General features: G+C 59.0%; 47 protein-coding genes. 16 read left to right on the forward strand and 31 right to left on the reverse strand.

Annotated elements, in window-relative coordinates; translation table 11 throughout:
• Positions 1–844 precede the first annotated feature (844 nt).
• Both FGA82_RS21405 and FGA82_RS21410 read left to right on the forward strand, forming a co-directional pair.
• Positions 845–1216: a DUF6124 family protein gene (locus FGA82_RS21405; RefSeq protein ID WP_141128637.1), complete on the forward strand. Its 372-nt coding sequence runs from the start codon at positions 845–847 to the stop codon at positions 1214–1216.
• A gap of 776 nt (positions 1217–1992) precedes the next feature.
• Positions 1993–2364, forward strand: a complete 372-nt coding sequence (locus tag FGA82_RS21410; RefSeq protein ID WP_141128638.1) for a DUF6124 family protein — start codon at positions 1993–1995, stop codon at positions 2362–2364.
• A gap of 172 nt (positions 2365–2536) precedes the next feature.
• On the opposite strand, the gene FGA82_RS21420 is transcribed toward FGA82_RS21410, so the two are convergent.
• From FGA82_RS21420 to FGA82_RS21445, 6 genes are all read right to left on the reverse strand, one after another.
• A complete protein-coding gene (locus FGA82_RS21420) occupies positions 2537–2821 on the reverse strand; it encodes a type II toxin-antitoxin system RelE/ParE family toxin (RefSeq protein WP_141128640.1) in 285 nt (94 codons plus the stop codon).
• A complete protein-coding gene (gene relB / locus FGA82_RS21425; protein ID WP_099758590.1) occupies positions 2811–3017 on the reverse strand; it encodes a type II toxin-antitoxin system RelB family antitoxin in 207 nt (68 codons plus the stop codon). The genes FGA82_RS21420 and relB overlap by 11 nt, the downstream gene beginning before the upstream one ends.
• 311 nt (positions 3018–3328) lie before the next feature.
• Complete coding sequence (locus tag FGA82_RS21430) at positions 3329–4780, reverse strand: curlin (protein ID WP_141128641.1); 1452 nt, start codon at positions 4778–4780, stop codon at positions 3329–3331.
• A gap of 27 nt (positions 4781–4807) precedes the next feature.
• The gene (locus FGA82_RS21435; protein WP_141128642.1) at positions 4808–5272 is read right to left on the reverse strand and encodes a curlin; all 465 of its coding nucleotides are present in this window, start codon (positions 5270–5272) and stop codon (positions 4808–4810) included.
• 72 nt (positions 5273–5344) lie between these two features.
• Positions 5345–7579 carry an Ig-like domain-containing protein gene (locus tag FGA82_RS21440; RefSeq protein WP_141128643.1) on the reverse strand — a complete coding sequence of 745 codons (2235 nt, stop codon included), beginning with the start codon at positions 7577–7579 and terminating at the stop codon, positions 5345–5347.
• 35 nt (positions 7580–7614) lie between these two features.
• Positions 7615–8961, reverse strand: a complete 1347-nt coding sequence (locus FGA82_RS21445) for a hypothetical protein (protein WP_141128644.1) — start codon at positions 8959–8961, stop codon at positions 7615–7617.
• Positions 8962–9384: 423 nt separating this feature from the next.
• Here FGA82_RS21445 and FGA82_RS21450 point away from each other — a divergent pair, with 423 nt between their 5' ends.
• The 5 genes from FGA82_RS21450 (at position 9385) to FGA82_RS21470 (ending at position 18104) form a co-directional block, all read left to right on the forward strand.
• Positions 9385–10833, forward strand: coding sequence for an ATP-binding protein (locus FGA82_RS21450; RefSeq protein ID WP_141128645.1), 1449 nt, complete (start codon positions 9385–9387; stop codon positions 10831–10833).
• A 376-nt stretch (positions 10834–11209) separates the two neighbouring features.
• A complete protein-coding gene (locus FGA82_RS21455) occupies positions 11210–14017 on the forward strand; it encodes a multicopper oxidase domain-containing protein (RefSeq protein ID WP_141128646.1) in 2808 nt (935 codons plus the stop codon).
• Positions 14014–15117, forward strand: coding sequence for an SCO family protein (locus FGA82_RS21460; RefSeq protein WP_141128647.1), 1104 nt, complete (start codon positions 14014–14016; stop codon positions 15115–15117). The genes FGA82_RS21455 and FGA82_RS21460 overlap by 4 nt, the downstream gene beginning before the upstream one ends.
• Before the next feature lie 94 nt (positions 15118–15211).
• Entirely contained in the window at positions 15212–16705 is a 1494-nt protein-coding gene (locus FGA82_RS21465; protein ID WP_141128648.1) for a sensor histidine kinase, read from the forward strand.
• Complete coding sequence (locus FGA82_RS21470; protein ID WP_141128649.1) at positions 16674–18104, forward strand: sigma-54-dependent transcriptional regulator; 1431 nt, start codon at positions 16674–16676, stop codon at positions 18102–18104. The genes FGA82_RS21465 and FGA82_RS21470 overlap by 32 nt, the downstream gene beginning before the upstream one ends.
• A gap of 145 nt (positions 18105–18249) precedes the next feature.
• Here the strand turns inward: FGA82_RS21470 and FGA82_RS21480 are convergent, their stop codons facing one another.
• A complete protein-coding gene (locus tag FGA82_RS21480; RefSeq protein ID WP_141128650.1) occupies positions 18250–18597 on the reverse strand; it encodes a hypothetical protein in 348 nt (115 codons plus the stop codon).
• A gap of 258 nt (positions 18598–18855) precedes the next feature.
• On the opposite strand from FGA82_RS21480, the gene FGA82_RS21485 reads away from it, so the two are divergent.
• Positions 18856–19653 carry a class I SAM-dependent methyltransferase gene (locus tag FGA82_RS21485; protein WP_141128651.1) on the forward strand — a complete coding sequence of 266 codons (798 nt, stop codon included), beginning with the start codon at positions 18856–18858 and terminating at the stop codon, positions 19651–19653.
• Between the two features lie 214 nt (positions 19654–19867).
• Here the strand turns inward: FGA82_RS21485 and FGA82_RS21490 are convergent, their stop codons facing one another.
• From FGA82_RS21490 to FGA82_RS21570, 17 genes are all read right to left on the reverse strand, one after another.
• Positions 19868–20560 (reverse strand): N-acetyltransferase, encoded by a 693-nt coding sequence (locus tag FGA82_RS21490; RefSeq protein WP_141128652.1) that lies wholly within the window; start codon positions 20558–20560, stop codon positions 19868–19870.
• A gap of 114 nt (positions 20561–20674) precedes the next feature.
• The gene (locus FGA82_RS21495; RefSeq protein ID WP_141128653.1) at positions 20675–21466 is read right to left on the reverse strand and encodes a ChbG/HpnK family deacetylase; all 792 of its coding nucleotides are present in this window, start codon (positions 21464–21466) and stop codon (positions 20675–20677) included.
• Positions 21438–22622 (reverse strand): GNAT family N-acetyltransferase, encoded by a 1185-nt coding sequence (locus tag FGA82_RS21500; protein WP_141128654.1) that lies wholly within the window; start codon positions 22620–22622, stop codon positions 21438–21440. The genes FGA82_RS21495 and FGA82_RS21500 overlap by 29 nt, the downstream gene beginning before the upstream one ends.
• Positions 22623–22626: 4 nt before the next feature.
• Positions 22627–23316: an N-acetyltransferase gene (locus FGA82_RS21505; RefSeq protein WP_141128678.1), complete on the reverse strand. Its 690-nt coding sequence runs from the start codon at positions 23314–23316 to the stop codon at positions 22627–22629.
• A gap of 68 nt (positions 23317–23384) precedes the next feature.
• The gene (locus FGA82_RS21510; RefSeq protein ID WP_141128655.1) at positions 23385–25307 is read right to left on the reverse strand and encodes a hypothetical protein; all 1923 of its coding nucleotides are present in this window, start codon (positions 25305–25307) and stop codon (positions 23385–23387) included.
• Positions 25304–26611, reverse strand: a complete 1308-nt coding sequence (locus FGA82_RS21515) for an oligosaccharide flippase family protein (RefSeq protein WP_141128656.1) — start codon at positions 26609–26611, stop codon at positions 25304–25306. The genes FGA82_RS21510 and FGA82_RS21515 overlap by 4 nt, the downstream gene beginning before the upstream one ends.
• Positions 26608–27609, reverse strand: coding sequence for a polysaccharide deacetylase family protein (locus FGA82_RS21520; RefSeq protein WP_141128657.1), 1002 nt, complete (start codon positions 27607–27609; stop codon positions 26608–26610). Before FGA82_RS21520 ends, FGA82_RS21515 begins: the two co-directional genes overlap by 4 nt.
• A 13-nt stretch (positions 27610–27622) precedes the next feature.
• Entirely contained in the window at positions 27623–28759 is a 1137-nt protein-coding gene (locus tag FGA82_RS21525) for a glycosyltransferase (protein ID WP_141128658.1), read from the reverse strand.
• The gene (locus FGA82_RS21530; RefSeq protein WP_141128659.1) at positions 28752–29720 is read right to left on the reverse strand and encodes a glycosyltransferase; all 969 of its coding nucleotides are present in this window, start codon (positions 29718–29720) and stop codon (positions 28752–28754) included. Before FGA82_RS21530 ends, FGA82_RS21525 begins: the two co-directional genes overlap by 8 nt.
• Positions 29717–31090, reverse strand: coding sequence for an O-antigen ligase family protein (locus tag FGA82_RS21535; RefSeq protein WP_141128660.1), 1374 nt, complete (start codon positions 31088–31090; stop codon positions 29717–29719). Before FGA82_RS21535 ends, FGA82_RS21530 begins: the two co-directional genes overlap by 4 nt.
• Entirely contained in the window at positions 31087–32178 is a 1092-nt protein-coding gene (locus tag FGA82_RS21540) for a glycosyltransferase family 4 protein (RefSeq protein ID WP_141128661.1), read from the reverse strand. Before FGA82_RS21540 ends, FGA82_RS21535 begins: the two co-directional genes overlap by 4 nt.
• Positions 32175–33767 (reverse strand): GumC family protein, encoded by a 1593-nt coding sequence (locus FGA82_RS21545; RefSeq protein ID WP_141128662.1) that lies wholly within the window; start codon positions 33765–33767, stop codon positions 32175–32177. Before FGA82_RS21545 ends, FGA82_RS21540 begins: the two co-directional genes overlap by 4 nt.
• 17 nt (positions 33768–33784) lie before the next feature.
• Positions 33785–34810 carry a polysaccharide biosynthesis/export family protein gene (locus tag FGA82_RS21550; RefSeq protein WP_141128663.1) on the reverse strand — a complete coding sequence of 342 codons (1026 nt, stop codon included), beginning with the start codon at positions 34808–34810 and terminating at the stop codon, positions 33785–33787.
• 21 nt (positions 34811–34831) lie between these two features.
• The gene (locus tag FGA82_RS21555; RefSeq protein WP_008084477.1) at positions 34832–35479 is read right to left on the reverse strand and encodes a CpsD/CapB family tyrosine-protein kinase; all 648 of its coding nucleotides are present in this window, start codon (positions 35477–35479) and stop codon (positions 34832–34834) included.
• Positions 35479–36225: a sugar transferase gene (locus FGA82_RS21560; protein WP_141128664.1), complete on the reverse strand. Its 747-nt coding sequence runs from the start codon at positions 36223–36225 to the stop codon at positions 35479–35481. The genes FGA82_RS21555 and FGA82_RS21560 overlap by 1 nt, the downstream gene beginning before the upstream one ends.
• Positions 36226–36243: 18 nt before the next feature.
• On the reverse strand, positions 36244–37281 hold the full coding sequence (locus FGA82_RS21565) for an NAD-dependent epimerase (protein WP_141128665.1): 1038 nt from the start codon (positions 37279–37281) through the stop codon (positions 36244–36246).
• A complete protein-coding gene (locus tag FGA82_RS21570; protein WP_141128666.1) occupies positions 37278–38630 on the reverse strand; it encodes a UDP-glucose dehydrogenase family protein in 1353 nt (450 codons plus the stop codon). Before FGA82_RS21570 ends, FGA82_RS21565 begins: the two co-directional genes overlap by 4 nt.
• A gap of 392 nt (positions 38631–39022) precedes the next feature.
• Between FGA82_RS21570 and FGA82_RS21575 the strand changes: the two genes are divergently transcribed.
• The 7 genes from FGA82_RS21575 to FGA82_RS21605 all read left to right on the forward strand — a co-directional run bounded on the left by FGA82_RS21575 (position 39023) and on the right by FGA82_RS21605 (position 46383).
• The gene (locus FGA82_RS21575) at positions 39023–40720 is read left to right on the forward strand and encodes a sulfatase-like hydrolase/transferase (RefSeq protein WP_141128679.1); all 1698 of its coding nucleotides are present in this window, start codon (positions 39023–39025) and stop codon (positions 40718–40720) included.
• Positions 40721–40917: 197 nt separating this feature from the next.
• Positions 40918–41571: an ABC transporter ATP-binding protein gene (locus FGA82_RS21580; protein ID WP_141128667.1), complete on the forward strand. Its 654-nt coding sequence runs from the start codon at positions 40918–40920 to the stop codon at positions 41569–41571.
• Positions 41568–44039 carry an ABC transporter permease gene (locus FGA82_RS21585; protein WP_141128668.1) on the forward strand — a complete coding sequence of 824 codons (2472 nt, stop codon included), beginning with the start codon at positions 41568–41570 and terminating at the stop codon, positions 44037–44039. The genes FGA82_RS21580 and FGA82_RS21585 overlap by 4 nt, the downstream gene beginning before the upstream one ends.
• Positions 44029–45096 carry a lipocalin-like domain-containing protein gene (locus FGA82_RS21590; protein WP_141128669.1) on the forward strand — a complete coding sequence of 356 codons (1068 nt, stop codon included), beginning with the start codon at positions 44029–44031 and terminating at the stop codon, positions 45094–45096. The genes FGA82_RS21585 and FGA82_RS21590 overlap by 11 nt, the downstream gene beginning before the upstream one ends.
• A 166-nt stretch (positions 45097–45262) precedes the next feature.
• Positions 45263–45505, forward strand: a complete 243-nt coding sequence (locus FGA82_RS21595) for a hypothetical protein (RefSeq protein WP_141128670.1) — start codon at positions 45263–45265, stop codon at positions 45503–45505.
• A gap of 10 nt (positions 45506–45515) precedes the next feature.
• Entirely contained in the window at positions 45516–45713 is a 198-nt protein-coding gene (locus FGA82_RS21600) for a hypothetical protein (RefSeq protein ID WP_141128671.1), read from the forward strand.
• An 85-nt stretch (positions 45714–45798) separates the two neighbouring features.
• Positions 45799–46383, forward strand: coding sequence for a hypothetical protein (locus FGA82_RS21605; RefSeq protein ID WP_141128672.1), 585 nt, complete (start codon positions 45799–45801; stop codon positions 46381–46383).
• 349 nt (positions 46384–46732) lie between these two features.
• On the opposite strand, the gene FGA82_RS21610 is transcribed toward FGA82_RS21605, so the two are convergent.
• Complete coding sequence (locus FGA82_RS21610) at positions 46733–47542, reverse strand: glycosyltransferase family 2 protein (protein ID WP_141128673.1); 810 nt, start codon at positions 47540–47542, stop codon at positions 46733–46735.
• Positions 47543–47768: 226 nt separating this feature from the next.
• Between FGA82_RS21610 and FGA82_RS21615 the strand changes: the two genes are divergently transcribed.
• On the forward strand, positions 47769–48581 hold the full coding sequence (locus FGA82_RS21615; protein WP_141128680.1) for a VanW family protein: 813 nt from the start codon (positions 47769–47771) through the stop codon (positions 48579–48581).
• 267 nt (positions 48582–48848) lie between these two features.
• Here the strand turns inward: FGA82_RS21615 and FGA82_RS21620 are convergent, their stop codons facing one another.
• The 6 genes from FGA82_RS21620 to FGA82_RS21645 form a co-directional block, all read right to left on the reverse strand.
• Positions 48849–49817, reverse strand: a complete 969-nt coding sequence (locus FGA82_RS21620; RefSeq protein WP_141128674.1) for a tetratricopeptide repeat protein — start codon at positions 49815–49817, stop codon at positions 48849–48851.
• A gap of 227 nt (positions 49818–50044) precedes the next feature.
• A complete protein-coding gene (locus tag FGA82_RS21625) occupies positions 50045–51013 on the reverse strand; it encodes a tetratricopeptide repeat protein (RefSeq protein ID WP_141128675.1) in 969 nt (322 codons plus the stop codon).
• Positions 51006–54014, reverse strand: a complete 3009-nt coding sequence (locus FGA82_RS21630; RefSeq protein ID WP_141128676.1) for a hypothetical protein — start codon at positions 54012–54014, stop codon at positions 51006–51008. The genes FGA82_RS21625 and FGA82_RS21630 overlap by 8 nt, the downstream gene beginning before the upstream one ends.
• Position 54015: 1 nt before the next feature.
• Positions 54016–54849 carry a DUF4123 domain-containing protein gene (locus FGA82_RS21635; protein WP_141128677.1) on the reverse strand — a complete coding sequence of 278 codons (834 nt, stop codon included), beginning with the start codon at positions 54847–54849 and terminating at the stop codon, positions 54016–54018.
• On the reverse strand, positions 54834–56912 hold the full coding sequence (tssI, locus tag FGA82_RS21640; RefSeq protein ID WP_171057327.1) for a type VI secretion system tip protein TssI/VgrG: 2079 nt from the start codon (positions 56910–56912) through the stop codon (positions 54834–54836). The genes FGA82_RS21635 and tssI overlap by 16 nt, the downstream gene beginning before the upstream one ends.
• A gap of 130 nt (positions 56913–57042) precedes the next feature.
• Positions 57043–57558 carry an Hcp family type VI secretion system effector gene (locus FGA82_RS21645; RefSeq protein WP_007949952.1) on the reverse strand — a complete coding sequence of 172 codons (516 nt, stop codon included), beginning with the start codon at positions 57556–57558 and terminating at the stop codon, positions 57043–57045.
• Positions 57559–57671: the final 113 nt, after the last annotated feature.

Below are 57671 nucleotides of genomic sequence, written 5' to 3' on the forward strand. Positions count from 1 at the left end.
TTGCTTCGCTGCACCTCCTCTCGCTGTGTTTGGCTGCGCCAAACGGTCGCTGCGCTCCCACGCCCGGATCAATCCCTCCACTCAGCCTTCCGACGTCGCCCGTGGATCAAGATCAAAAGCTGCAGCCGAGCTAACGCTCATCCTGTTGAGTGGGGCGGCTTTGCCGCTTGGGTTGTACGCACATTAAAACTGTGGGAGCGAGCTTGCTCGCGAAGGCGGCCTGACAGCCGCCCAATCTTTTGCTGACAGCACGCGATTCAATTGTAGGAGTGAGCCTGCTCGCGATAGCTATCTCTCAGACACAGTAGCTATTGCGGATGTACCCAAATCCTTGTGGGAGCTGGCTTGCCAGCGATGGCGATCTATGAGCCGACCAATTCCCGCCGGTTGCACACATTCACTGTAGGAGCTGCCGAAGGCTGCGATCTTTTGACTCTGATTTTTTAAAATGAATATCAAGATCAAGATCAAAAGATCGCAGCCTTCGGCAGCTCCTACACATGCGTATTTCAATTCGGGATGTTTAAAGGATGTTTCGATTTTGCGGAACCTTCCCACAATGTTTTCAGGTTGTCCGTCGGACGTGCGGTCTCTAGCCTGTGTTCGTCGCTGCCAATTTAGCGACCGGGCATGGAAACCCGAAGACACGAGAGAGCAGATACGCCTTTCATAACGTATGCTTGCGCACTTTCATTGTGTGCACTCTGTTATGGCGGTTGTGCGCGGGAGACATTCGTGTCTGCCGGGTTGCTCTCTCCCGGATTTCCAGCCTGCGTACAGCTGCCACCCATTTTTCCTGGAAGTCGAATGGGCCAGCTGCAACTATCAATGAGAGAGAGTTACCATGAAAAAACCAACACCCAACCCCCCAGAATCAGACGCCGACAGCACATCCCCCTACGCCTCAGTCGATAGCAAAAAACTCCACGAAGCCGCCGACCGCGCCCTCGATTTCTACCTCAATCCCACCGCCCACATCATGTCCAGCGCCCACGAGCCGGAACCCATGTACCTCGCCAACCCCAGGTACAACACCGAATCCCTGCTCGCCAACGCCAGCGAAACCCTCGGCTCGGCCAGCGAAATGCTCATCAACTTCGCCGCCTCGTTGGAAACTTCACAGCGCAAAACCGCCTTGGGCATCGCTCAAGTCGTCATGCTGGGCGAACTTGCGGTGAATCAAGCGCTGGATCACGTCGAGTTGAAGGATGGCTAATTAGATCGTTCCCACGCGCAGCAAAGGAATGCCGCCCCTGACGCTCTGCGTCAAATTCGCAAGTTGGAACGCGGAGCGTCCCGAGAGTCATTCCCACGCAGAGCGTGGGAACGATCAAAGCTGCAGCCGAGCTAACGCTCATCCTGTTGAGTGGGGCGGCTTTGCCGCTTGGGTTGTACGCACACTAAAGCTGTGGGAGCGAGCCTGCTCGCGATAGCTATCTCTCAGACACAGTAGCTATTGCGGATGTACCCAAATCCTTGTGGGAGCTGGCTTGCCAGCGATGGCGATCTATGAGCTGACCAATTCACGCCGGTTGCACACATTCACTGTAGGAGCTGCCGAAGGCTGCGATCTTTTGACTCTGATTTTTTAAGATGAATATCAAGATCAAGATCAAAAGATCGCAGCCTTCGGCAGCTCCTACACATGCGTATTTCAATTCGGGATGTTTAAAGGATGTTTCGATTTTGCGGAACCTTCCCACAAGGTTTTCAGGTTGTCCGTCGGACGTCCGGTCTCTAGCCTGTGTTCGTCGCTGCCAAATCAGCGACCGGGCGTGGAAACCCGAGTAACTACAGAGCGCACAAGCGCCATTCATAACGTATCCTTGCGCACCTTCACTGTGTGCACTTTGTTATGGCGGCTGTGCGTGGGAGACCTTGTGTCTGCCGGGTTGCCTCTGTCCCGGGTTTCCAACCTGCGTACAGCTGCCACCTATTCGCTTGGAAACCGAATGGGGGGCCAGCTATAACCGTCATACAGGGTAAATAAACATGAAAAAGCCAACACCCAACCCCCCAGAATCAGACGCCGACAGCACATCCCCCTACGCCTCAGTCGATAGCAAAAAACTCCACGAAGCCGCCGACCGCGCCCTCGATTTCTACCTCAATCCCACCGCCCACATCATGTCCAGCGCCAACGAGCCGGAACCCATGTACCTCGCCAACCCCAGGTACAACACCGAATCCCTGCTCGCCAACGCCAGTGAAACCCTGGGCTCGGCCAGCGAAATGCTCATCAACTTCGCCGCCTCCCTGGAAACCTCACAGCGCAAAACCGCACTGGGCATCGCTCAAGTCGTCATGCTGGGCGAACTGGCGGTGAATCAAGCGCTGGATCACGTCGAGTTGAAGGATGGCTAATTAGCTCGTTCCCACGCGCAGCAAAGGAATGCAGCCCCTGACGCTCTGCGTCAAATTCGCAAGTTGGAACGCGGAGCGTCCCGAGAGGCATTCCCACGCAGAGCGTGGGAACGATCAGAAAACCGTACCTCCACGGAAGCACGGTTTTTTGTGTTGAGACGAGGAAGCGATCTTAATCGGGGTCGCGTCGAGGGTACTCCTGACGCGCATGCAAGATGCTCACAATCTCAATGTGGTCCGCCACTTGATAAACGACAAGATAGTTCGGGCTTACCACAATCTCTCGAGTGCCGGGAGAGCGGCCTTTGCGATACAGGTGTGGATGCCAACAAAGCGCAGATGTAGTTTTTACCACGGACTTGTGAAGTGCAGTCGCCGCTACAAAATTTCGCTCGCCAATGTGCTTCAGGATTTTCGAGAGTTCGACCCGAGCCTTGGGTCGCCACTTAATCTGCATCAGCGCTTTTGCGCATTGATTCCATCAAGGCGTTGATTTCCTCCATCACTTGCTCATGGGGAATACTCGGACGCGGATCATCGAGAGAGGCCTGTACTTCGGCCCGAAACCAGCGGTCATAACTCGCAGCCTGTTCTTCAGGATCAAGATCCGAGACGACTGGGCACAGCGGGTCAATCATCTTTGGGTCGATCATGGCACCTCCGGGATCAATGCCTGGAAGTCTATTCGGTAAGGGGAATGTTGTCGTGGTTGTCTGGATGAATTGCACGTTGGTCGAGCTCCTTTGGGTTCAGGTTGTCCCGAAAAATCCTAGTCCTTGCGCTTCCGACGGCCAACCGCCAGAGGTAGTAGGAAAACGTGCAGCTTTTCCAGAAACCATTCCTTTTTCTGTAGGACGTGGCTGATCTGACGCTTTAAAGAACGCGTGTCGTTGATCGGTCCTACGGACACAAAAAAACCGCGACCCCCCTCACCAGAGAATCGCGGCCCATCAACACCCAACCCCTACTGCTGCAACACCGTCGCTTGGTTAGCCGAGCCAAACTGCTGAATATTCGCCGTCTGCGTAACCCCACTCTGATCGACATTGGCAATGTTCCCCGTCCCGCCCTGGGTCACATACGCCACGTTCATCGTATCCGCCTGCTTCACCGTGATCATGTTGTCACTGCCATACAACTGGGCGGTATACGCCTGGTTCCCTGACCCCGACTGATCGAAATCAGCGCTGTTACCCGTGCCATTCGAAGACCCCTGCACCAGGTTGCCCGTCCCGCGCTGATCCGAGATCAGAATGTTGTCGCTGCCATTCTGATCAAAATACAGCTCGTTATACGACTCCGCCTGACTGACCGTGGTCTTGTTGCCCGTCCCGGTCTGGTGCGTGGTCATCACATGGCCGACGCCATCCTGAGTGAAGCTGGCGATGTTGCCATTGCCCGCTTGAGTGACGGTCGCACGCTGGTTGCTGCCGAACTGCCCACCCGATTGCGGGCCTTTCCAGTTGCTGGCGTAGACCTTGTTGTCGTTGCCCACGGAGGTGGCACTGAGCGTGTGGCCGTCGCCGCTCTGGTAGGTGTAGTGCACGTTACCGTTGCCAACCTGGTAAAGCGCCAGTGTCGAGTTGACCGATTCGAACTGGTCGGCGTAGATCGCGTTGGTGTTGCCGACCTGGGTGACGGCGGCGGTGTTGTTTTCGCCGAAGCTTTGGTCGACCACGGTTTCGTTGCTGTCGCCGTATTGGTTGACGGTGGCTTGGCTGGCGAGTTGCGAGTCTTGCCAGATTTCGCTGCCGTTGAGGTTGCCGAACTGGTTGATGGTGATGTTGCCGCCGGTGCCGTTGCGTTGGTCGCCGTAGGCGTAGTTGCCTTCGCCGGCCTGGTTGATGCCGATCTGGCCGCCGTTGTGCAGCACTTGTTCGGCGGTGCCGTAGTTGGCGGTGCCGTATTGAGTGATCACCGAGCTGTTGCCGCTGCCTTCATAGAGTTGTTCGATGTTGGCTTCGTTGCTGTCGCCGAACTGGAAGGTTTTGCCTTCGCTGCCGTTCTGCGAGTCCTGATAAATGAACGAGAAGTTGCCGGTGCCTTGCTGCTGTTGCAGCGCGTTGTTCGGTGAGCCGAAGCCCAGCGACTGGCTGGCGTGAGCGGTGTTGAAGGCGCCGACCTGTTGTTGGGTGATGGTGGCGTTGTCTTCGTAAAGTTGCTCGGCGTAACCGGCGTTGTAGTCGCCGACCGCGTCCTGGGTGATCACGCTGCTGGCGTGGTCTTGCACGGCGGCGGCGTCGTTGCCCTGGCCCAGTTGGGTCTGGGTGGCGGTGCTGAACGGGGCCTGGGTCTGTTTCACATCCGCGATGTTGGCGGTACCGGCCTGGCTCTGGTTGGACAGGCTGTCGTCGGCCATCGCCTGGGCACTGATCATGACCAGGATGGCGGCGGTGAGGGGCGTCAGTTTGAACATGATGAACTCTCCGATGATTTGCAGTGCTTAGCGATATTGCTTGACCGAAACGCTCATGCCGTTGCCCGACTGGGTCACGGCGCTTTGCAGCCCCGTGCCGGCCTGCTCGATGCTGGCGTCGTTGTTGTTGCCGTTTTGCGAAATCTGCGCGCGGTTGTGGCTGCCGTTCTGAGTGATCGAGGCGGCATTGCCGGTACCGTTCTGGTTGATCAGCGCCATCAGGTCGCTGCCCTGTTGCAGGATGTACGCCTCCTGATTGCTGCCCGACTGCACGATCTGCCCGAGCAGCGACTGACCATTCTGTTGCAGCAGGGCGACGTTGGCCTGGCCGAGCTGGTCGATCAGGGCTTGCTGACCCACCGGTGGGGGCAGTTCGCCGAGGTCGCTGCTGGTTGGGGCAAGGTCATCGTTTTCCATCAAGTCGTCGGCGCGCACACCCGCACTGCTGCACAGCAGAAGCAGGCAAAGCAGGGCGGCGGTCGGCGTGTTCATGGTTCACATCCTGTCAGGCGTTAACCGGTTTGGAGACCGCCCCAGCCACCCGAAAGTGGCTGGGGTGTTGGCTTACAGCGTGGTTACCGAGACCGTGCGCACGGTGCCCTGGGACGAGCGGATCGTTGCAGTCGGGTTGGCCGATGGCACCACCGTCGTGTTGTTCAGCGTCAGCCGCCAGCGTCCGGTGACCGGTACGGTGGTGGTGCCGAGGGTGACCAGCCCGGTCGGGGTGGTGACCTGCACGGTGATGGTGTTGCCGGTGGTCACTGACGAGGTGCCGGTGAAGTCCCAGTTGAAGCGTCCACCTGCTCGCGCCTGCACCGTTGAAGCCGTGACGGTGAAGGTTTCCGCCGCTGGCCGTGGCGAGACTTGCACCGTGACCGTGGCCGGCGTCGACAGGGCGCCGAAGCTGTCCCGGGCGATGTAGGTGAAGGTCGTGGTGAATGCCGTGGTCACGGTGGCCGGTGGCGTGTAGGTGATCACCGTGCCGTCAGTGCTGACCGTGCCGCGGCCGGCGGCCGGTTGGGTCAGGCTGGCGACACCCAGCGGCACGTTGCCTTCCGGATCGGTGTCGTTGGCCAGTACGTTGATCGGAATCGCCACACCCAATGTGGCAACGCTGTCGGCGACGGCGGTCGGTGCCCGGTTTGGCGCGACGGTAATCGTCACGGTGGCCGGGTTGGCCGAGGCCAGGCCTTTGGCGTCTTGCGCTTTGTAGGTGAAGGTGGTGGTCAGTGGTGTGTTGACCACGGCTGGCGGCGTGTAGACCACGGCAGCGGTGCCGCTGAGGGCGACGGTGCCTTGGCCGGCCGCCGGTTGGGTCAACGCGGTGATGCTCAGCGGATTATTACCGTCGGGATCGCTGTCGTTGGTCAACAGGCTGAGGGTGATCGGCACGCCGAAGCTGGTGCTGCCGGTGTCGGCATTGCTGATTGGCGCCTGGTTTTCACCGGTGTCCGGTGCGGTGCCGGCCACGACAACGGGCTCGGTGTCACTGCCGCCAGCGGCGGATTTCACCGTCACGGTGGCCGGTGGCTGAGTCAGGTCGGCGACGGTGATGCGTTGCAAGGTGCCGGTTTTCGACAGACGCCCATAGCCTTGGGCAACCATGTCCGGGATCGCCACTTCATCGGTCGATGTCGCTTCGATCAACAGGGTTTTGTTAGCCCAGTTGTAGCGCGCGGTCTGCACTTTCACCACGTCGGTGAGTTTGCTCGACACCGATGTCGGGCGGGTAGTCCCGGCCGGGTTGGTCGCGGTCACGACCACGATCGAAGGCAGCGTGCCGTTGCCCAGGCGTTGGCCGAAGAACAAGCCGGTGTTGTCACCCGTCAGGCTGGTTTGGCAAGGCGTTGGTGGCGGGCCGGGCAGCAGCGCTACGGTTTCACGGAAGCACAGAGTCGAGCTGGCGTCAGCTTTGGCGAACACTTCGGCACGCACACCTGCCGAAGTGCGGCGATAGGTAGCGCGGTCGATGTCGACATGGGTTTGCTGACGGCTGTCGAGCACCTTGCCGGCGACGGTGAACAGGGTGGTCTGAATGGTGCCAGCGCCGGACGGCCCGACGATGCGTACGAAGTTGGTGTTGAACGGGCTGCCGGTCACCGCTTCAGTGAGGTTCGGGTCGCCGACGAAAGTTTCGACGCCGCCGGTGTCCGGGTTCACTTCGGTGTAGGGGCCGTTGACGCTGCGCAGGAACGGTCCGATAGCGCCATTGAGCGTGCCGCTGAAATCGCCCGGCGCACCGATGCCGATATCTTTGGTGATGTTGATTGCGCGGCGCCCTGGGGTGGTGACGTTGACGGTTTCGACGCCATACGGGTGAGTAATGACGTAGGTGCCGGCTACGGGGACGTTCACCCGGATACGGATCCGCGCGAAGCTTTGTTGATCGCCGTCAGCCGGGTTTTCCGAGGCGAACGCCGCTTCGATCCCGGCGACATACGCGTCCATGCCATAGCCGGCACCGTTGTTGGGGATCGTGGTTTCGGCGAGAAACCAGAAGGCTTCCGGCGGCCAGTTGTCGGGGAACACCATTGGCAGGCTGTCATCGAAGATGCCCGGTTCCGGCAACAGGGTGCACATGTAGGCCGGTGGCGTGGTGACGCCGACGCGCGAACTGGCGGCGCGCGACTGGCACAGTTCCATCGACAGGTTATTGCTGTCCTGATACCACATCGGGAATTTCCCGGTGGCGAAGGTGTAGGGGCCGGGGTCGACGGCGGCGAGTTGCGCATAGGCACTGCCGGTCAGCGAGAGAGCGAGCCCGAGCGCGTTGAGCGCAAAGCGTGGCCACTTGTTCATGATGCCTCCTGATGCGGATCTGGGCATGTGAGCGTTCATTGCACGATGACCACTTCTTCGGTATCGCTGCCGCCGTTGGACGACGTCACGCGGACCTTGGCTGGCGGTATCGGCGAGATCCCGGTGGCCAAGCTTTTCACCGCGCCGTCGCCGCTCAGCGCACCGATGGCGGCACCGCTGCCGGAGGTGGCGGTGAGGACCGGCGGCGAGGTTTCGTCACTGGTCGAGGCCACCACGGTCAGTTGTCCGGAGCTCAAGCTGTATTGCGCGCTCTGGATCACCACCAGGTCGGTCAGGCTCATGGGCAGGGTGGTCGGCGTGCTGCTGGCGATGGCAAGGTGGTTGTCGGCAGTCACTTGCAGGACGCTCGGCACGGTCGGGTTGGCCGACGATTGCGCGTACCAGGCACCGGTGGAGTTGGCTTCGGTCATGTTCAGCACCGGGGTGAAACTGGTCACGGCGACGGTGCCCGGGGCTGGCGGTGCGAGGACGAACACGTCCTGTTGGGCCACCGGTGCGCTGGTCCCGGCTTTGCGCGAGTAAGTGCTGCGCTGGGTGATCATTGGCGTTGGCCGGACCACAGTCGACAGCTTGCCGGAAACCGCGAACGTGTTGGAACGCAGGTCGATCCCGCCGGGGCCTTCAATGCGCACGTAGTTGGTGTTGAACGGGCTGCCGGTGACAGCCTCGTTGAGGTTCGGGTCGCCGACAAATTGCTCGGCCGCGCCGCTCACTGGGTTGGTCTCGGTGTACGGGCCGTTGACGCTGCGCAGGAACGGACCGATGTCGCCCTTGAGCGCGCCGTCATAGGTCTTAGGCGTGCCGATGCCGATGTCGCGAGTCATGTTGATCGCGCGGCGACCGGGGGTGTCGATGTTGAACACATCGACGCCGTACGGGTGGGTGATCACGTAGGTGCCGGCGGTGGGCACATCGACGCGAATGCGGATCCGCGCGAAGCTGACTTGATCGCCTTCGACCGGTTCTTCGGCGGCGAAGGCGGCTTCGATGGCACTGACGTAGGTCAGGTCGATCCCGCGCGCCGCGTCGACGAGGGTGGTTTCACCGGTGAACCAGAATGCTTCGTCAGGGAAATTGGTCGGGAAGACGATCGGTTGCGCGTCGTCGAACACCCCGGGAGTCGGCAGCAGCGAGCACATGTACGACGGCGCGCCGGGTGCGCTCGGTACGCGAGAACTGAGTGCTTTGGACAGGCACAGGTCCAGGGTGCGACCGTGGGTGTCCTGATACCAACTGGCGAAACCACCGTTGGCCGGCGCGTACGGACCGGGGTCAACAGCAAACAAAGCGGCCTGAGCAATGCCCTGGGCCAAGGCGCTCACGACCAGGACGGTCGCGGTTTTGGACAGTAAAGGGTGCATGAGTTAATCCCTCTATCAAAGTACCTGCCCCTTGGGGATGGGTCAGTTGCACAGGGCCTGTACACCTTCCATGCCAAGGTGCGGTGGATGGGCGGGAGAGGGCCGGATTAGAGCGGTTTGCAGGTGTGAAGTTGGGGTTTTTGGCCCGCGGGGAAAGGGCGTCATTCCCCAGAATCGGGGACGGTGGGGATGAACACTCATGGCCTGCCGAACACAGATCCTTGTAGGAGTGAGCCTGCTCGCGATAGCGGTCTCCCTTTAACAAAAATGTCAGCTGACCCACCGCGATCGCGAGCAGGCTCACTCCTACAAGGGATTAGCGGTGTCTGTGGGATCAACTCAACCGGGTCAATATCCCCGCATCCGGGCAAACCCCCACCCGTGGGCTATAACCCTATAGGGACGTATCGGGAAGTCGCCGCCATGAACATGCAGTCGAAATCGCTACCGGTCGAGGAGGGCAATCTACGGTTGGGCTCGCGCAAGCAGCCGTTCAACCTGCTGCGCTGGTTTTCGCTGATCAGCATGGCGGTGATCGGCACTGTGGCCGTGGCGCTCGGGACGGTGTCGACGCGCTTCGTAATTGAAGAAAGCGTGCAGCGCGATGCTTTGCTCACGGCGCAGTTCATCCAGGCCATCGCTTCGGCCGAAGTGCGCCACGTGTCCATTCCCAACATCCGCACAATGGGCGAATTGCTCGATCCTCGACAGGACAAGGATTTTCCCGATGTCGACCCGCTGGCCCGGGCGGGCGCGCGGGGTGAGTTTCTCGATCACATCGAACACCTGCCGGATGTGATCCTTGCCAATATCTATGCGCCGGATCGCCAGGTGATCTGGTCGACCAACCCTGTTCTCATCGGCACCAGCATCCATGCCGACGAAGACCTCGACCGCTCCTTCAACGAAAAGATTCCGGTGTCCGCCAGTTACCACGACGTCGACAAGGCCCGTGAGGAGCAGAAGTTCGTCATCCCGCCGGATTACATCTTCATCGAGAACTACATCCCGCTGTTCGACGCCGAGGGCAAGAACGTCACGGCGATGGTCGAGATCTACAAGGAACCGAAAGACCTGATCGCCCGCATGGAGCGTGGCTTGACCCTCATCTGGCTGGCTACCGCGCTCGGCGGCGGGCTGATTTATCTGGGCCTGTACTGGATCGTGCGGCGCGCGGCGATTCTGCTCGCGGCCCAGCAAAAGCAACTGATCGCCAATGAAACCTTTGTCGCGCTGGGCGAGATGTCTTCCGCCGTGGCGCACAGTTTGCGCAATCCGTTGGCGACGATTCGCTCCAGTGCCGAACTGGCGCTGGAGTTCGACGCCGGCCCGGCAGAAAAGAACATCAAAGACATCATCGGCCAGGTTGACCGCATGTCGAAATGGGTGCGCGAGCTGCTGCAATCGTTGCGTCCGCTCAATGATGACCCGGAACCGGTGAATCTGGTCGCGGCACTGCACGAAAGCCTCGTTGCGTTTGAACAGCAGATCGCCAAGGCCGGTGTGCAAGTGGTGTTTCATCCCCAGCACACGCCGATGGTGCTCAGCCAACCGGTGCAACTGACGCAGATCCTCAACAGCCTGCTGGCCAATGCACTGGAGGCGATGGACAAGGGCGGCACGTTGACCGTCAGCCTGGAACCGAGCGACGACCGTGGCGTGTGCGTGGTGCTCAGCGACACCGGTAAAGGCATGAATGAGGAACAACGCACCATGGCCTTCCGGCCGTTTTTCACCACCAAATCGGGTGGTTTGGGTGTGGGTCTGGTGCTGGTCAAACGCATCATGGAGCGCTTCGGTGGCGGCGTGACCCTCGACAGCCGCGAAGGCGAGGGCACCACCGTGCGCCTGGCCTTCCAACTCGTCCCCTGATTAACACATTCCCCCTGTAGGAGCTGCCGAAGGCTGCGATCTTTTGATCTTGATCTTGATCTTGATCGTTCCCCCGCTCTGCGTGGGAATGCCTCAAGGGACGCTCCGCGTTCCAATGGGACGCAGAGCGTCCCGGGCTGCATTCCCAAGCAGAGCGGGGGAACGATCAACGCAGCCCGAGCCTTCGTCAGTTGGTACACAAGTTTATAAACGCCGCAAAAATTTATGAACTTCCCCCACCAGTGGGTGTCAAGCCCCGGTCACCGGGGAGTGGGGAAACCCACAGCCTCCTCAAGTCCCTGTAACAACTGGAAATAATTTCTTGGCGCACTAGTTGCAAAACACCATCACCCCTTCCTTGATGAGGCGGCTGGTGATGGACATAACAACGCGTGATCCAAGCAACACCTTCCTGCTGACGCCTTTGAGCGTCTTTCTGATGTTGACCCTCGGCACTATGGCCGGCGTCCGCGCCAGTCCCATCGATGACGAACGACAGCCAGAAACCTCCGACCCGTCGGCGTACTACGACGAACCGGCCGACCGCGCCGGTGCGCTGAATGAGATCCTGACCCTGCCCGAGGCCAACGAAGATTCCTTCGATTTGCCCGACGGCGTCAAAGGCAGCCGCGACTCGACCCGCACGGAAAACATCCTGCCGCCGACCGTGCAGACCAGTTTCAACTACCCCACCAACGGCAAGCCGAGCCCCCTCTATGGCGCGCAACCGTTCACCCAGCAGTTGACCCTGTTCGAAGAGTTCGGCCCGGAAAAACTCGACCCGACCACCCCGGCCGCGCCGCTGCCATTCCCGCCTGCCGCGATTGGCCCGGCACCGGCTCAGGACCCGAACAGCATCGCCCGCAGCGCACCACCCGGCAGCGCCCTCGATGCGTTCCTGCGGCAACCGGGGCTGACACCATTTCCCAGCCAATTCTCTAACGTGGTCGACCGCAACCCGTGGCAGGCGCAGATCGAAGTATTCCTCAACCGGCACATCGGCTCCTCCGCTGAAGGGCGGCCGCCAGGAAAAGGCTGGGCGCACCAGCGCTGGAACGAGTTCTACCCGCAAGTCGCCTACAAAACCGCGCAGACCGGCGCGCGCCTCAATGGTGGCCTGCGTGACAGCGTGCAAATGCACCATTACGCGGTGGGCGAGTTCGGCCCCGGCGGCCTTTACCACAACGTCGCTGGCGTGCCGTTGACTGACGGGACTGCGAAAGGCGTCGATCCGCGTTTCCACCCGAACATGCCGGTGCAAAACCACAACTCGGTGTGGACCTTCGACGGCACGCTGCCGCCGAAACTGTTGATGGTGCGCTACGGCCAACCAGTGATGATGCGTCACTACAACGGCTTGCCGATCGACCCGTCGGCCAACCGTGGTTTCGGTCTGCACACCATCAGCACCCACGAGCACAACGGCCACGCGCCAGCAGAAAGCGATGGCTATGCCAACGCCTTCTTCTTCCCGGGGCAGTTCTACGACTATCGCTGGCCGATCCAGCTCGCCGGTTACGACAGCATCAACACCAAGGCTGAAGACCCGCGCGCCGCGTTCCCGTGCGCACCGGGCGAAACCCTGTGGGTCAACGACATGGCGCCGGCGAAGAAGACCTGTGACAACGGCACCATCAAGATCCGTGGTGACTGGCGCGAAACCATGAGCACCCACTGGTTCCACGACCACATGCTCGATTTCACCGCGCAGAACGTCTACAAGGGCAACGCGGCGATGATGAACTATTACAGCGCGCTGGATCGCGGCAACGAGTCGGTGAACGACGGCGTCAACCTGCGTTTCCCCAGCGGCAGCGCCTTGCCATGGGGCAACCGCGACTACGACGTCAACCTGGTGTTCGCCGACAAGGCCTGGGATCAAGAGGGCCAGTTGTGGTTCAACCCGTTCAACACCGACGGCTTCATCGGCGATCAGGTGATGGTCAACTGGCAGTGGAAACCGGTCCTCGACGTACGCGCACGCAGTTATCGTTTCCGCATCCTCAATGGCTCGGTGTCGCGCTACTTCAAACTGGCGCTGGTGCGCGAAATCAAAGGCAGCGGTGGTGAATTTCAGGGCCCGAAAAACTCCGGCGTGACTTACAGCCGCGTGCCGTTCCACATGATTGCCAACGACGGCAACATCATGGAACACAGCGTGCCATTCGACGGCAGCATGGACCTCGACGCCGATGGCGATAAACAGAACCACAACGCGATCCTGCCGACGCAAGGCATCGCCGAGCGCTTCGACATCATCGTCAACTTCTCGAAAAACGGTATCAAACCCGGCGACAAGCTGTTCTTCCTCAACCTGCAGGCGCAGGACGACGGCAAAGGCCCGAAAGACGTGATCTCGCTGGCTGACGTGCTCTCGGAGAAGTACCTGCCGGTGATCAAGCAGACCAGCAAAGGCCCGCAGTGGGACAAGGGTGATCCGGCGGTGGGCAAGGTCTTGCAGCTAAACGTCAAGGCTTACACCGGTCAGGATCTGGCGATGAACCCGGCAGCCTACGAGCCGGCCAAACCCGGCAAGGCCGAAGGGCTGGTGATGATCCCGCTGAAGCTCCACCGCGACAACGCCGCCGATAAAGCTGTGCTGGCCAAGGCTCGCCACCGCACCTTCACCTTCGGCCGTTCCGACGGCACCGATGAAGCGCCGTGGACGGTCAAGACCGATGGCGGCTTCGGCTTCCACATGGACCCACGTCGCTTGAATGCTTCGACCCAGTTGTCCAGCGGCCCGACCGATGCCGGTATCACCGGGTTCGGCACCCTCGAAGTGTGGAACATCAAGGCCGGCGGCAAGGGCTGGAGCCATCCGGTGCACGTGCACTTCGAGGAAGGGATCATCCTCAGTCGCGGCGGCAAAGCACCCCCAGAGTGGGAAAAGTGGGCGCGCAAAGACGTCTATCGCATCGGCTCGGAAGCGGATGGTCTGGACAGCGTCGAAATGGCGATCAACTTCCGCGAGTTTGCCGGGACCTACATGGAGCACTGTCACAACACTCAGCATGAGGACAACTCGATGCTGCTGCGTTGGGACCTGGAGAAACCCGGGCAACTGCAACTGATGCCAACCCCTCTGCCAAGCTGGGACGGTGTGCGCTACGTCAATTCCGCTGCGCTGCCTACCTTCCGCAACGGTGACGGTATGGGCCCACAAGTGGTGGTCAAGCCATGAACCGCCGCCACGGTGACAGCCAGCCTGTGCATACCCCGCGCTCCCGGGCGCTGGGCATGCACCTGGTGCTGATGCTGGTCGCGTGCGTGCTCGGCAGCCGCGTGCTGCTGGCGCACCAGGCCAGTGTCGGCGAGCCATCAGCGGCGAGCGAATCCGGCACCCCGTGGGGTGGCGACTATTTCCCCAATACCTTGCTGACCGATCAGGACGGTCGGCAGGTGCATTTTTTCGATGACCTGATCAAAGACAAAGTGGTGGTGATCAACTTCATCTTCACCTCGTGCAGCGATTCCTGCCCACTGGAAACCGCACGCCTGCGCCAGGTGCAGAAACTGCTCGGTGATCGGGTCGGCCAGGACATTTTCTTCTACTCGATCAGCATCGACCCGCTCAGCGACACGCCCGAAGTGCTCAAGGCTTATTCGCAACGCTTCAAGGTCGGCCCCGGCTGGAAGTTTCTCACCGGCGAATTCGAGGACGTCACTGACCTGCGCAAGAAACTCGGGTTGTTCATCGAAGGCGTCGACAACGGTCGCAGCAAGGACCACAACCTCAGCCTGATCGTCGGCAACCAGACCACCGGGCGCTGGATGAAGGCTTCGCCGTTCGAGAACCCGTGGATTCTCGCCGACCAACTGGCCAACACTTTGCAGAACTGGAAGCAGCCGAGCATTGAAGAAAGCTACGCCAACGCCCCGGACATTCGCCCTCCGAGTAACGGCGAAGAACTGTTCCGCACCCGCTGCGCTTCGTGCCACAGCCTCGGCCCAATGGATGGGCAGGGCATTGGCATGCGCAGCATTGGTCCGGACTTGATTGGCGTGACCCGCAACCGCGATCCCAAGTGGCTGAATCGCTGGATCCGCGAACCGGATCGCCTGCTCGCGGAAAAAGACCCGATTGCCCTGCAACTGTACGAACAATTCGAGCGAATCCCGATGCCCAACCTGCGCCTCGACGAGCTATCAGCGCAGTCGATCATCGACTTCCTCAGCGCTGAAACCGAGCGTCAGCAACCGTCCGCCAATGCCGTGGCCGACGGTGCATTGACGCCAGTAAAACCGGGCGATCCAGCCGCGACGGTGAGTCAGACGCGGTAGCGGCGAAATAGCATCATTGAACCGTGTGTCGTGGTCAGAGCCACCTACACTGATGGCTGTAACTGGCCCGATACAAAAACTCCAGGGCACTCCCATGCAGCGACTGGAAGCACAAAAAACATCTGCGCCGGACACACCGGCGGCAATGGGCAAGAGTTGGCGCGAACAGTTCAATCTGCTGCGCTGGTTCTCGCTGGCGAGTTTTTTCATCATTGCCGCCGTGGCGGTGGGCCTTGGCTATATCTCCACGCGCTTCGTGGTCACCGAAAGCGTTGAGCGCGATGCGTTGCTGACCGCGCAATTTGTTCAGGCTATCGGCGCGGCGGAAATACGCCACGCCGGCATCACCCCGGCGCGGACCATGGGCGAAATGCTCGACCCGCGCCAGGACAACAACTTTCCCGACGTCGATCCGGGCGCCCATGCGGCGGCCCGCGCCGAGTTCCTCGACCATGTCGAACACCTGCCCGACGTTCTCCTGGCCACGGTGTATGCGCTGGATCGCACGGTGATCTGGTCGACCAATCCAGAACTGATCGGCGTCAAATTCGAGGATGACGACGAACTCGACGAGTCGTTCGAGATGAAAGTGCCAGTGTCCTCCAGCTACCACAAAATCGACGATGAGAAACCCGAGCAGCAATTGCTGCGCGAACCGAAATACCTGTTCATCGAGAACTACATCCCGATGTTCAACGCCGAAAAAAACAAAGTCGTCGCCATGGTCGAGATCTACAAGGAGCCGGCGGATCTGGTTGACCGCATCGACCGTGGGTTTGCCTCGATCTGGGCCGCCACGTGTTTCGGCGGTGCGGCGATTTTTCTGGCGTTGTTCTGGATCGTCCGCCGTGCGGCGAAACTGCTGCAGAGCCAGCAGCAACAGTTGATCAGCAACGAAACCTTTGTCGCCCTCGGCGAGATGTCCTCGGCGGTGGCGCACAGCCTGCGCAATCCACTGGCAACCATTCGCTCCAGCGCCGAACTGGCCCAGGAAGTGGCCAGCCCCGGCGCGCAGCGCAATATTGGCGACATCATCAGTCAGGTCGATCGTATGTCGCGCTGGGTGCGCGAACTGCTGGTGTCGCTGCGGCCGATGAATGATGACGGCGAGGCGGTGGATCTGCTGATGGCGGTCGAAGACACCTTTGGTGCCTTCGACGCGTTGATCAAACGCTGCAATGTCGAAGTGCGCTTCACCCCGCAAAACTGCGCGCCGGTCGTCAGTCAAAAGGTGCTGCTCACGCAAATACTCAATAGCCTGTTTGCCAACGCCCTGGAAGCCATGCCCAAGGGCGGTGTGCTCACCGTCGAGTTCGAATCGCCGCAACCTGACCGCGTGCGCCTGACCGTGAGCGACACCGGCAGAGGCATGAGCGCGCAGCAGCAACTGTTGGTGTTCAAACCGTTTTTCACCACCAAACAGGGCGGCCTCGGGGTTGGTCTGGCGTTGGTCAAAAGAATCATGGAGCGTTTTGAAGGTTCGGTCGTGCTGACCAGCCGCGAGCAGGAAGGAACCCGCGTCAGTCTCAACTTCAAAGTGGCATCGGGAGGGGAATATGGAACACAGCATTCTGCTGGTCGAGGATGACGAACTGCTGGCCGAGAATATTCAGACCTACCTGGAGCGCAAGGACTTCGAGGTGACGGTCTGCCATTCGGCGGAAGACGCGCTGGAGCAGTTGGGCAGCTTCATGCCTGACATCGTGCTGACCGATAACTCGCTGCCGGGCATGAGCGGTCACGACCTGATCCAGAAGCTGCGCATCAGCGCGCCGGATCTGAAAGTGATCATGATGACCGGTTACGGCAACGTTGAAGACGCGGTAGTGGCGATGAAGGAGGGCGCGTTTCATTACGTCACCAAACCGGTCGCGTTGCAGGAACTCAAACTGCTGCTCGACAAGGCCTTGGCCACCGAACGGATGGAGCGCACGCTGTCGTTCTATCAGGAGCGCGAGGCGCAGAAATCCGGTGTGCAGGCGTTGATCGGCGACTCGGCACCGATGCAGTATCTGAAAAACACCATCGGCCAGTTGCTCGACGCCGAGCGACGCATGGCCAACACCGATCTGCCGCCAGTTTTGGTCGAAGGCGAGACCGGCACCGGCAAGGAGCTGGTGGCTCGTGCGCTGCACTTCGACGGCCCGCGCAGCAAAGGCCCGTTCATTGAATTCAACTGTGCGTCGATCCCGTCGAATCTGGTCGAGTCGGAGCTGTTCGGGCATGAGAAGGGTGCGTTCACCGACGCCAAGGATCGCCGGGTCGGGTTAGTGGAAGCGGCGGACGGCGGCACGCTGTTTCTCGATGAGATTGGTGAGATGGACCTGCTGTTGCAGGCGAAGATTTTGAAGTTGCTGGAGGATCGCACCATTCGCCGGGTCGGTTCGGTGAAGGAGCGCAAGGTCAATCTGCGGGTGATCAGTGCGACCAACTGCAACCTTGAACAAATGGTCCAGCAGGGCAAATTCCGTCGCGATCTGTTTTTCCGCTTGCGGATCATTTCGATAAAGGTGCCGCGGTTGTATGCCCGGGGAGAAGATATTTTGTTGCTGGCGCGGCACTTCCTCGCCAGTCACGGCAAACGCTATGGCAAACCGAATCTGCATTTCAGCCAGCAGGCCGAAGAATTGCTGCTCAGTTACACCTGGCCGGGCAACGTGCGCGAATTGCGTAATATGCTCGAGCAGACCGTGCTGCTGGCGCCGAGCGACACGATAGCTGCGCATCAGTTGAATGTGTGCATGAGCCTGGTCGACGAGCCGCCGCTGCATATTCATGAAGCCCCGATGCACTACGAACCGCGCCCGGCGAGCAACACCGAGTCGATGAACCTGCCGGAAGTCGAACGCGACATGGTGCGCAAGATGCTCGACAAGACCGACTGGAACGTCACCAAATCCGCGCGCCTGCTGGGCCTGAGCCGCGACATGCTGCGCTACCGCATCGAAAAACTCGGCCTGGCCCGGCCGGATAAACGGCAGTGGTAACCCCACCGCAAATCCCCTGTAGGAGTGAGCCTGCTCGCGATAGCGGTGTGTCAGTCGACCTTTTTATTGCTGACACACCGCTATCGCGAGCAGGCTCACTCCTACAAGGGATCGGTGTTGCCGCAGATGTTGTGGGCAACCCGGATCAATGCTGCTGCCGACTCAAACACTCCAGCAAACAACCCGGATCGAGCACCTCGTCATTCACATAAATCCCGCGCTCGGCATCGTACGTGCGGATAAACACCCGTACCGTCGCATCCGCCACGGTCGGCAACTGCGAATCGTAGAATTCATGGTCACCCGGAATCACCACAAAATCCTGCGGCGCCGTATCGTCGTAAGGCTTGGGCGGCGTGGAACTCAGTGAATACGGAGCAGGGTGGGCGAAGGGCTGGTTGGGCCCGTAATAATTGAAATTGCTGTCCAGCGCTTGCGCCTGTGTGGCAGCGAGCAGACAGCCGGTCAACAACAGCCGAGCGAGCATATGCATGGCGGCACCTGCGAGTGCGGTTTTCCCCAAGGCTATTAACTATAGCTGCCCACGCCCCCAACGCTCGATCCATATCGGATCCCTGTAGGAGCTGCCGAAGGCTGCGATCTTTTGATCTTGACCTTTAAAAACAAGATCAAAAGATCGCAGCCTGCGGCAGCTCCTACACGAATTGGCTTACAAGTTTGCAACAACCGCAATTGAAGAGCTGATCTAGACTCGGATCCGCTCAATCACGAGCATCGTCCGGAGTGCGCCATGGAAGTGCCCAACAATAAAATCGCCATCGAGAGCAATCGACAGGCGTGGAACGATTCCGCCCGTCATCACCAGGATTCGCCTGACTGGCAGGCTTTGCTCAGTGAGGTTGGACAGGTGGATTTCTCCTGCCTCGATGAGACTCTGAGTGGGTTGCTGGAGGTCGACGGCAAAGATGTGATTCAACTGGGCTGCAACAACGGCCGTGAGAGTCTGTCGTTGTTTGCCCTCGGTGCACGCAGCGTGGTCGGTGTCGACCAGTCGGCGGCGTTTCTCGAACAGGCGCGTGAGCTGAACAAGCGTTCACCGCACAACGCCGAGTTCATCGAAAGCGATATCCATCACCTGCCAGCGTCTTTGCAGAACCGTTTTGACGTGGCACTGATCACCATTGGTGTTTTGAACTGGATGCCGGACATCGGTGAGTTTTTCCGCCATGTCGCTTCAACGCTGAAACCGGGCGGGAAACTGGTGATCTACGAAACCCATCCGTTTCTGGAAATGGTCGACCCGGATGCGGAAGATCCTTATCGCCTCGCCAGTTCCTACTTTCGCGCCGAGCCATTTGTGCAGGAAGAGCCGATTGTCTACATCGGCAAGGTCGAGCAGCAGTCGGCGAAGTCGTATTGGTTTGTGCATAACCTTGGCGCCATCTTCAGCGCTGCCATTGCAGCGGGGCTGAATATTGCGCACTTCAAGGAGTATGCGCATTCGAATCGGGAAGAGCTGTATGACCGGTATTTGAATCGAGAGGCGCAGATGCCGATGTGTTTCACCCTTGTCGCCATCAAAACCTGAATGCTTCAGTGAGTCGACTGCTCCCACATTGGCTCTGCGTCATACACAACCCCCTGTAGGAGCTGCCGAAGGCTGCGATCTTTTGACTTTGAAGATCAAAAGATCGCAGCCTTCGGCAGCTCCTACAATGGTATTCGGCACGCAGCAGATCCCCTGTGGGAGCGAGCTTGCTCGCGAAGGCGGCATCAAAACCCCTGCAAGTTCCGAAAGAGAATCAAGCCTGCGCCGCCGCACTCACCACCGGCCGACCTGGTTTGCGCAGCGGTTCCAGCCGCGAACCCTCATACCGAGTCTCCCGGAAAAACTTCCACCGACCAAACAGGCAATACACATGCATCACGCGCCCCTGCTCGTGATAGCCCATGCGGATATGCAGCTTCAGCGCCGGAATATTGTGTGTCTCGCAAACGTCTACCACTTTGTTGCAACCCTGCGCCGCCATGGCCTCCCACAGCGCCACCTGCACGTCCACCGACAGGCTGCTGCCGAAATACGCACGGGTCATCTCGCCGCCAAACTCAAAGAACTCACCCGGCTTCACCGGGAAGGTGCAGCCGTAATAGTGGCGGTCGTGATAATCACGAATGCTGCCCCAGATAAACGCGACGGCGTGGCCGTCGGCATCGAGGTACATATGCCCGGTGTGGCCCTCGGTCGCCAGCTCCGCCATGGTCTCCACGCGATCACCGAAATGTTTGCTGAACGCGATGGCGTTCTCCGGCGTGATATCGACTTTGCGCAGGCCATCGTAAGGACGCAGCTTGTGCGGCGGCACCGGGCTGACCAGGTCACGCTCCATCCACAACAGTTCCCAATGGAAGAACACGTAGCGTTTCCACAACGTGCTGAAGGTGCGGCCAAGGCCTTTTTGCCGGATGCGTTCTTGTAGTTTTTCGATGATGCTCATGCTGCCCTCCGTGGCCGTAGCCCGGGTGTTGTGGATGGTGCTTTTGTGGGTATAGATCACCCTTGCCAATTCATTTCAAAGTGCCATCTTCGAAAGTATTGCAAGGTATGTAACTCAATCGAGTGCTGTAGCGCCGCGTAGAAAATCCTTGTTCAGATCGCTGTAGGAAACCCTTGGGATGCCCGCCAGCCGCTGCTCTAGCACGCGGCTCAGGGATTCCTCCGGGTTGAGATAGGCGTCACCAAAATCGGTGCCGAGTTGCGTTGGGTGGGCGACGATTTCCAGCACGCCGTCGGTCGGCGCGCTGTCGTTGCGCAGGTCGATCGGCGTGCACACATAGTCCGCGGTGACACCGGCCAGACTCTGTAAACGCCAATTGAGCAAACCCTTGAACACGCGTTTGGGCAAACTGAGGTTTTGCCCCAGATTGCGCGCAAGCCGAATCGGCACGCCTTGCTGCGCGGCAAACCGCGCGACGATTTCGCCGATCGGCCAGATGTTGTGCACGTGCTGATGCGAATCGATGTGGCTGGGACGCAGGCCGTGATCGACGCACCGCTGCCACTGTGCCTGCAACTCTTCGCGCACCGCTTCACGATCCTCGCGCGCCAGCGAAAAACTGTGGCGGGGCAGGCTGAGGTCGAACACACCGAAGTCATCGCAAAACGTTCGTCGAGTCAGAATCGCCTGGCTCAGCGGTCGTCCGTAAGTCAGGTTGAAGTGCAGACCGACCCGGCCTTGCAAGGTCGGATGCCGGGCCATGGCACACGCCGCTTCGAACGCCGGCATGTTGGCCATCGCTGTTGCAGAACTGATGACCCCGGCCTGAAACGCGGCGAAGATCACCGCGTTTTCGTTCGGGCTGAGGCCGAAATCGTCAGCGTTGACTATGACTTGGCGAGGCATGTTCGCCCTCCGTGGTGATCGCGACAGGTTTCAGTGCGGGTTTGGCGGGCTCGGCGCGGCGTGCCCGCCAGGCTTGCAAGCGTGGTTTGAGTCGATGCCACAGGCGCAAGCCCAGGCCGAGCACCAGACCACTCGGGCGCCAGGAATAAAAACTCCAGCGCCAGTGCTCCAGTTGTCCGGTCATGCGTTCGTGCAGTTGATGGCTGGAGTTTTCCAGACTGACCCGCGAGGCATCGATCCAGCGCCAGTTGTCGTCCAGGCCCCAGCGAATCCATTCCTCCAGCAACACCCGGCCGCTGCCCAGATCGGCGTATTGCGGCAGGAATGCGAGGTTGTAATCGTAGAGTCGTCCTTGCTCCAGCAGGCCGAGGCGATAGCTGATGCAGCGGCCGTTCAGTTCCAGCGTCACCACGCGCACCAGGCCTTGGCCGGCGAGGGCAGTGAAGGCGCGTTCGATCAACTGGCGGCTGCGTTCGCCGGCGAAAATCCCCACACCTTCATCACCTTTCCAGCTCACCGCTTCGACTTCGCTGATGACCTGCAACAGCGGGCCCATGCTGAGCGCATCGGGAATGATCCGGCGTACTTCGGCACCACAGGCGGCGATGCGCTTGCGCGCTCGGCGCAGCTTGTAACGCGGATCGCCGGAGACTTCCTGATGATCGGCTTCACTGATCAGATGCACCGGCACCCGACAGCTCAACCGCCGTTCCCCGGTGGAGCTGTGCATCATCCATTCGGTCAGCGCACTTTCCTCGCCGGCGGGCTCGGACAATTCATTGAGTTGCAGCAGTGCGTGGGGCACACGCTGGCGAATCAACCGCAAGGCCTCACGCATGTCTTCGCTGCCGAGCAAAGACAACAGTGCCAAGCGATCGGCCAGCGGATAACCCAAGTGATGCAACACCCGAAAGGGCACGCCGGCAAAGCGCTCGCGACTCGCCACCAATGGCAGACACAGACGCAATTCGTCGGTTTCCCAAGCCAGCAGGATGTGCAAACGCTCACCCTCGCCAAGGGCCTGCTCGGCCGCGCACAACCAGCCAAGGTTGTTGAACGGCGTGTGATCCGTCACCCGCAGGCGCAGCGCTTCATATGTCGCTGCCGGGAAATCGGCGGCGCACAGCGAAGTGCGCCATTCAAATCGCGTCACCATAGGCTCAGGCCGCCGTGGCTGTTACGGGTGGACGGGAAGGTTTGCGCAACGCATCCAGACGCGAGCCGCTGTAGCGGGTTTCGCGGTAGAAGCGCCAGCGACCAAACAAGGTGTACACATTCATGATGCGGTTTTGCTCGGTGTAGCCCATGCGCAAATGCAGCTTGAGCGCCGGGATATTGTGGAACTCGCAGACGTCGACCACCTTGTCGCAGCCTTGTGCGGCCATGGCTTTCCACAGTTCCAGTTGCAGGTCCACCGACAGCTCGCTGCCCCAGTAGGCGCGGGTCAGCTCACCGCCGAATTCGAAGAATTCGCCGGGTTTCACCGGGAACAGGCAGCCGTAATAGTGCCGGTCGAAATAGTCGCGAGAACTGCCCCAGATAAACGCCACGGCGTCGCCCAGATCGTCCAGGTGCATATGCCCGGTGTGACCTTCGTTGGCCAGTTCGGCCATGGTGCCGACGCGGTCGCCGAAGTAGCGCGCGAAGGCGCTGGCGTTGTCCGCCGTGATCTTTACCACCCGCAATGGCGGGTAGGGTTTGAGGTTGTGCGGCGGCACCGGGCTGACCAGGTCGCGCTCCATCCACAGCAGTTCCTGATGGGAAAAGATGTAGTGCTTCCATGCCTTCTTGACGGTGGCAGTGAGTCCTTTCTGCCGCAGGTTTTCAGTCAGTTTGCTCAGCATGTTCATGGTCTTGGCTCCTGATGACGAGGCATCGCGCGGCCACAGGCCTGCGCGGCTGAACATCAACGGACGGTTCACGAAGTGCTCCAGCTAAGGGAGAAGAGGGTCTGCCCCGGAAGCTCGAAACGCACACGCCCGTCCTGGCAGGCAAATGGCGCGTCGCGGCTGCGGTTGTCGGCGCCGAAGTAGCGCAGGGCGCCGTTGTTCAGCGGGCACTTGGCGCCGCTCAAATCCACCCGTTGCAGGCGTGTGCCTTTGTTCACCCCGAGCAAGCCGCGCTGATCGTCGCCGGCCATCGCCAGCACATCGACTTCAAAGGCATCGTTCTCGAGCCACAGCACCTGATGCAGCCAGTGCCGGGCAATGAACTGCTGGGCCAGCCCCACCGGTTTCAACTCGAAACGTTGCTCATCCGCCGAAACACGCAACATGCCCTTGGGATACTGCGGCTCATCGGCCGCCTGGAACCAGTTGAGCATGCTCAGCAAACCGTCCTGCGAGGCGTTGATCACCACCGACGCCCACCACAGCGAAGCGTAGTGGGTTTCCTGATCGTAAGGGCTGAGGCTGGAGCCGCTGGACAGGTTGGTCTGGTCGAGCAGCAAGGCCTTGCGCGGCTGACCTTTGCCGTCGAGGCCGACCAGCTCAGCGGCGCGGCGCACACTGTCGCGATAGACGCGGGTGGCGAGCAGGTCGCGGATCATCCATTCGTGCCACGCCAGCGCATCGACCTGATCGCCGGATTCGCTGAGCAAACGCCGCGCCCAATCGATGCCGCGTTTGTCCGCTGCGTTATTGGCAAATGGCCCGTTGACCAGCCGCGAACTGGCCGGCATGGCGATGCGCACCCCAGCCTTGGCATTCGCCGGATCGCTGCGCACCTGCCGGGCCATGCTGGCGAAAATCGCCTGATACTGCGCGTAGCTGGCGTAATTGAGGTTCGGCTCGTCGGCAAAACCGATGTAGTGCGTGCCTTTGCCACCGAGCGCGCGGGTGCCGGCCAGCCACGCATCAAGCCCGCCGTTGCTTTGCACATCGGCGCGCAGATCGGCCTGACGCTGACTGCCGGCCAGCAGGGTGATGTCCTGTTTGATGCCGAAGCGATCCTGATACACCTGACGAAACGCGTCTTCGAAATGCGGATTTTTCGCCGTCACATCAACAAAGCTGTAGTAACTCGCGGCGCTCGGTTTCAGCGCATCCAGCGCGGCATGACTGGTTGGCGGCGGCATCACGTAGGGCATGGCGATGCCCAGATCCGGCGTGCGTCCGAGCACTTTGTCGTGCAAAACCAGTTGCGTCTGACCGTCGTTTTCACGCAGCGGCTTCAGTTGCTGTGGCGTCTGCGCGAAAAGGTTGGCCGTGCCGTCGAGCCAGAACGCCGCTTTGCCGCTGCCTTGCAGACGCAGACGCCAGACCTGCTCGCGTTCACTGACGGGCAAGGCAACCTGATCGAACTGCCAATAGGCACGATAGGGTTTCAATGCCAGCGTCAGTTGCTGATCATCGCCGACCCGCTGGGCCTGCAAGCCGCTGACGCCGCCATGAAACTTGCCGGCCAGCACCGCGTGTTCACCCGGCGCGACCTTGAAATACAACTCGTCGCCATTGCGGGTGTCGACGCTGAAATGCACTTTCGCCGGGGCGAATAACGCGACTGTGCGCTCGTCATGTTCGACGCGATAATTGCGGAAGCTGTAGCCGGGAATTTCCAATCGGTAACTGGCCGCGCCAGGCAACAGTGGCCAGCTCTGGCTGCCACGTACTTCGCTGGCCTTTATGAACCGATCGCCCTGCAGCTTGCCTTGGCCATCGAGCAGATACAGATGCTCTTCATTGGCCTCGGCCTGCCATGCCGGCGTCCAACGCACCGTCACCGTGTCCGGGCGATCCGCTTGCAAATACAGACTGCCGTCGCGAATCTCGCCCCAACGCATGGACGCGGCAAAGGCGTCCAGCGACAGGCCGAGACCGAACAGCAGGGCGAGGGCTTTCATGCGGTTTTCCGCCGTTGCAGCATCAGCCACATCGGCGTGACATCGCGGGGCAGGATGATCAGGGTTTGCCAGAGCGGCACGCCGCTCAGACGGCAGTAAAGCACCAGCATCGCCACGGTCACGGCCAGATAGGCAATCGACGAAGCCGCCGCCGCGCCAACGATCCCGTAAGCGGGAATCATCACCAGGTTCAATGCCAGATTGAGCAGGGCACCGAGGCCCATCAGCAACGACACCGTGCCGGGACGATTCTTGCCCAGCAGATCCAGACGCAGAATGCTCGCGTAGCACAGGCCCAACAGCCCCGGGAGCAAGGCGAGCAGCGCCGGATACGCCGGTTGGTACGCCGCACCAAACAAGGTGACGATCAGCCATTCGCCAATCACCGCCATGGTCAGGCACGCACCGAGCATCACCGTGGCGGTCAGACGCAGTGCCAGCGGCGTGACCTTGTCCATGCCTTCGTCCTGTTGCAGCAGGCGTTTCATCAGTGGTGTGGTCACCGCTTCCGGGACGATCAACAGCAGTTCCGCAGCAGCGCTGGCCATCGCGTAATGACCCAGCGCGGTGCTGCCGAGCAGGGCGCCGATAAACAGATAATCCGAGCGCAGAATCACTTGCTGGAACAGCAGGTCCGGATGACTGCGTGCACTGTAACGCAGCAGTTCCTTCTGGCTGGCGCGGTCCCATTGCAACTGCAACGGTTGCGCACGTTTGAGCCAGACCCAACCGACCAGCACTACCAGACTGATCCCGGCCAGCCAACTGATCAGCGCCGCTTCCAGGGCGGCGCTTTGCCACATCCAGAACAACGCGAGAAACAGCAACAGCGGCGCCAGCGATTCGACCAGACGCAAGGCATTGAACGCGACCACGCCACCCGAGGCGTTGTGCAGCGTCAGCAAACCGCTTTTCAATACCGTCAGCGGCACTGCCAGCAGCAACAGCCAGGCGAGCAAGCCAAGTTGCATCGTTACATCCAGCTCAGTGCCGAATTCACGTACCAGCGCGACCACCAGCAAGGTCAACAACGCCGCGAGTAAACAACCGAACACCAACACTTGACTGAGCAACAAACCCATCGGCCGCTGCTTGGCCGCCTGATAACCGACTGCCGAATTCAGGCCGCCACTGGTGGCGGCGCTGATCAGATCCGGCAGGGTGCTGAGCAGCGCAAACAAGCCGCGCTCACTCGGCCCGAGAATCCGCGCAAGCAATACGTTGCGCAGCAAGCGCAGGGCGATCATCGCCAGTTTGGTGCCCATGCTCAGCGCCAAATGTTTGAGGTAGTTGCCTCGGCTCATGGCCGCGCCCCGCGAAAGATCCGCCACGACAGCAACTCCGGATTGCGCGCGGTGCGCTGGCTGACGCCGAAACGCGGCAGGTTGAGCGGGTCGCCTTCGCCGCGATAGATGCCAGTGCCGGTGCCCAGCGCGAACGGGTAATCGTGATTGGCAATCTGCCCGCGTACGCGCTCGTCGTTGTCGCCATTGGGGTAGCAATACACCGGCAGCGGCCGGTTGCAGCCGTTGTGCAGGGCATCGCGGCTGCGGCTGATTTCTTCGCTCAGGCGCACATCGTCAAGGCCAGTGAGGATCGCGTGACTGGCGCCGTGAGGGCCGAAACGCACCAGTCCGGAAGCCTCCAGCGCGCGCACTTGATGCCAGTCCAGCGCTTGCGGTTGCGACTCCTGCGGACATTCATCGGTCAGGCGTTCAAGCTCCTGCGGGTCAATCGACTTCAGGCCTTGCAGGTAATGCAACAGCGCCAGGCTACGGCGATCGACATCGATGTCATCAAGCAACACCGGCAGCGGATGATGCAGGACTTGCAGGCATTCGATCAGATGCGTCCGCGCCTTTTCACCGTGGCTACCCCACAGGGTTTCGCCAAGGCTCTCCCACCAGAAGCGCTGACGGCTGCCGATGAAATCGGTGGAGAGGAAAATGCTCGCCGGCACCTGATGTTTTTGCAGCAACGGGAAGGCATTGACCGCGTTGTCGCGCCAGCCGTCGTCGAAAGTCAGCGCCACCCGTGGGCGCTCGGTGCGCAACGAATTGGGCTGAAGGATTTCCATCAGCGGTACGCAATCGAAATGTTTGCGCAGCCACACCAGCAAATGCTCGAAGGCTTTCGGCCCCACGCACAGTTCATTACGGTGCGGCAGATCGGCGGCGCGGTCGTTCGACAGCACCCGGTGCAGCATCAGGATCACCCCGGCGCCGTGCAGTTGGTTGCGGCCCATGGACGAGTTGAGATAGAGCCAGCCACTGGTGCGTTTTAGTAATTGTTTGATCGCCATGGCTTCGATCCTCTTAACGGTTCTGTTCCGGATTCCACTGGGCATACCGCTGACCGCGCAGGAACTGCCACAGGCCGAGACTCATCCCGGCGAGGGTGACCAGCAGAAACGCGGCGAGGCGGAAGGGTTTGGGCAAGCGGTGTTGCGAATCCAGCAGCCCGGCGATCGCGACGGTGTAGCCGAACAATTGCGCGATCAGGGCCAGCCGATAGAAACCGTGGTCGTCCCACAGCCAGAAGTTGCTCAGCAGCAGAGGCAGCAACAGCACCGGTGCGAGACGGCGGATCAGCTTATGACTGATCAACGCGATCGAATACAGGCCATATTTCAGCGGATTGAGCAGTTCGCGGCGCTGCGCAAGGCTTTGCAGACCGCCGACGGTAACGCGTTGACGGCGGCGAAATTGCTTGTCCGCCTCATCGACGCCGTGGTCGATCACTTGCGCTTCAGGCACGTAAACGATGCGTTTGTGCGCGACCGGTGCGCAGGTGCTGATAAAGAAATCGTCGTTGACCTCGGCCGGCACGTTCTGGAACAACTCGCGGCGCAGGGCGAGCAGGGCGCCGTCAGCGGAGACCATGCAACCGGTGCGATTCTCGACCCGGCGCAGCCAGCCTTCGTAATGCCGATAGAGGCTGTCACCTACACTCAAACCACCGCCAGTGACCGGAATCACCATGTGTCCCGCGCAGCCGCCGACTTGCGGATCATTCAGCGGCGCAAGCAAGTAGCCGAGGGTTTCGCGCGACCATTGGTTGTCGGCGTCGGTGAATACCAGAATGTCGCCCGTGCTCAGGGCCACGCCGGCATTGAGTGTTGCGGCTTTGCCCTGGCGCGGCAGGTCGAGAATGGTGATGCGCGGGTCAACGACCTTGTGCGCGCAGGCCACCGTGTCATCGGTCGAACCGTCGCTGGCGAGAATGATCTGCAGGGTCGCCGGCTGATAATCCTGGGCCAGCAACGTACGCAACTTGTGCTCGATGTGCCGCGCCTCGTTGTGTGCGGCAATCACGATGCTGACGTTCAACGGCGGCGCTGGCGTGTGCCGCCAGGCCGGGAACAACGGCGCGACTAACGTCAGCAACAGCGGGTAGCCCACGTAGGCGTAGACCGGCAGCAACAGGCACATCCAGAAAATGAATTCAGCCACGGGCAGGCCTCCTGGCGTTCCAATGACACAGACTCAAAATGAACGCGGCGCCGGCCAGGTGCAGGCGTACGTAATGCAGGCCCCACAGTTGCAGGCTCAGGCCGATATTGCGGTGCTTGAAACTCTGCCGCAGGCTGAGGACGAGCCCCGGTATCAGTGTCAGCGTGACCATGACGGCCGCGTGGTGCGGGAAGCCATCGAGCAGCGCCGAGATCGCCAGAAAATCCAGCAGCCACACCAGCAGCGAGAGCATCGGAAAACGCAGCAGGCGCAGACTGAAACCGTGAGTGCGCAGCAGTTGCAGATGACTGCCCTGACGCCACAACTCCTTGCCCATCCATTCGCGCCAGTTCATTTCGTAGCCCCAGTGCAGGGCGACGTTGTCGTTGATCGACAGCAGCCGCGCGCCCTGTTCGTGCAGGCGCAGGGTGAATTCCTTGTCCTCGCCGGTGCGCAGGGTTTCGTTGAAACCGCCGACCTTGTCGAACCAGCGACGGCGCATCAGCAGGTTGGCGCTGGGCAGCCAATCCACGGCGTGGGAGGTTTGCGAAGACACGCGCAACGTGCGTTTTTGCCACGCGGTGGCGTACCACGGTGCTTCGGCGGGGGTGTGCAGGTCCAGCGCAAAGATATCGGCCTGACCGCCGGCCTCTATGTCGAACAGCGACTGGAGCCAGCTCTCCGGCATTTCAATGTCGGCATCGATAAACGCCAGCCATTCACCCGTGGCGATGGCTGTGCCGCGATTGCGCAGAGCGCCGATCAACAGTCCCGGCAACACCAGCACCTGCGCGCCGAACTGGCGGGCAATCTGTGGGCCCTGATCGGTCGAGCCGTTGTCGACCACGATCAGCTCGCATTCAACGTTGGCGGCATGCGCGGCTTTCTGCGCGGCGAGCAAGGTGCGGCCAATGTGCCGGGCCTCGTTGAACATCGGGATGACGATGCTGATGCGGCTCATGCCTTGGCCTCCGTGGTCAGGGGTGCCTGCTCGGCTTTCAGACGCAGAACACTGGTCAGCGCGAGCATGATCCATACGTATTTCTGGTTCGGCGCACTGAGAAACATCAGGAACAGCGTCAGCGACAGAAAGCTCACACTCAGGTGCGTCATCAGATCGGTCTGATACGTGTCGCGGCGCAGCATCCACGCCGCCCGCGCGCGAATCAGGTTGTACAGACCGAGGCCGAGCATGCCGACGAACAACAGCCCGGCAGGCACGCCGAGTTCACTGAAGATTTCCAGATACGTGTTGTGCGCGCGTCGATAGAGGTCGCCGATCTTGCGGTTGGCCGAAAACGCCTTGGCGTAACCGGTGGTCGCGTAATGCAGCGGGAAGGTGCCGGGGCCGGAGCCGAGCAGCGGGTTCTCGCGGATCATCTGGCTGCCGACGACGATGTACGAAGCGCGGCGACCGAGGGATTCGTCGTTGTGACCCTTGGCGCCGGCGCTCAACACGCTGAGTGACTGAATCCGCGCGAGATAACCGGCCGGCATCGCGTAGATCGCCAGCGGAATCACAATGGCCGCGCCGAGCATGGCAAAACCCAGATGCCGAGGACGAATCCGTGTCAGTTTTGCGCGGTAATGCCAGCAACCGATCAACAGACTCAAGGCCAACACCACCAGCCCTGAGCGCGATTCGGTTTTGGTCATGCCGCCCAACAGCAGCAGGCAGCAAGCGCCCCAGAACAAGCGGTGTAGCAGGTTCGGGCTGCGGATCACCAGAAACAGACCCATCGGCACAGCAAAAGCGATCAGCAGGGCGAACGCGTTGGGGTCTTCGAGCAAACCGGCGGCGCGGCCCTGGTCCTGAAACTTGGTCGAGAACATCGCCATCGCGCAGGTGGTGCTGACGGCTAGGGTGACCAGACGAGCAAACAGATCAAGGTTCAGCTCGCGGCCGATCAACAACGTGATGACAAACAGAATCAGCCCGACACTCAACTCGCGAAGGTGCCCCAGCGACATGCCCAGATCATCGGTGTTGAGCAGGCTCAAAAAGTACAGAACCATGAACCAGATCAGAAAGCGCCAGATATTGCTGCGCAGGCGTTCCGAAGGAATCTGGTGCAGTGCCAGTTGCAGCATCAGGATCACCGCCAGCGAAGCACCGATCAGTTTGCTGCCGGAGAACGACGTATCCTTGAAGAAGCCTTCGAACGGCACCAGTGCGGCAATGCCGAGCAAACCCCAGGTCGGCTTGCGGTACAACACCGCAAATCCCACCAGGCCCAGCACCGCCCCCGGCGCCAGAAACGGATAAGGGCTGGCCAGCAAACCGATGCAGACCAGACCGAGCAGACTGACGATCGAGAGCGGGAAAATCATGCGCGTGCCTCCCGTGCCGTGCGGATGTACAGCTGCGACCAGCGTTCGGCCAGAGCCTTGAGGTCGTAGCGATCCTGTTGCGTGCGTTTTGCGTTGTCGCGCAGTTGCCGGGCCAGCTTCGGCTCGCTCAGCAAAGTGTCGAGCTGACGGGCGAGGGCGGCGCTGTCGGTGGGTGCGGCGAGCAAGCCGTTGTGCCGATGTTCCAGCACATCAGGAATGCCGCCAACGCCGAACGCCACCACCGGCACCCCGGCCTGCATGGCTTCGAGCAAAATCATCGGTGTGCCTTCGGTGCGCGAGCTGATCACCAGCGCATCGAGTTGTTGCCACCACGGTTGCATGGCGATCTGGTAACCGGGCAAACGAATCCGTTGCTGCAAACCGGCGCTGTCGATCCGCGTCTGCAACGCCTCGCGTTCCGGGCCATCGCCGAGCATCACCGCATCCAGTTGCGGATGCTGATGACACAGCGGGATCAAGGCGTCGAGAAACAGATCCGGGCCTTTCTCGCTGCTCAACCGCCCGACATAACCGGCCAGCCAGCGTTGCCGATCCGCGTCCGGCACCAGCGCCGCAGCGGCCGGCAAACCGTTGGGGATCACCTGCAATTTCTCCGCACGGACGCTGGCCTGACGGTGCAGCGCGGCGATACTTTCCGCCACGCAGACCACCCGGTCCACCGATGCGGTGCGGCACAGTTGCAGGCTCAGCCAGGTGTAGAACTTCTGCTTGCGACTGCGCGGTGTGAAGCCGTGCTGGGTAATCACCAGCGGCAGGCGCAAGAGTGTCGCGCCAACCCAACCGAACAACAGACCTTTGAAATTGTGCGTATTGATCAGCGGTTTTTCAGCGCGACGCTGACGCAAGTGCCGGAGCAATTCCCCCAGCCCGGCACAGCCGCGGCAGTCCACGCCGGCCTCGCGAAAGCGTTGGATCAATTCTGGCGGTGCGTCGAGAAACAGCACCTGATGCTGCCCCGGCGTCGCCAGACAATGATCCAGCAACATGCGCTCGGCCCCATAGAAGCCGCCGCTGCTGAGCAAATGAATGATCGGCAGCGCGGCAGTCGGGGAGGGTGCGGTGTTCAATTGCGCACCCAGTGCAGGAAGCTTGGCACCGTCCAGTTCTTGTGCGGATTGCTCGGCAGCGTGTTCTGGTCGTTGATCACCAACAGCACCGGTACGCCCAGCTCGTGGCTGATTTGCGCCGGGTGTTTGAAGCGGTGATCGAAGAACTCACGCACGTAGACCAGGGCAATCGCCAGCAGCAATCCGGTGAACAAACCGAACGGAATGATCAGGCCCGGTTTCGGGAACGCCGCTTCGGTCGGTTCGAACGGTGGGCTGAGCACCCGGGCGTTGGACAGATCGTCGTTGAGCGCGCCGCTGGTGCTGCTTTCGGCGAAACGCTGGGCGTAGGTCGAAAACGCGGCGTGCAGCGCATCGATCTCGGTGTCCATCTGCCGCAGCTTGCTTTGGGTCTGCTGCAACTCGTGGATACGGTTCTTGAACTCGGCGATGCGCGCGGTTTTCTGCTCGATCACTTGTTTGACCACGGCCAGATCGGCGGTGCGTTCCTGAATGCGGTTGCTCACCACTTTGAGGAATTGGCCACGGGTGCGAGCGATCTGTTCACGGGTCAGCAACATCGGCTCGCTGCCAGGCTGGAACACCGCCAGATCGTTCATGTAGCGGCTGACCTGGGTGGTCAGTTGCTCGCCCATCTGTTTGATTTCCCGATCCTCGAACGCCACGTTGTCAACGGTGGTGGTGAAGGTGTAGGGGAAGGTGTAGTCGTTGAGTTTGTTATTGCTGGCGGCGGCCAGCGCGGTTTTCAGGTATTCGAGCCAGCGTTGGCTCTGCAACAGGCGATCCTGATACAGGTTAAGGGCTTGCTCTTCGGTGTTGATGGCGTTGAGGCGGAAGGTGATTTCTTCCTTCGGATCCGATGAGCCGACACTTTCCAGCAAGGCTTGGCGGTTACCTTCCAGGCCGTCGAGGCGCACTTGATAGAGATGCTTCTTCGATTCGTAGAAGGACTGCGGCAAGTCGATCGACTGCAAAGCCTGACGACTGAACAGATAGTTCTGCAGCAGGGCTGAAACAAACGTTGTGCCCTGATGCGGATCGGGGAAGCTGTAGACGATCGAGATCACGTTGGAGCCAGGCAGGGTCTCGATTTTCAGACTGTCGATGGCTTGTTGGGTCAGCGCGTCGAGCGCGGTGTCACGCACCGGATCGGTTTCCAGCCCGAGCACGTTACGCACCGGGTTGATCACGTATTGGCGCAGCGGCGAACTGACGTAGCGCTTGAACGGCTCGGCCACCAGTTTGCTGAAGATGCCCGGCGAAGGCGTGTATTCACCCTTGTCGCGCAGTTCACTGATGGTCTGCCGGATCAACGCTGGCGAACGGAGGATATTGCTCTCGGTTTCCATGTCCGCCAGCGATGGCGGAATGAAGGTGGCGTTGTCCACCGTGAGCGACGTGGTGGCGTCACCCTGAGAGAGTTTTTTCGACTGTACGATGACCTGCGCGGTGATATCGAAGCTCTGTTTGAGCACCAACGGCAGGAGCAGGGCGATCACTGCAAAGATCAGGAAGACCCGTTTCACCAGTTGCTTGTTGGCGAAGAAGATCCTGAAGAACTCATGCAGGTAGTTTTCCTTTGGGTTCATGGTCGGTCACCTGAGAGTTAGTTGCTGTCACTGTCTTTGTTGTCGACGCGGTAGCCGAAGCTGAACCCGACGCCCTGGAACAGCACCACGTCGGCCAGTTGACGGGCGAGTTCGCCGGCGCTGGCCAGTTTGGTTTTCGGCACGTAGAGCATGTCGTCCGGCTGCAGGTAGGCGATCTGCGAAGCATCGCCGGACAGCGCCTTCTCGACGTCGTAATGTACCGCCTGCACCTGATTGCCGTTGCGGCGCATGATCACCACCGAATCCAGGCGCGCCTTGACGTTGGTGCCACGGGCCAGGGTCAACGCTTCAAGCACCGAGACTGGCCGGCGGATCGGGTAGGAACCCGGTTGGCCGACTTCGCCCAGTACGTAGATTTCGTTGCCGGCGGTGGATTTCAGCAGCACATCAACGGTCATGCGGCCGGGCAGTTGCGCGTATTTCTTGTTGAGGAAGGTTTCCAGTTGATTGACGGTCATGCCTTGCAGCGGCACGGCGCCGATTTCCGGGAAGCTCGCGTAACCGTCAGTGCCGACGGTGATCTCGCGGCTCATGCCGGTGGCCGGGTGGTTCAGCGCGCTTTTCAGGTTTTGCTCATTGGTCAGCGGGCTGATGATCTGCACGGTCAACTGATTGCGGTTGGGCTGGAACAGTTGCTTGCGCTGATAGACGCGCTGGATTTCTTCGCGGGCCTGATCGCTGGTCAGCCCGGCGATTTTCACCGAGGTGTTGGCGCCCGGCAGTTCGATGGTGCCGTCGGGCAGCACCAGTTGATTGCCGTTGAGCTGGCTGGCGGCGGTGAAGTTCAGGCCGATCTGGTCACCGGACTGCACGCGGTAGGCGTCCGAGCCGCTGGTGCTGATATGGAAGATCACGTCGAGCACATCCTGCGGACGCAGGGTCTGCTCGATCTTCGGCATATCGGTGGCCTGGGCGTTGGCCGGTGTTGCGGTGAGAATATTCACCGGCATGTGCTGGGTTTCGGAGGTGCTTGAGCAGCCTGCAAGCGGCAGCATCAGCAGCACAAGAATCTTGGCGTTCATGGCGTCATCCTTCGCGTTCGCTTAGAGGTTTTTGTAAAGCCATTTGGGCATGTAGTACTTGCGCCGGTTGAACACGCTGCCGACCACTTTTGCCCCAGCCTGGGTCAGGCGTTGCACGGCGGCCTGGGCGACTTCCCAGCGGGTGTCTTCGGCGCGTACGACAAACACCACGCCATCGACCTGAGTGCTGATGACCAGCGTGTCGGCGGCGGAATACACCGCGTCGCCGTCGATCACCACAAAGCGGTACTGGCTGCCCAATTGATCGAGCAACGGGCTCAGGCGCTCGGCGGTCAGGTGTTCCATGGTGCGGATCGGCCGGCCATTGGGCAGCACGTGGAAGGGCAGGCTCGACACCTGCACCACGCAGTCCTGCAACAGCGGCGGGTTGTCCGGGTTGAACAGCAGGTCACGCAGGCCGCGCTCCTTGCTCAGGTTCAACTGCTGGGTGAGGTTGCTCGCCGATTGGCTGGCGTCGACCAGCAGCACTTGGCCGCTGCTCATTTGCGCCAGTTGGCTGGCCAGCGCCAGGGCACTGGTGGTGGTGCCGGCGCCGGGGTTGGCGGCGGTCAGGAACAGGATCCGCAGATCGAGATCCAGCACGGTCGAGGTCAGGTTCGATTCGCTGGGATTGGCGATGCTCAGGCTTTTGTTGGTTGAACCGTCCATTAGCTTGCTCCGTGGCCGCTGAATACTTTGAAGGGGGTTTTCAACAGAATCTTCAGATCAAGCAAAAGGCTCTGCTCGGCGATATAGCTGAGGTCCAACTCAACGCGCTGGTCGAAGTCGATATTGCTGCGTCCGGAGATCTGCCACAGGCCGGTCATGCCGGGGTAGATCGCCAGACGGGCAAGGTGATTGTCCTTGTAGCGGTAGGCGTTGAACGAGGTCGGACGCGGGCCGACCAGGCGCATGTCGCCGGTCACTACATTGATCAGATTGGGCAGTTCATCGAGGCTGGTGCGCCGCAGGAAACCGCCGATGCGGGTGATGCGCGGGTCCTGATCAATCTTGAAGTCGATGGCGTCGGCACCGTGCTTGTTCAGGTGACGCAGCGACTCTTTCAATTCTTCGGCGTTGGCGACCATGGTGCGAAACTTGTACATGCCGAACTTGCGCCCGCGATAACCCGTGCGCTTCTGCACGAACATCACCGGGCCTTTGCTGGAGTATTTGATGGCCACTGCCAGGCCTAGCAACAGTGGTGAAATCAGCAGCAGAATCATCAGCGCACCGAGGCAGGCAACCACGCGATTGGTGCGCGACAGTTGCCATGGGCGACCGCCGTCGCGACCAGTGAACCAGCCGCGCCCCTGACGATGAATCGCTGCGTCGAGACGCATTCGGTGCTCGGGATCCACGCGCTTGTCGCGGCGCATTTGTTGGATCGGTACACCTTTCTCATGACCAGTCATAAAATCCTCCGCATTAATTCAGCCGCGTACGGCGCTTGGGCGATAGGCAGTGGGGTAGTAGTCGCGGAACCAGGCGACAAAGCGTCCGAGTCCCTCATCCAGCTCTATCCGGGGCTGAAATCCGGTGGCGTGGGCCAGATCACTGGCCTCGGCGCAAGTGTTGAGTACGTCGCCCGGTTGCAGCGGCAGCAGCTCGACAATGGCTTTCTGGCCAAGGTGTTTTTCCAGCAGTGCCAGATAGGTTTTCAGCTCGACCGGGTGCTGCCCGCCGATATTGAACAACCGCCACGGCGCCATGCTGCTCGCCGGGTCGGGCTGCTCGCGATCCCACTGCGGATTGACCTGCGGTGGCTGCTCGATGAGGCGGGAGATGCTCTCGATGATGTCGTCGATGTAGGTGAAGTCGCGCTGGTGCTCGCCGTAGTTGAACAGCTTCAGCGGCGTGCCTTCGCTGATCGCCCGGGCGAACTGGATCGGCGACATGTCCGGCCGGCCCCACGGCCCATACACGGTGAAAAAGCGCAGGCCGGTGCAGGGGATGCCGAACAGGTGGCTGTAACTGTGCGCCATCAGCTCGTTGGCTTTTTTGGTCGCGGCGTACAGCGACAGCGGGTGATTGACGCCGTCCTGCACCGAGTACGGCGTGTGCTGATTGGCGCCGTACACCGAACTCGACGAAGCGTAAATCAGGTGCTCGACCGGGTGATGCCGGCAGCTTTCCAGAATGTTCAGAAAACCGTTGAGGTTGCTGTCCAGATACGCCCGTGGATTCTCCAGCGAGTAACGCACCCCGGCCTGCGCCGCGAGATGGATCACCACTTGCGGACGTTCGCGGACAAACAGTGCTTCGATGGCCGAGGCATCGGCCAGGTCAACCGTGGCGAGCTGGAAATCGCCGACCTGCTCGCGCACCCATTGCACGCGGTCGTGCTTGAGTTGCGGGTCGTAGTAGGCGTTGAAATTGTCCAGACCGACCACCGAGTGTCCGTCGCGCATCAACCGCAACACGCAATGGGCACCAATGAAACCGGCCGCACCGGTGACCAGAATCTTCATGGCCGCAGCCCTTCCGGGGCAATGTGGCGCAGACCGATGCCGCTGTAATGCAGGCCGGCGGCCGCCACTTGTTCCGGGTTGTAAAGATTGCGGCCGTCGATGATTACCTTCGAGCGCAGCTTTTCGGCAAGCAATTCGAAATCGACCACGCGGAAGTTTTTCCACTCGGTGCAGATCACCAGCGCATCGGCGTCTTCCAGAGTGTCGTCGCGGGTGGCGCACAGGTGCAGGTCGTTGCGGTAACCGTAGAGGCGGCGGCACTCGGACATGGCTTCCGGGTCGTAGGCCTGCACGCTGGCGCCTTCGGCCCACAGCGCATCCATCAGATAACGGCTCGGTGCTTCACGCATGTCATCGGTATTGGGCTTGAACGCCAGGCCCCAAATCGCGATGGACTTACCGGCCAGGCCTTGCGGGAACTGTGCTTTGAGTTTGCTGAACAGAATGTGCCGCTGCAGGTCGTTTACATCGGTGACGCTGCGCAGCAGTTTCAGCGGCATGCCGTTGTGTTCGGCGGTGTGCAGCAGGGCGCGCAGGTCTTTGGGAAAGCACGAGCCACCGAAGCCGCAGCCCGGATAGATGAAGTGGTAGCCGATGCGCGGGTCGGAGCCGATGCCTTTGCGTACCGCTTCGATGTCGGCGCCAAGCAGTTCGGTGAGGTTGGCCAACTCGTTCATGAAGCTGATGCGCGTCGCGAGCATCGCGTTGGCCGCGTACTTGGTCAGCTCGGCGCTGCGGTTGTCCATGAACATCAGTTTTTCGTGGTTGCGGCAAAAGGGTGCGTACAGCTCGCTCATCTGCTCGCGGGCCGCGTCGTCGTGGGTGCCGACGATGATCCGGTCCGGGCGCATGCAGTCGGCGAGGGCGCTGCCTTCCTTGAGGAATTCCGGGTTGGAGACCACGCGCACTTGCAGGTCAGTCTTGCCGCGGCGCAGCAATTCACTGTTGGCGGTGGCCAGTACCTGATCGGCGGTGCCCACCGGCACCGTGGATTTGATGATCAGCGTGCGATCGGCTTCCATGTGCGAGGCGATTTGCCGGGCGACGTTGAGCACGTGGCTGAGGTCGGCGGAGCCATCCTCATCGGCAGGCGTGCCGACGGCGATGAAAATCAGCTCGGCGTGCTCGACCGCGTCGCTGGCCTGAGTGCTGAACAGCAGACGGCCGGCCTTGATGTTCTCCTCAAGTGTGCTGGACAAACCTGGCTCGCTAATTGGCGGCACCGCTTGTTGCAGTTGTTTAATCTTGTTCGGGTCAATATCCACGCATAAAACCCGATGACCGACATCTGCAAGTGCGGCGGCTTGTATTAGTCCAACATAGCCCGTGCCAAATACGCTCACGTCCATCTGCGCACCCTCGATAGAGCGAAAAGAAGAAGTTCAAAATGAGACTGTCAAAAGGGGTATAGCGCAGGGTTTGAAAAGCGTGTCAGCAAAATGACATGTTGCACCTGTATAACAGCCCCATTTCTGGGGGCGATTGGCCATCAAGTGCTTGCTATTGCTGCATTTGTGGCGTCCTTGACGCTTTTTTCACATTTCAAAGAAAACGATGGACGGTCGAAGGCCACGAAATTAAAGGCTTTCAGCAAGTTGAGTGTGTCAGATTTGAGTCATCGGTTTTTTGACGCTTTGCCAGAAATCCAGCCATTTCTTGCGCTTTGATGGCCGGGTGCTAGTGTCAGTTTTTGACCGACAAACTCTTGACCCTCGACGATTTACGCGCGACCGGAATTGCCATGTTTCGATATCTGAAAGAACTGCTTTTAGTTGTTTATTTGCTGCTTTATTCCGAATATTACATTGATCGGTTAAATGCTATCGGCCTCGGTTTTTCTGTACTTCTTTTTGGCGCGATGTTTTTGGCGCTTACTTTAGCGTTATATCTAACGGCGTATATACGACAGTCACTCATTCGGCATGTGTTCGCATTGGCGATGTTTGCCTCGGCGGTGTTTTTCGACGTCTACACCCGGGTCACCGCGGATTACCTGAGCTACAGCAGTTTCGTCTCGCTGGTGTATTCCGGCGGCTTCATCCAGGAAGCGGCCTACCAGTATCGAGACGCGATCCTGCACGGCGCCGTCAGTGGTTTGCTGTTGCTGTTCGGCATCGGCCTGAAACCCCGCCACGGTTTGTCGATTCCCAATGCGCTGCGTGTGGCGGCGCCGTTGTGCGGCGTGTTGCTGCTCAGTGCCGTGCTGTTCTTGCGTGCGGGTGAGGGCGCGCGGGGCTTGCCGATCATGTACACGCCGCTGGCCTATCTGAATCTGTTTGCCTATGAGGCGCTGCACAACACGGTCGGCCCGCGCGAACCGGTGACACTGGCGCGCACCTCGCAAGCCGTCGGCCACGACATTGTGCTGATCATCGACGAAAGCATTTCCGGCAATTACCTCGACATCAACGCGCCGTTCGGTGTGCACAGCAACCTCAAACAGGCGCGTCCCGGCGTCGACATCTTCAATTACGGCTACGCGGCGTCCATCGCCAATTGCAGCGCCGACACCAACGTAACCCTGCGCTACGGCGGCACCCGCGCCGACTACATGCGCATCAACAGCACGTTGCCGTCGATCTGGCAGTACGCCAAGAAAGCCGGGTTGCGCACCGTGTACATCGATGCCCAGCGCACCGCCGGCAATCTGCAGAACCTGATGACCGACACCGAGAAAAAGGACATCGACCAGTTCGTGCAATTCGACCAGACCAGCGTGCGCGACCGCGACATGGCGGCAGCGGCGAAACTCATTGAGCTGCTCAACGATGACCAGCCGGAGCTGGTGGTGATCAACAAGGTCGGCGCGCACTTCCCGGTGCACGACAAATACCCGGACGCGTTCATGGCGTACCGCCCGACCTTGCCGCGCGGGCAGTTCACCGAGGTGGCCGATACCGGCGAACGCAACGGTTTCAATGGTCAGCCGGATGACTGGGTGCTGTACCGCAATGCCTACAAGAACACCGTGTTGTGGAATGTCGGTGAGTTCTTTGCGCGGGTTTTCGCTCAGGGCAATCTGAACAATGCGTTGCTGATCTATACGTCTGATCATGGCCAGGATTTGCATGAGCGCGGCAATCCGGGCTTGAACACCCACTGCGGGGGCGATCCGGTGGAGGAGGAGGGCCTGGTGCCGTTGGTAGTGATTTCCGGCAGCGAGCTGAAAACGCTGGACTGGTCGGCACAATTGTCGGCGAACAAGGATCGCTCCAGCCACTACAACATTTTTCCGACCCTGCTGCAGTTGATGGGTTACGACCTGGCGGGGATCGAGGCGGTTTATGGCAAGCCACTGAGTGTCGCGACGGCGGATGAATTCACGTTCAACTACCGCTTCAATGCGCGGTTGGGGGCCAAGCCTGAGTGGAAGCACATTGATCTGGGCAGCATTGTCACGCCGTCGCAGGCACCGGCGAGTGTGGCTGCCGGTCAGTAGATTGTGTGCTGGCAGGACTGGCCCTATCGCTGGCAAGCCAGCTCCCACAGTGTTCGTTTGTGTACTCAGAGGTGGGAGCAGCCTTAATCCTGTGGGAGCTGGCTTGCCAGCGATGAGGCCATTTGCTTCAACGCAAGATTCAAGTCTGTCACCGGCATCCGCTATCCTTGCCCCACACTGACCGATCAGGTGGCGGCATGCTTCGTGTTGAAAACGTCTTCAAAAGCTATCTCACCCCGCAAGGCCCATTGCCGGTGCTGCAAGGTGTCGACCTGACGCTGGAATCCGGCAGCAGCCTGGCACTGATGGGCGAATCCGGCAGCGGCAAAAGCACCTTGCTGCACCTGGTGGCCGGTCTCGACAAAGTCGACAGCGGCAGCATTCGCAGCGGCGAACATCGGCTGGAGGTGATGAACGAAGCGCAACTGGCGAATTGGCGGCGCACAGAAATCGGTCTGGTGTTCCAGCAGTTCAACCTGATCGGCAGTTTGCGCGTCGAAGACAATCTGGCCTTTCAGGCGCGTCTGGCCGGGCGCCATGAGCCACGTTGGCAGGCACATCTGGTGCAGCGTCTGGGCCTGGGCGATTTGCTCAAGCGTTATCCCGAGCAACTTTCCGGTGGTCAACAGCAGCGGGTTGCACTGGGCCGGGCGCTGGCCTCGCAGCCGAAATTGCTGCTCGCCGATGAGCCCACCGGCAGCCTCGATGAAGCGACCAGTGACGAAGTGCTGCGCTTGTTGCTGGAATTGCTTGATGACACGCCGACCACGTTGTTGATGGTCACCCACAGCCCGCGAGTCGCGGCCCGCTTGGCGCAGCGAGTAGTGTTGTCCAACGGGCGGCTGACGTGAGCGTTTTCCGCCAGACCCTGCGCGCGCTGCTCAGCCATTGGCGGCGCCATCCGGTGCAGTTTTTCAGTGTGCTGACCGGGTTGTGGCTGGCGACCAGTCTGCTCACCGGCGTCGAGGCGCTGAACAGTCAGGCGCGTGACAGCTACGCACGGGCCAGCCAGTTGATCGGCGGCGAACCGCAGGCCAGTCTCAGCACGCCGAACGGTGCGACTTTTGCGCAGCAATGGTTTGTTGATCTGCGCCGACAGGGCTGGCCGGTTTCACCGCTGTTGCAAGGGCGGGTGCTGCTCAAGGGCTTCGAAAATCAGCGGCTGCAATTGATGGGTATCGAACCGGTGTCGCTGCCGGCCGATTCGGCGGTGGCCGGGCAGGCGATGCCGATCGAACGGGTCGTAGAGTTCTTCACGCCGCCAGGCAGTACGTGGATTTCACCGGAAACGCTACAAGCGCTGGATCTGCGTGAAGGCGACACGCCGCAAACGGCGAATGGTCTGCGATTGCCGCCGTTGCTCGCGCAAAAGGACATGGCGCCCGGCCTGTTGCTGGTGGACATCGGCGTCGCGCAAACCCTGCTGGAACAACCAGGACAATTGTCGCGGCTATTGCTGCCCAAGGATTTTCACGCCGAGTTGCCCGCCGCGTTCAAGGGGCAGTTGCAGCTCAAAAGCAGCGGCGAGGAAAACAATCTGGCGCGACTGACCGAGAGCTTTCACCTGAATCTCGATGCGTTGGGTTTTTTGTCGTTCATGGTTGGCTTGTTCATCGTCCACGCCGCGATTGGCCTCGCTCTGGAACAGCGGCGCGGCTTGTTGCGTACGCTGCGCGCCTGCGGGGTCAGCGCGCGGATGTTGATCTTGTGCTTGATCGTCGAGCTGGGGGTTCTCGCGCTGATCGGCGGATTATTCGGCGTGATCAGCGGCTATTGGCTGGCCAGTGTCTTGCTGCCGGATGTCGCCGCCAGCCTGCGTGGGTTGTACGGCGCAGAAGTGGCGGGGCAGTTGCGCCTCAGTCCCTGGTGGTGGTTCAGCGGCATTGGTTTGAGCCTGCTCGGCGCCTTGCTCGCCGGGACCAACAGTCTGCTGCGCGCCGCCCGTTTGCCATTGTTGGCCGTGGCGGATCCGCAAGCCTGGCATCAGCAATACGCGCGCTGGTTGCGCCGACAAGGTTGGCTGGCGGCTGTATTGGGCTTGGTCGCGTTGGCGGCATTGATCTGGGGCGACAGTCTGGCTAGCGGTTTTGTCTTGATGGCCGGATTGCTGATCGGCGCCGCATTGGCGCTGCCGGTGTTGCTCAGTGCGCTGTTGAATCAGTTGCTCGGGCGCAGTCGCTCGGTGCTGGGTCAGTGGTTTCTCGCCGATTGCCGTCAGCAATTGCCGGCACTCAGTCTGGCGTTGATGGCTTTGCTTCTGGCGCTGGCCGCCAACATCGGCGCCGGCAGCATGACCGCCGGTTTTCGCCAGACCTTCAACGACTGGCTAGAACAACGCCTGAGTGCCGAGTTGTATATCAATCCGAGCAATCCGGCACAGTCGCGGGAAATGTACAGCTGGCTCAAGCAGCAGCCGAATGTTGCAGCAGTGCTGCCCAACTGGCAGGTTGCGGTGACGTTGCAGGGCTGGCCGGCAGAAGTGTTTGGCATCATCGATCACGCGCATTATCGCCAGCACTGGCCGTTGCTCGATGTCAGTGGCAGCGACCCGTGGGCGCATCTGGCCACGGATGATGCGGTGATGCTCAGCGAGCAAATCGCCCGGCGTCTGAAATTGCACGTGGGTGAACACGTGGCGATTCCTACACCAAACGGCACATGGTCGCCGCGCATCGTTGGCATTTACGCCGACTACGGCAATCCCAAGGGACACTTGCTGGTCAACATCCACCACCTGCTGCGCGGCTGGCCGCAGTTGACGCCGAACCGTTTCAATCTGCGCATCGAACCGCAGAACATTCCGGCGTTGTTGAACAGCTTACAGGCGCGCTTTCAACTCGATGACAGCCGCATCGTCGATCAGGCGCGGCTCAAGGGCTGGTCGGTGCAGGTTTTCGAGCGGACCTTTGCGGCGACGGCGGCGTTGAACAGCCTGACCCTGGCGGTGGCGGGCGTGGCGCTGTTCATCAGCCTGCTGACGCAAAGTCAAAGCCGCCTCGGCCAACTCGCACCGCTATGGGCGCTGGGCGTAACGCGACGGCAGTTGATGCTGCTCAATCTCGGTCAGACCTGGCTGCTGGCGGTGCTGACATTGGTGTTGGCGTTGCCGCTGGGGATCGCGCTGGCGTGGTGCCTGGACGCGGTGATCAATGTGCAGGCGTTTGGCTGGCGGCTGCCGTTGCGGGTGTTTCCGTGGCAATTGCTGCAGTTGATGGGGTTGGCGTTGTTGGCGACGTTGCTGGCTTCGGCATGGCCGCTGTACTCGCTGTACCGCACGCAACCGGCGGATCTGCTGAGGACGTTTGCCCATGAGGATTAACTTCGCTGTGCTCATGGTTTTGTTGCTGCTCGGTGGTTGCGATCAATCCGCGCCGGAGCAGAAAGGCTTCGCCGGGATGGGCGATCAGGCGTTGGCGTTTACGCCGGTGGTGCCGGGGCGGGTGTTCAGTTTTCCGGCAGATCACGCTGCACACGAGGGTTTTCGTATCGAGTGGTGGTACGTCACCGCCAATCTCAAGGATCAGCAGGGCAATGAGTTCGGCGTGCAGTGGACGCTGTTTCGCAGTGCGCTGAAACCGCTGGCGGAGCAGGCCGGGTGGACTGATCAGACGATCTGGCTGGGGCATGCTGCGGTGACTTCGAGCACGGTGCATCACGCCGTCGAACGTTACGCCAGAGGCGGAGTGGGACAGGCGGGCGTGCGGCTGGCGCCGTTCGAGGCGTGGATCGACGATTGGCGGTTCGCCAGTCAGGCGCAGGATCCGTTGAGCGACCTGCAACTCAGCGCTCGCGACAAGGATTTCGCCTATCAACTGCACCTCACTTCCAGCCGCCCGCTGGTGTTGCAGGGCGACAAGGGTTTCAGTCAGAAATCTGAAGAAGGTCAGGCGTCGTATTACTACAGTCAGCCGTTTTTCCAGGCCAGCGGCACGTTGCAGATTGACGGCCAGAGCTACACCGTCAGTGGCCCGGCATGGCTCGATCGCGAATGGAGCAGTCAGCCGCTGACCGCGAATCAAACCGGTTGGGACTGGTTTTCCCTGCACTTGGACAGTGGTGAACACGTGATGCTGTACCGCATGCGCCAGAAGGACGGTGCGCCGTATCTCACCGGCACATGGATAGCCGCCGATGGCCAGACGCAAACCCTGCGCAGTTCGCAGATCCGGCTCATCCCGCAAGACACTGCCAAAGTCGCCGGACGGGCGATGCCGGTGAAATGGTCGATCAGCATCCCCGACAAGCACCTCGATATCACCCTCGACGCGCTCAACCCGAATGCGTGGATGAACCTGCGCATCCCCTATTGGGAAGGCCCGGTGCGCATCAGCGGCAGTCATCCCGGCCAGGGCTATCTGGAAATGACCGGGTACTGAAAGGTATCCGCAAATCCCTGTAGGAGCTGCCGAAGGCTGCGATCTTTTGATGTTGGTTTTAAAAGCAACATCAACAGATCGCAGCCTTCGGCAGCTCCTGCAATGGATCGGTTTGAACTCGGCTTGCTGTGTTGTCCTCTATAGAGAAACCTGTCGAGGATTGGCAATGAGCGACGACCTGCAACCCCCAGACCTGAATTCCTGGCAGCGCCTGTTCGATGACCAGACCTACTGGCAGCAATCCCCCGACGCCCACTACTTCGACCTGCAACGCATCGCCGACGACTTGCTCGGCCAAGGCGCCATCGATCTTGAGCAATGGCAGATCCTGCGCGCCAAAGCCGACGATATGCACAAGGATTCACCGTCGATCAACGTCACCCGTGAACTCGACGACCCTGAAGCCTGAGGACTACCCCATGAAACCCATCACCCAAGGCGAACACCCCGACGAACCCCGGCCACCGGGCGAAACCGAACGCGACAACGACGCCCTACGGCCCACCGATCCGAAACAGCGTAAAAACACTGGCAAAGGCACGCCCAGCGGCGAATCCACCGCGCAGGACACCGCAAAACAACAGACCTCCTCGACACAAACCAAAGCCAAGCCCTGAACAGCGTCTATGCTCAGTGGCACGTTCGTCGTCGAAGTCGATTCGGCGCCGGGCGCTGCCATTCATCACAGGGAAAGTATTGCTTATGAAGCTCGACGCACTGGCCAAGGCCATCACCCTCGCAACCGTACTGTCCGCCACCAGCTTCGGCGCTCTGGCTGCCGATATTCCGCTGTCCGCCACTGTTGAAGCCGATCAGGTCACCACCAAAGTGATCTCCGTCGATGCCGCCAACCATCAGGTTGTGCTCGAAGGTGCCGAAGGTAAACCGGTTCACGTTCAGCTCAGCGACAAGGCGAAAAACCTCGACAATCTCAAGGCCGGCGATCAGGTCAACATCCAAGTGCAGCGTTCTGTCGCCGCTTACCTCGACACCGATGTGGATAAAGGTCTGCCTGGCACCACCGAACGTACCGGCGAGTTGCGTAAGGCCCCGGGCAGCGATAACCCCGGTGGCGAAGCGTTCCGTCAGGTTCAGGTGCAACTGAAAATCACCAAAATTGATTTGAAGAAGAATCAGGTGACCCTGCAAAACCCGGCGGGCGTATCGAAAGTACTCGACGTGAAAAAGCCTGAAATCCAAGCAAAGCTGAAAGATCTGAAAGAAGGGCAGAGCGTTATTGTCACTTACACCGATATCTTGAAAGTGACTAGTCAACACGAAAGTTGAGCTTTAACTCTACAGAGTGACTGCTCTTGTACAGTTTTTGTATGAGAGTAGTCATACTATTAGTTTGGATGGACCTCATTGAAAGTTTCATGAAAGGAATCGTCGATAAATATCTATTAACGTTTTCGTACATAAATTTCATATTCAAGAATGAGGACATAAGCGCCAACTTCAATTAAAATCCTTCCCGTTCGCCCAGTGTCAGGGCTCTTTACCGGTGCATGGATTGCCAGGCCATTACACTGGGCGAACACCTCTTCGGAGTGGATGTATACAATTTCTGCAAACAAAAAGGGCGACTTTATAGTCGCCCTTTTTGTTTGCTGTGAATTAGACCGAGTTGTGCGCTTCAGCCTTGTCTTGCTGCTCCTTGAAAGCGCTTCAGCGTGGCCTGATACATTCTTGTCCTGCGGTGATTTGCCCCGTAGGTGCCCGCAGCCGCGACGGTTCCGGACTGGATGTGATCCAGATAGCGGAAAATCTTGCGCGGCGACAGGAACTTGATGCCATAGCCCAGGCTGCTCATGCGATCTTGCAGCGCATAACCCGGCACCTGTTCATCCATGCAGAAGTGCAGGCCTTGGGACTTCATCAAACGTGCATTCCACAATGTGCAGAAACTTTTCAGATGGGTTTCTTTGTACGGTCTTGGCATTTTCGAACGCAGGCCCAGACGCACTTTTGCTCTGCGAACATAGTGCTTGCAGAAGCGAGAAGTTAAGCGCCAGGTATCACGAACAATGCCGCGATTGAGTTGTTCGACACAACCTACCGCTGCCATGTCTGGGATTTTCGTGCACTCGCGCATCATCATGGCAAACACTTCCTTGTCGTAGACAAAGGTATCGGTGTGCAACAGAAACAGATAATCGGTGTCGACTTTTTCCAGCGCCAGATCCAGTGCTTTACCGTGCGCAATATGCCCGGCTTCCTTGCCCGGCGAAGGCCGTTCAATCAAGTTGATCCAATCGAGCGAACGCAAGTAATCGAGACTGGCGTCCGCCGAATCGTTATCCACCACCCACACCGGAATGCGTTTTTCCTGGACATGCTCACGCAAAAGCTCAAGGCACATTCTGGTGATGTCCGGGGTTTTGTAATTTACCAAGACAAGGCTGAAATTCGGCGATGGCTGGGTTGGTAAATCAAACGCTTTCATGTCAGAAGGGCTCATCCGCTATTCAAGGGCAACAGGGTTTCGTGGCCGCGATCGTAGCGACGCAACCTTAGTCGAACCTTAATTTGCGGATTGGGTAGCCGGCAGAGTGTGTCGAAGTGAGACCGCTGGTCTTGTGAAATGCATGGGGTGCTGCCGGTCATTACCGGATAAAATGCGCGCCCCTCTCACGTTCAAGGAAGAAACGGCGCGCGCCGTTGTGTCACGGATGAAACCACTTTCCCTCTACCACCCGGTCTTGTACTGGCTGCGCGTGTGGCAAAAAAGACTGTTCCGCCAGATTGCCTGGCACTGTTCCAGCAAACGCTACGCACGCCCCGTCGCCACGGCCGAGCGCCTGCCTTATCGCTACCTCAAACACACCTCGAAACTCATCCGCAAACTCGGCGACTCCGACCTCGCCCTGCAACACAACAAAGTCATCAACCTCAAACTCGCCGTCGCCGCCATCGACAGCGTCATCATCGCCCCCGGCGAACACTTCTCCTTCTGCCGCCTCGTCGGCCGCCCGACGTTGAAGCGTGGCTACGTTGAAGGCATGGAACTGTCCTTCGGCGAGGCTCGACGCGGGGTAGGCGGTGGCATTTGCCAACTGAGCAACCTGATTCACTGGATGGCCATTCATTCGCCGCTGGTGGTGGTCGAACGCTCCAACCACAGCTTCGACCCGTTTCCGGATGAAGGGCGGGTGCTGCCGTTCGGGTCAGGGGCAGCGATTTTCTATAACTACGTTGATCTGGTGCTGCATAACCCGACGGATCGGAGCTTTCAGCTGAAGTTGAACGTCGGCGAGACACAACTCGAAGGGGAGTTGTTGTGTGATCGGGTGAGGGAATATCGCTATCACGTGTTTCAAGAGGCACATCGGTTTGTTCGGGAGGGTGCGCGGGTGTATCGGGAGAACGAGATTTGGCGAGAGGTCAGGGAAAAGGGGCAGGTGGGGCAGTTGGTGGAAAGGGAGAGGCTTTATCGGAATCGGGTCGTGGTGAAGTATGAGGTGGCGGGGGAACTGGTTGAATAGATGCATCGTGAATGCGGGGCTTCAGCTTTGATGACGTAAGTGTTGTTCTTCAGTTATTCGTGGATTTTTTATGTGGGTTAGCTGTTTACCGAGTAAGGGGGCAGGCTATTCGGGGGGAGACCACTTCTAGAAGAAAGAAAACGTGGTTTATCCCCCATTGTTCCCAATCGCCGTCGGTGATCGTAGAGCGCTCCAGCCGCAGCTTCGTCCGCTCCGGGATCAGGCCCCGGCTCCGGGGAGGTGATTTTCTTTAACTACCAGGAGATCTCAGTATCCATAAACAGGGACGAAATAAGAAAGCGGTGGGTGCGTTTTTTTCCATTCCTCTGCGAATAGAAGGCCTTGCTTGATTTCTTGCTCCGTCATTTTTTCAGCTATATCAGGCAGTATCATCCTTCCATCTTCACCTGCTGTCCCGCCGCCCTCGAATTTCGACATCAGATAGGCTAGTCCATAAGCCTCAATCATGTTTTTTGGATAGTCTAGATCGTTTGGCAAATGGGCTACGCTGAGTGCGTAATTGCCGACTGCGCTGGCGTAACCGTTTTCGGCCGATTTTTTCAGCCAATAAGCAACTTCTTCTTTCTTGCCATCATGTTCGAATAGATAGTTGGCATAAAGATACATTGCCTTGGGATATCCACCTTCAGCTGAGGCTTTGTACCACTTTTGAATGGTTTTATCGCGGCTACCCGGAATAAGAAACCAACCCTCACCATCTTTGTACTCACCAGCGAGCGTTTTTTGAGCAAATCCACTGCCTGCTGTCGCTGCCTTTTCTAACCATTGCAAACCTTGGCTAGCGGTAAATAAAACAATCATTGCCTCAGTATCGCCTTTCTCGGCGCGTTCATTTGCAATCTGCAGCGCATAACTCCGCCATTCTTCATCGTTTTTACCTGAGCAACTTTGCATCTCTTTGCACAAGTCATGCGCACTCAGCCGAAGCATTGCGTACAAATTTCCTTGATTAGCTGCGGATTTGTACCATTTTTTTGCATCTTCGGTGGTGTAGCGGTTGCTGAGGCGGATAGCCTCTCCCAGGTAATATTGCGCTGTACTGTCCCCTGCATCTGCCGCGATTTTCAGTAGTGGCTGTGAATCGTACCAATCACTTTGTTGATAAAGGATAATCCCGTTATTTCTTGCTAATAGCTGTTCTGTTGTTAGCTGTGCGAAAGCTGGAGTGAATAAAAATATTGAGTATAAATTGATGATATATATTATTTTAGTCAATGATTCGTCCTGTATGGAAAGCTTTGACTATTTGAATGGGGGGGGATGATGGCCAGTGTATACGTTCGATTAAGTATGGTCGCTATAGGTTTTTTCTCTGGTGCAAAAAAGTCTATCTTTCAATGGTGTTTTTAATCGGGGGCATTCCACATGTAAAACATGATAAACCGTGTTCTGCCCCTGAATGTAATTGAGCGAAGGTAGGGTTGTTAGAAATGTTTGATCGTCTAGTATCCGTATATTGGGTCAAAATAAGATAAGGGAGGGTGATTTTTTTTCCATTCTTTCGAAAACTCAATTCCTTCTGTTATTTCTACAGGATTCATCTTTTTAGCCAGATCCGGGAGCAGTCGCTTTGCATCTTCTGGTGCTGTTCCTGCCTCCAGTTTTGAAAGTAAAAGCGTCAAACCGTATGCTTCAATCAGATTTTCTGGGTAACCAAGTTCATTGGAAGGATCTGAAATTTTGTATGCGTAGGTGCCAACTGCATCTATATGACTGTGTTCCGCTGATTTTTTCACCCAGTATGCGATCTCTTCTTTACTACCATTATGGTCGTATAAGTAATTCGCATATAGGAACATACCTCTCGGGTTACCGCCTTCCGATGACGCTTTAAACCATTTGATAATCGCTTTTTCTCGACTACCTGGAATCAAAAACCACCCGGCACCGCTTTTGTAAGCGCTAGCCAGCATTTGTTGTGCGTAACTGTCACCTGCTTCGGCCGCTTTCTCAAGCCATGGCAGGCCCTGACCAGCCGTATACAGGACGGTCATTGCTTCTGTGTCGCCTTTTTTTGCTCGTTCTTGAGCCGTTGTTAGTGAACGCTCTCGCCAGTCCACTCCATTTTTATCTGTGCAGGCACCCATACTTCCGCACAAATCATTTTTGTTGCTTAAGCGGAGCATTGCATATAAAAAACCTTGCTCAGCTGAGGCCTCATACCATTTTTTTGCGTCTGGAGTGATATAGCGCTGACTGAGTCTAATAGCTTCGCCCAAATAATATTGTGCGTCACGATCCCCTGCCTCTGCAGCAATGTTCAGGAAGGGCTGGGAGTCGTACCAGTCGCTCTGCTGAAAAATAGCGATACCCGTGTCTTTTGCATTTTTTTGTGTTGGTGTCAGTTCGGCGTTTGCTGTTCCGCACAATGCAAAGTAGGCAATAAATAACCAAGTGTAATGTTTAATCAATGTTTGGCCCTTTATAGATGCTTTTGATCTTTTGAATAGGTGCGAACGCTGGACCTTTGTATTCGGTTTGATAACTGCAATGGTCGTTCAGGCGAGCGCCCATAGTCGAAACTAGCGCTCTGTATCGATTTCTCATTTCGTTAGTGCCAACTTGCAATGACAAAACACGCTCGGCCATGAAGGTGTCCAATTTAAGCTTGTTTTTGCAGTAAACGGATCCTGCCTGACTTGACCGCGCTCCGTCTCTGTTCATGCGAATAATCGCTTCTTCAAACTGTAGGGAAGCATTAGTCTTGTTTGAAATCCAGGTTAAACACTTCTCTATTGCTCGCTGTTGTAGGAGATGTGTCTGTTCTTCATCAAAAACTTCAGCTTGCTCATCTTCTTCGAAGGTGAAAGCTTTTGGAGGAGCGCATAATGCTAAAAGGAGCGGCCCTAAAGCCTCTGGCTGGAGATTAAAAACCCAATCCTGTATAGCTTTCTGGTTCTTATCTCTAATTAACGTATAAGCAATCAACCCCCCACGCCCACCCTCAGTCAGCGCATCAAATATCCCTTTAACAATCGCATACCCACGCACATAGGCAAACGCCACATCGATACCAGTGGCTCCGAGGAAGCTCAGTTTTTGCAGGTAGTCCAAGGCTTCGCCATCGACCCACTCAAGATCCTTGTATTGGTTCGCGGCCATTTCCTGTCGCACCAGTTCCGTCAAGGCTACGATGCTGTCGTAGCCGACTTCAAAGGTCAAATACCCTTTGACGCCTGCGCCCCAGACCAGAGCGCCCTTGATCGATAACAGCAATAGGCCGTTTTGCATCCGCAGTTGCATGTCGCCGGTGTAGCCGGCGCCGATGGCCACGGCCACTTCAACTTCCAGTTTGGCCATAGGGCGCCACTGGTTGGCTGAAATGCGATTGGGCACGGGAGCAGGCGGGAGGACGCTTGGGGGAGGGCACCAGAACAGTTTGCCGGTGACTTTGCACCCGGCTTGGGCGCCGGCAAACACTTCGAACTTGGCGAGGTCGCCAGATTTTTCAGCGATGTCCACACCGACCAGGCTGGTGTAGCCAGTTTTCTGGTCCAGGGTCAGGTCGCGCGACAGCATGAGGCTTGCGCCAGCGAATCCCCAGGCCTTGGCTTCCAGATCCAGAGACAGTTTGCCGAAGTTGACGCTGCGCACGCTGCCGTCCTGGGCCTTGTATTTCGCGACCCAAGGATCGGCTTTTGCCCGTTTCGGGAATTCGACTTTGAGTAAGCTGACTTCCCCGCGCCACGCAGTTACATCCAGTGCTACTTCTACGTTGGCAATCTGAGGGGAACCACTTTTCAGAGTGGGGCCTTCCATTTTGACTTCGGACAGCAGGTTGGCGCTTTCCGGGAGCAAGCATCGAACCAGTTGGGCCTGCGGGCTGTTGTCGAACAGCATGAGGTTGCGCAACTGCTTATCTTCGAAAACCATGGCTTTGAGGTTTTCGCCCCAGCTTTTGCGTTTGGCTTCGGCTTTGATGCTTTCGACTCTGTAGCCTTTGGCTTCCAGTGCGCTAAAGAATTTTTCAGGCACGAAAAGTCCATGTTCATCGAACCATGGTCCCTTTTCATCGAACTGCAGCGCGCCTTCTTGTTCTAGCCAATCACTGAATATCCGGTCGTCGTCGGATTCTTTGGCAATCGATTTGGGCAAGCTGGTCGTGAGTTCTTTGAGTTGACCCTCGAATGCGTTGCCGCTGACCTGCGCCAGATGTTTCAGGCTGATGTGGTTCAGGATCGTCGTCGACGATGCGCTGCTGAGCTCACGCAGTGGAATGTTTGTTTTGGCCAGTCGTTCGAGGGGTTTTGGCTTGTAGCTTTCCGCGTCCCAGAGAAACAGACGGGGCGGCTTCAGTGTTCGAACGCGTGCTTCGGCGGTGTTCTGAATTCGCTCTGCCTCGTCATTCAGGTCGTACCACTGTTTCTGCAAGCTGACGAAGAGCACGCCGGGTGGCGCTGATTTTCCGCCAGTGGCCGAGACCCATTGGGAGTAACGTTCTTCGATCTTTTTCTCAAGCTCATCGCGTTTGGTGGTCAGCTCGATGAATGCCTGAAAATCCTCGGTACCGGCGTATTGGTCATCGGGACTCAGCGCAAACTCGGGAACTGCAATCCCGCACTCGGCAAGCTCGACGATGGCATTGATGTACTTGGACATCAGGTCTTTCAACGCCAGGATGTTGATTTGCACACCCTTGAGTTTCTTTTCGTCGATCTCGCCGGTTTCAATCAACTTTTTGTGAAGGGCCTTATATTCTTTCAGATGTTCCCAAGCCGAGGCGATCTTCTTGGTGCCTGGATCGAACATTTTGTAGCCGTGGGCTTTCGCCTTGTCGCGCTCTTTAATGTACGTATCGATGGCTTCACAGGCCTTTAACGCGCGCGGGGTATAGAAGACGCCGTTTTCTCGTTTGTACCCCAACGTTTTTGCTTTTTCGTCGGAAACTTTTTCGAGGGTTTCCATGTTTTTCTGGTTTTTCTCGATGCGTTGTCCAGCGTGGAACATCTCGCGCTCGGCGTGCATCGTGGCGTCGCTATCACCCTTGGCTTTTGCCGCCTCCCAATCCTTGCGGCACTGCGCCTTTTTGGCAGTATCTTCGGGGATTGCCGACTTCGACGCCAGGTAACTGCTATGTTGCTCGCCTTCGAGAAAGGCTTCCGGGCCTGGGGTGAGGAAGTAGTCCATCAAACCCGCGTCGGCGATGTTGCTCATGCGCGTGGCTTTATCAGCGTCGACGGTTTTCTGTTTGAGCAGGCTGACGCTTTCCTTGAGTTTCTCGGACGTGCGCTTGGGCAACAGCCAGAAACGGCGCTGACCAGTGACGTAGATGATGTCGTCATAGCTGCTGCTGCAGCCCGGCTTCTTGTCTTTGCAGAACGTTTCCGCGTCGGCAGTCTTTTTTGGTGGATCGGCCGGAATGACAACAGGTGGTTGTTCTGGCGCGGGTGTTTGTTCGGACGTACCTGTCATCTCAGACTTCCAGTCGTTGTACTTTCTCGAATGCCGGCATGTCGCTGCTCAGCACGTTCATGACGTCGGTGCGGGCCTGCAACGGACCTTGGTTCAGATTCGGCAGCAGGTGCTCAAGATGACGTCCTTCTTCAATGCCGTGATCCACCAGCAGTTGTAAATTATCGGCCACGTCAGACAATTGCGAATCCGATAAGCCCGCTGCGGACTCGGCGTTCCGCAGCCGAATCCAGTACCACCAGCGGATCTCATCAAACGCTATCAGCGTGTCGCTCTTCAGGTGCAGCGGATATTTTTGTTCGCCATTAGAGGCATCAACTTTTTCTGTTTGTTCCCAAACACGCCATTGTTGATCGTCGCTGTGGGCGGGCGGGGTGTAGACGCTGGCCCAAGGGCCGAACAGCGCTCGGGCGGGTACCGTCAGCGCCAGCGCGCTCCAGAATGCCGGGTCGTAGTAGCGCGCCAGCGAGTCACCATGAGACGGGTCGTTCATGCGCAGGAGGCGACGAGCATGCAAGAGCGCGGTCTCTGGCTTTTCACGCGAGGTCAGCAAAATTCCCGCGCGGTTGTCGCGGCATAGCTCTATGGCTTGGGCGGCGGCAGGACTTCCCGGTGTCAGTTGCAGCCAGATCGGACTGACATCATTCATTTCGGCAAACGGCGTGTCCTGAAACAGCTTTTCAACACCATTCAACCCGGACTGTTGATAAAGCTTTTCCAGAGCCCGAGGCTGGCGAACGCTGTCGATGATGCCATACAGGGTGCGGTTTCCACTGTTGCCCGATGGCGTTGTGGCCACGGGTTGTTCAAGGAAATGACTCAGCCATTCAGACATGGGCAAACCTCTCGCGAGCAAGCGCCATTGGCTTGCTTTCCACAGATCGGAACAAGGGGCAGGCCTTGAACGCTTTTTCGTACAAACGGATTGGTCATTGGCGGGACTAACACCTTGCCAGCCTTGTCGGCGTCAGCCTGTTTCACGACGCCCGGCAACAAAGGAGCCGCACCGGTGCCGCTCCCCGGACTACCCCCGGAGTTCATATTGATCACCGGCCCACTCATGGTCACACCACCAGCATCAATCTTGATAAAGCTGCCGCCGCCGATCAGGGTCAGCTCTGCGCCGGCCTCCATCACCACTTTCATACCACTGCTCAGGTGGATTTCTTGCCCTGCATCGATGAACTGCCCGGTGCCGATCTTGATGTGCTGATTGACGCCGACGGTCAGGTGGTCGTTGGCGCGGGTTTCGACTTTGCGGTCGTCGTAGACGGTGTGGTGTTCTTCGGCCTTGAACTCGCTGTAGCTGTTCTGTTCGACGGTGTCGTGGCGTTCGTTGCCGACGCGGATTTTCTGGTCGTGCTCGATGTTTTCGTCCCAGTCGCGCTGGGCGTGCAGGTAGATCTGTTCCTGACCTTTTTTATCTTCGATGCGCAGTTCGTTGTAGCCGCCACCGCCCATCGAGCTGAGGGTCTTGAAGGTGCTGCGGGTTTTGTTCGCCGGCAGTGGATAGGGGACGGTGTTTTCCTTGTGGTACAGGCAGCCGCTGATCAGCGGTTGATCGGGGTCGCCTTCAAGGAAGGTCACCAGCACTTCCATGCCGATGCGCGGGATGGCGATGCCGCCGTATTGCGCGCCGGCCCAGGCGCTGGAGACGCGCAGCCAGCAACTGGTTTTGTCGTCGGCCTCGCCTTCGCGGTCCCAGTGGAACTGGACTTTGACGCGGCCGTACTCGTCGCAGTGAATCTCTTCGCCTTTCGGGCCGGTGACCACGGCGCTCTGGCTGCCGAGGATGCGCGGTTTCGGGTGGCGCAGGGGCGGGCGATTTGGCACGTCCCATGGGGTGGCCTGGAAGCGGTTGCGGTAGCCCTGGTGGAAATCGTCTTTGAGTGCGGTGGTGTCGCTGGTCACCGACTCTTCGAGGACTTGCGGTTGCTTGCCTTCGTGGTGGACTTCGGTGAGCAGCCAGAGGTCATTCCATTTGGCTTTCGGGTGCGCGGTCAGGGCGAGGAAGTGGCCGCTGACCAGCAACGGCTGATCACTCTTGCCTTCGGCGAGCTGGAAGTCGCTGCGATGGCGTTCGAGGGCGCGTTTGGCCAGGTGTTTGCCGCGCTCGCGGTCGATGAAACGACCCGGATAATCGTAGTCTTCGAGGTCGGGCAGGGCGTCGCCGCGCTGTTCGCTTTCCAGGGTGATGCGTGGTTTTTCGAAATCGTAATCGCGGCGGGTGGTGCGGCTGGTGCGGGTTTCCAGGCGCAGGTCGAAGCGCTTGATCACCGGGTCGCTGGCGACCATGCCGGAGTCTTGCTGATAGGCCACAGGCTTGAGTTTCGGGAACACCGTCTGGTCATCGCCGAACACCAGTTTGTGCGCCGTCGCCGTGTGTTCGAAGTGGTAGTGAATACCTTCTTCCTCGCACAGGCGCTGGATGAAATGCAGGTCCGATTCATCGTATTGCACGCAGTAGATGCGCTCGGGATAGATCGAACCGGTCTTGAATTCGTAGGCGTTGCTTTGGATACCGTGCTCTTCGAGAACCATACCGATGATTTTTGGCACGGTGAGGTTCTGGAAAATCCGTTGATTGACGCGATGCGCCAGGTATGACAATTGCGGGCGCAGGGTCACCGAATAACGGGTCAGGCGCTTGCCGGAATCACCTTGCGCGGCGCGATAGATCTGGCCATGGATGCCGCTGCCGTCGGGCGACAGTTGCAGGAAGGCCGGTTTGTGCAGCAGGGTTTCGAGGTCCAGCGACGGCTGCTCACTGACCAGCTCCACCTCGAAGACAAAAGGCTGGCTGATGGCTTCCCGACCGGTGAGGGTAAACACCTGGAAATCGGCGGAAAGACCTTCGATGGTCAGGGCAAAGTGGGTTTCATTGGCCGGCGCGAACATCCCTTGTTCCTCGTGCTGTACAGCGGCGTTCGTCGACGACCGCAAAGCGGCTCAACGTACGCGAAATTCTGGAGGGCGAAAACAACATCGACCAGCAGAGCTGGCCGATGCTTGTAACGATCAGCCGTAATTAAACGACTGGAGCACGCCAGTCATCGGAACCCGAAGTACCGGATACTTCGTGGGTCCAGGTGATTTTGCGGTAGGTGAACTGCACTTCTTCCAGGTGGGTGAAGTGAGCGTTGCCTGGATCCTGGCAGTTGTGCATTTTGTTGTTGATGGCGACGATGATCGCGTCTTCCAGTTTGGTGGTGTAGTAGTGCTCTTGAGTACCTTGAGCCGAAGTACGGTACCACTGGATAACGATTTCGCTCATGCGCTCGCCGGAGGTCAGAGCTGCTTGCAGCAGAGGCGAAGCTTTGTCGTAGACCTTGGTGATCACAACTGGCTTGTGAACGCGTTGGCCGGTTGGCTGACCGGATTGCGGGTCACGCGGGATGATCACGTCGTGGGTGAAAGCCTGAACCATAACCTGGTCTTCGTGGCCTTCCTGGTAGGTGTTGCCTACGGAGTCAGCGGTGAAAGCGCCTGCAGTGATCAGGCCTTGTTTTTCGCCGGTAACCGACATGTACGCTGGTGTTGCCATGGGGTGCTCTCCTTGCGGAATAATTTAAGGTGCCCGGGAGGCGAAATCGCCCGGTGGGTGCCTGACTGTTATCAAGGAGCGTGCCAACAATTGTGCGGGCCATGCGGGCCGGG

Origin of the sequence: Pseudomonas fluorescens, assembly GCF_005938625.1 — a bacterium.
Taxonomy (GTDB): domain Bacteria; phylum Pseudomonadota; class Gammaproteobacteria; order Pseudomonadales; family Pseudomonadaceae; genus Aquipseudomonas; species Aquipseudomonas fluorescens_BD.

Bases quoted from the DNA above. Each gene is read 5' to 3' on its own strand.
- FGA82_RS21405 (WP_141128637.1), top strand. From the start codon at position 845: ATGAAAAAACCAACACCCAACCCCCCAGAATCAGACGCCGACAGCACA.
- FGA82_RS21410 (WP_141128638.1), top strand. From the start codon at position 1,993: ATGAAAAAGCCAACACCCAACCCCCCAGAATCAGACGCCGACAGCACA.
- FGA82_RS21420 (WP_141128640.1), bottom strand. From the start codon at position 2,821: ATGCAGATTAAGTGGCGACCCAAGGCTCGGGTCGAACTCTCGAAAATC.
- relB (WP_099758590.1), bottom strand. From the start codon at position 3,017: ATGATCGACCCAAAGATGATTGACCCGCTGTGCCCAGTCGTCTCGGAT.
- FGA82_RS21430 (WP_141128641.1), bottom strand. From the start codon at position 4,780: ATGTTCAAACTGACGCCCCTCACCGCCGCCATCCTGGTCATGATCAGT.
- FGA82_RS21435 (WP_141128642.1), bottom strand. From the start codon at position 5,272: ATGAACACGCCGACCGCCGCCCTGCTTTGCCTGCTTCTGCTGTGCAGC.
- FGA82_RS21440 (WP_141128643.1), bottom strand. From the start codon at position 7,579: ATGAACAAGTGGCCACGCTTTGCGCTCAACGCGCTCGGGCTCGCTCTC.
- FGA82_RS21445 (WP_141128644.1), bottom strand. From the start codon at position 8,961: ATGCACCCTTTACTGTCCAAAACCGCGACCGTCCTGGTCGTGAGCGCC.
- FGA82_RS21450 (WP_141128645.1), top strand. From the start codon at position 9,385: ATGAACATGCAGTCGAAATCGCTACCGGTCGAGGAGGGCAATCTACGG.
- FGA82_RS21455 (WP_141128646.1), top strand. From the start codon at position 11,210: ATGGACATAACAACGCGTGATCCAAGCAACACCTTCCTGCTGACGCCT.
- FGA82_RS21460 (WP_141128647.1), top strand. From the start codon at position 14,014: ATGAACCGCCGCCACGGTGACAGCCAGCCTGTGCATACCCCGCGCTCC.
- FGA82_RS21465 (WP_141128648.1), top strand. From the start codon at position 15,212: ATGCAGCGACTGGAAGCACAAAAAACATCTGCGCCGGACACACCGGCG.
- FGA82_RS21470 (WP_141128649.1), top strand. From the start codon at position 16,674: ATGGAACACAGCATTCTGCTGGTCGAGGATGACGAACTGCTGGCCGAG.
- FGA82_RS21480 (WP_141128650.1), bottom strand. From the start codon at position 18,597: ATGCATATGCTCGCTCGGCTGTTGTTGACCGGCTGTCTGCTCGCTGCC.
- FGA82_RS21485 (WP_141128651.1), top strand. From the start codon at position 18,856: ATGGAAGTGCCCAACAATAAAATCGCCATCGAGAGCAATCGACAGGCG.
- FGA82_RS21490 (WP_141128652.1), bottom strand. From the start codon at position 20,560: ATGAGCATCATCGAAAAACTACAAGAACGCATCCGGCAAAAAGGCCTT.
- FGA82_RS21495 (WP_141128653.1), bottom strand. From the start codon at position 21,466: ATGCCTCGCCAAGTCATAGTCAACGCTGACGATTTCGGCCTCAGCCCG.
- FGA82_RS21500 (WP_141128654.1), bottom strand. From the start codon at position 22,622: ATGGTGACGCGATTTGAATGGCGCACTTCGCTGTGCGCCGCCGATTTC.
- FGA82_RS21505 (WP_141128678.1), bottom strand. From the start codon at position 23,316: ATGAACATGCTGAGCAAACTGACTGAAAACCTGCGGCAGAAAGGACTC.
- FGA82_RS21510 (WP_141128655.1), bottom strand. From the start codon at position 25,307: ATGAAAGCCCTCGCCCTGCTGTTCGGTCTCGGCCTGTCGCTGGACGCC.
- FGA82_RS21515 (WP_141128656.1), bottom strand. From the start codon at position 26,611: ATGAGCCGAGGCAACTACCTCAAACATTTGGCGCTGAGCATGGGCACC.
- FGA82_RS21520 (WP_141128657.1), bottom strand. From the start codon at position 27,609: ATGGCGATCAAACAATTACTAAAACGCACCAGTGGCTGGCTCTATCTC.
- FGA82_RS21530 (WP_141128659.1), bottom strand. From the start codon at position 29,720: ATGAGCCGCATCAGCATCGTCATCCCGATGTTCAACGAGGCCCGGCAC.
- FGA82_RS21535 (WP_141128660.1), bottom strand. From the start codon at position 31,090: ATGATTTTCCCGCTCTCGATCGTCAGTCTGCTCGGTCTGGTCTGCATC.
- FGA82_RS21545 (WP_141128662.1), bottom strand. From the start codon at position 33,767: ATGAACCCAAAGGAAAACTACCTGCATGAGTTCTTCAGGATCTTCTTC.
- FGA82_RS21550 (WP_141128663.1), bottom strand. From the start codon at position 34,810: ATGAACGCCAAGATTCTTGTGCTGCTGATGCTGCCGCTTGCAGGCTGC.
- FGA82_RS21555 (WP_008084477.1), bottom strand. From the start codon at position 35,479: ATGGACGGTTCAACCAACAAAAGCCTGAGCATCGCCAATCCCAGCGAA.
- FGA82_RS21560 (WP_141128664.1), bottom strand. From the start codon at position 36,225: ATGACTGGTCATGAGAAAGGTGTACCGATCCAACAAATGCGCCGCGAC.
- FGA82_RS21565 (WP_141128665.1), bottom strand. From the start codon at position 37,281: ATGAAGATTCTGGTCACCGGTGCGGCCGGTTTCATTGGTGCCCATTGC.
- FGA82_RS21570 (WP_141128666.1), bottom strand. From the start codon at position 38,630: ATGGACGTGAGCGTATTTGGCACGGGCTATGTTGGACTAATACAAGCC.
- FGA82_RS21575 (WP_141128679.1), top strand. From the start codon at position 39,023: ATGTTTCGATATCTGAAAGAACTGCTTTTAGTTGTTTATTTGCTGCTT.
- FGA82_RS21580 (WP_141128667.1), top strand. From the start codon at position 40,918: ATGCTTCGTGTTGAAAACGTCTTCAAAAGCTATCTCACCCCGCAAGGC.
- FGA82_RS21590 (WP_141128669.1), top strand. From the start codon at position 44,029: ATGAGGATTAACTTCGCTGTGCTCATGGTTTTGTTGCTGCTCGGTGGT.
- FGA82_RS21595 (WP_141128670.1), top strand. From the start codon at position 45,263: ATGAGCGACGACCTGCAACCCCCAGACCTGAATTCCTGGCAGCGCCTG.
- FGA82_RS21600 (WP_141128671.1), top strand. From the start codon at position 45,516: ATGAAACCCATCACCCAAGGCGAACACCCCGACGAACCCCGGCCACCG.
- FGA82_RS21605 (WP_141128672.1), top strand. From the start codon at position 45,799: ATGAAGCTCGACGCACTGGCCAAGGCCATCACCCTCGCAACCGTACTG.
- FGA82_RS21610 (WP_141128673.1), bottom strand. From the start codon at position 47,542: ATGAAAGCGTTTGATTTACCAACCCAGCCATCGCCGAATTTCAGCCTT.
- FGA82_RS21615 (WP_141128680.1), top strand. From the start codon at position 47,769: ATGAAACCACTTTCCCTCTACCACCCGGTCTTGTACTGGCTGCGCGTG.
- FGA82_RS21630 (WP_141128676.1), bottom strand. From the start codon at position 54,014: ATGACAGGTACGTCCGAACAAACACCCGCGCCAGAACAACCACCTGTT.
- FGA82_RS21635 (WP_141128677.1), bottom strand. From the start codon at position 54,849: ATGTCTGAATGGCTGAGTCATTTCCTTGAACAACCCGTGGCCACAACG.
- tssI (WP_171057327.1), bottom strand. From the start codon at position 56,912: ATGTTCGCGCCGGCCAATGAAACCCACTTTGCCCTGACCATCGAAGGT.
- FGA82_RS21645 (WP_007949952.1), bottom strand. From the start codon at position 57,558: ATGGCAACACCAGCGTACATGTCGGTTACCGGCGAAAAACAAGGCCTG.